Source organism: Amycolatopsis taiwanensis DSM 45107 (genome assembly GCF_000519205.1).
Taxonomy (GTDB): domain Bacteria; phylum Actinomycetota; class Actinomycetes; order Mycobacteriales; family Pseudonocardiaceae; genus Amycolatopsis_E; species Amycolatopsis_E taiwanensis.
The window spans coordinates 1-57,461 of sequence record NZ_JAFB01000028.1 but is presented as its reverse complement, the minus strand read 5'-3'; the positions used below and the strand labels follow the sequence as shown (position 1 = coordinate 57,461).

Sequence of the window (57,461 nt, the reverse complement as noted above, 5' to 3'; positions counted from 1 at the left end):
GCCCGCCATGACGCGTTGATCGAGCAGGGCGAGCCCGAGTTCGCGCGCCGGTTCGGCGGCCAGCGCCGCCGCGGCGCGGGCGGCGTGCGCCGGAGTCCAGTCCGGATCCAGCAGGTCGGGGCCGAGGTGGCCGACGAGCCGGGACTCCTGGCCGGTGGGCAGGATCTTCAACTCGTGCAGACGGAATCCGACCGCCTCGGTGTCCGGGGTGCCCAGGATGACGCGGATCTGGTGCGCCGGGTGCCGCCAGCGCTCGCCGGGCCGGTAGATCTCCCAGGAGCCATCCATCTTGAGGTGGCTGTGCAGGCTCAGCTGCCCGGAGAACCGGGTGAACAGGTGCTTGCCGACCGTGCGCACCGCCATCACCGACCGGCCGGTGAGGTCCACAGTGGCCAGTGCGGGATGGCGGAAGTCGGTGCGCGACAACGTCTTCCCGGCCAGTGCTCGTTCGAGGTTCCGGCCGGTCAGGAAGACCGTGTCACCCTCCGGCATCGGTGTGCGCGATCTTGATCGGCCCGGTCCGCTCGACCTCCGACTCCGGTTCCGCGGCCACGCGGTGACGGCCGGCGCGGTTCGAGCGCAGGATCTTGGCCAGCACCATGTTGAAGGTCAGCGCGATCTCCTGCGCGCCGGGGGAGTGCCACTGGTGGATGGGGCTGCACGCGCCCTGGGCCTGCTGGACCGCCAGCCGGTCGGGGATCGCGGTGGGCATGACCATCGGCCCGAAGGACTCCCGCAGCTCGGCGATGCGGAACTGGTGTTCGTGCGAGCGTGGCCGCAACCGGTTCACCAGCACACCGACCGCGCGGAGGTCCGGGTTGTGCTCGTCGCGGATCCGTTCGACGGCCTCCAGCGCACGCTGGGCACCCGCGACCGCATACATGGTCGGCTCGGTGACCAGGATGGCGCTGTCCGCGGCGACCAGTGCCGACTTGGTCAGCCGGCCCAGCGACGGCGGGCAGTCCAGGATCACCAGCTCATAGGGCTTGTCGCCGGGGGGCGCGTCGTCCAACTCGTCGAGGGCGCGCGAAAGGTTGTTCAGTCGGCGGTCGTCGGCGCTTGGTTCATTGAGCAACTCGAGGTCCTCGGCACCGACGAGCACCTCGACGTCGTCGCTCCACACGCTCGGGGCGATGGCGCGGTGCAGGACCGCCCGGTGCGGGGTTTCCAGCACGTCGGCGAGCGTCGCGTCGGTGTAGGGCGGGTCCAGCGAGGCGGTGGCGTTGCCCTGCGGGTCGAGATCGGCGACCAGCGTCCGGATGCCCCTGCGCAGGGCGGCCGACGCGATCCCCAGGGCGACCGTGGTTTTGCCGACACCACCCTTCAGGCTGAGTACGGCGACCGTGTGCACTCCTGGAGCGTAGCCGGGTGGGCGCCGGGAGCGGCAGCCTCTGTGCCCCGGCATACCTTGCCCTGAGGGGGCTCCGCCCGCATGCCCCGTCTGGGGGCAAGGCCCCAGACGCTCTGCCTTGTGGGGACTCCGCCCCCACACCCCCGTCTGGGGGCAAGCCCCCAGACCCCCTTACGCCATTGGTGATACGGCCCCTTGACTACGCTGTGAACCCATGCGAACGGACACCGGCACGACGCGTGGCTCAGGCGCGGTCTGGCGGGCGTTGCAGGACGAGCTCGCCCGCGTGCAGACCGAGCGGCCGCACGTCGTCGACGTCGGCGGCGGGAGCGGCGGGTGGGCCGTGCCCCTGGCCGCTGAGGGCTGCCGGGTGACCGTCGTCGAGCCGAATCCGAACGCCGTGGCCACGCTGCGCCGGCGCGCCGAGGAAACCGGTGTGTCCAGCTTGATCACGGTGATCGCCGACGACACGGACGCGATCGGCGAGCGGATTCGGCCGGGCTCGGCCGATCTGGTGCTGGCGCACGGCGTCCTGGAGATCGTCGACGACCCGGCCGCGGTGATCGAGGCACTGGCCGTCGCCGTGACGCCGGGCGGAGCGGTGTCGGTGCTGGCCGCCAACCGCTACGCCGCCGTGCTGCACCGGGCGCTGGCCGGCCGGCTGAGCGATGCGCGATGGCTGCTCACCGGCCCCGACGGCGTGCTGACCGACGACAGGGAGAACCTGTTGCGGCGCTTCGACTCCGCGGGCCTGACGCGCATGCTGGCGTCGGTGGGACTGGACGTGGAACTGCTCCAGGGCGACGGGGTGGTCTGCGACTTCGTCGTCGAGGCCGAGCCGGAGCTGTTCACCGGCGAGGAACTCGCCGAGTTCGAGGCGGTCGCCGGGGCCGCGCCCCCGTTGCGCGACATCGCCACCCGCCTGCACGCGCTGGCCCGCCGGCCCCGCTGACCCGGCTCAGCGTCTCGCCGCCCGGGTTTGTCGGTGGGCGGACGTAGGCTTTCCTGGCGATGGGTAAGAAACCGGGGCTGCCGCCCGGCTACGAGAGATTCCGGGTCACCGAGCAGAACACGCCGGACGACACCGGATGTGGCTTGCTGCACGTCGACATGGACGCCTTCTTCGCCGCCGTCGAACTGCGCACCAGGCCCGAGCTGGCGGACCAGCCGGTGATCGTCGCGGGCGCCGGCCCGCGGTCGGTGGTGACGTCGGCGAACTACCCGGCCCGCGAGTTCGGGGTACGCGCCGCCATGCCGGCCGCGGTGGCCCGCCGGCTCTGCCCCAACGCGGTGTTCATCCCGCCGAGCCACGGGCTGTACGGGGAGGTTTCCCGGGGCGTGATGGCGATTTTCCGCGAGCTGACCCCACTGGTCGAACCACTGAGCCTGGACGAGGCGTTCCTGGACGTCAGCGGCGCGCTCCGCCGTCTGGACGCCACCCCGGCCCAGGTCGCGGAACTGATCAGGCAACGGGTCTTCGCCGAGCACGGCATCACCTGCTCGGTCGGGGTGGCCGGGGTCAAGTTCGTCGCCAAGCTCGCCTCCGGCATGGCCAAACCGGACGGGGTGCTCGTCGTGCCGACCGGCCAGCTCCTGGCCTTCCTGCACCCGTTGCCGGTCGCGGCGCTGTGGGGGGTCGGCCAGCGCACCGAGGAGAACCTGCGGCGGCTGGGGTTCACCACCGTCGCCCAGGTGGCCGCCGCGCCGCTCAACCGCCTGCGCCGCGCGGTCGGCACGGCCGCCGCCGAGCACCTGCACGCGCTGGCCAACGGCCGTGACGAGCGCGGGGTCGTGGTGGACGTGCCGGACAAGTCGATCGGCGCGGAGCGCACCTTCGACACCGACCAGCGTGATCCACGCGTGCTGGAGCGGGAGATCCTCCGGCTGTCGGAGCGGGTCGCGGCCACGCTGCGCGCCCGCCACCTGCGCGGCCGGACCGTGTCGATCAAGGTCCGGTTCGCCGACTTCCGGACGATCACGCGCGCCCGCACCCTCGCGGCGGCCACCGATGTCGCGCGAGTCGTCCATACCACCGCGCTGGCCCTGCTCACCGAAGCGGTTTCGGACGCCGAGATCCGGTTACTCGGGGTGCGGGTGGAAGGACTGACCGGAGACGACGAGCCGGAGCAACTGAGCTTCGAGCCCGACGAACCCCGCTGGCGGGACGCGGAGATCGCGGCCGACGTGGCCCGATCCAGGTTCGGGGCGGCCGCGGTTCGCCCGGCGTCGCTGCTTTCGCGGCGGTCTGATAAACCTACGTGAATCGAACGTGGCAAAGCTTCGTGTTGGTATCGGGTAGTCGTGGCGGCGCTCGACTCGTATCCTGGACGGTGGCACCCCACATGGGCGGTGCCGAGTTTGGGTCCAGGACGTTGCGCGGCCCGGCGCCCGTGACGAGCTGTGCCGGAGGAGGAAAGATGCCACTCTCCGAGCATGAGCAGCGGCTGCTCGACCAGATCGAGCGCGAGCTCTATGCCGAGGACCCCAAGTTCGCGTCTACGGTGCGTGGAGCCCGGTTACGCCGGCCCGCGCGCCGCCGCCGAATCCAGGGGATCGCGCTGTTCATCGTCGGGGTCGCGCTGCTCGTGGTGGGCGTGATGGTCAAGGCGTTGTGGGTTGCCGACTTCCCGCTGATGAGCGTGGTCGGGTTCCTCGCGATGTTCTTCGGGGTGGTGGTGGCGATCATGTCCGGCCGTCATCCCGGCGGCGCCGAAGCCACGAAGGGGCCGGCCAAGCCCAAGAGTTCGTTCACCCAGCGGATGGAAGAGCGCTTCCGCCAGCGGTTCGAAGAGTAGGCCGCCCAGGCTGCCCAAGGCTGCCCTCCCTCGCACCACGAGGGCGGGCACTTTTGTGGGCTGGTGACGAACCCGTGCCCCCAGCCCAGCGCAGCCCCTTGCGTCCCCGCCCAGGCGTCCGAGTCCCCAGCCCAGGCGTCCGAGTCCCCAGCCCAGGCGTCCGACTTCCCGGCCCGGGTGTCCGAGTTCCCGGTTCGGGTGTGTGAGTTCCCGGTTCAGGCGTGCGAGTTCCTGGTTCGGGTGTCCGAGTTCCCGGTTCGGGTGTCCGAGTTCGAGGTTCAGGCGCCCGACTTCCCGGTTCGGCGCGGGTAAAGGGGGCCGGGCCCCGTCGCGGACGGCGAGCGTCAGCGGCGGAACACCGAGCGCGGGAACAGGCGGCCACGCCAGGACATCGGTGCGTTCCGGCGCAGGCTCTCGCGCAATCCCTCGAACGCCGGGACGAAGCCGGGATCGTCGACGGTGCCCGTCGGCGCGTACCAGGACCGCTCGATCACCCCGACCACCGTGCGCAGGTTGTCCTTGCCGGCGTCGTCAAGACGATTGTCGTGCGCGACCTGCTGCGCGGCGGTGCGGACCGTGGCGGTCGACGGGATAGGCACGCCGCGGTCGGCACACTCATCCCGCAGTTCCGCCCACGCGGCACTGGCCGCGCCGGGTTCCCGCGCCGCGATGGCGCGCAGACGCCGCTGCCGCTGGATCTCCCGCATGATCGCGGGCACCAGGCCGACACCGGTCAGGACCAGCAGGGCCAGGGCCAATACCCAGTGCACGAGCCACGCCGTGAGCACGACCGCCAACAGCCACGCCGAGGCCGCGGCCAGCGGCAGCCACCGGGCCACCGTCGATCGCCGCCTGGCCGAGCGGGTGGCGAGGAACGCCGTGACGGACAACGCGATCGCGGCCAGCACCACGGCGAGCAAGCCCCAGCTCGTCCAGCCCGGTGCCGAGCCCGCGGGCGCCGCCTGCGTGGGCCCGGCCGGGCCCCCGCCGCTGTTCTGGATGTCTCCCACGCCGCTCGGCGCCACGTGTGTGGTGGACACGCTCGGCACCTCTTGCGTGTCCTGCGCGGACGAATCGCTGGAGGACGAGCCGCTCTGCAGGTACGGCGGCACGTAGCCGCGGCCGTCCGAGCGGGGGGTGGGGTCGAAGCTGACCCAGCCGAGGTCCGGACCGAAGTACACCTCCACCCAGGCGTGCGCGTCCTGGGAGGTGATCAGCCGGGTGTCGCCGTCGGCGAACCCGACGGTGAAACCGACGGCGACGCGGGTCGGGACGTCCAGCGTCCTCAGCATCACCGCCATCGCCGACGCGAACTGCTCGCAGAAGCCGCGCTTGCCGTAGAGCAGGAAGTCCGTCAGCGCATCGGAGTCGGCCACGGGCGCGGTGTGGGTGTCGTAGGTGAACCGGCCCTCGGCCGTGAAGAATCGCCAGATCGCGGTCGCCGCGTCGAACACCGTGCTGGTGTTGGCGGTGATCTCGTGGGTCAGCCCGATGACCCGCGGGTCGATCCCGGGGATCGGGATGTAGTCCCGCGGGTTCCCGAGGGTCTGCGGGAGCTTGACGCGTTCAAGCTGGTCCTTGGTCGGCTCGGCCAGCGACGCGAGTTCGGTGTAGGCGGGTGGCTGCTGCTTGCGTTCGCTGAACACCGCGCCGCTTTGCGGATCGTAGAACCAGCCGTTCGCGATACCCTGCAGGCCCCGTAGCGAGCCGTAGGTCGGCAGCCAGACGTCGTCCCAGTTCAGCGGTTCGATCTGGATCTGACGCGATTCGGCGGAGCCGTCGTCGCCGGGCGCGGCCGGCAGTTGCTGGTTGAGCGCCGGGTAGCCGGCCGGCATCGGGCCGGGCGGCAGGGTCCACCCGACGTTCGGCTGGTAGGTGTTGAGGGTGAACGCGCGCAGCAGTCGCTTGTCGTTGCCCAGACCGCGCACTCGGAACAGGTCCACCGTGTTGCCCTGATCCAGCATGCCGCGCAGCGAGGTGAACGGGTTGATGCCGAGCCCGCCCGTGCCCGAGCCTGCGCCGCGGCCGCTGCCGGGAAGCCGGCCGACCGTGCCGACGAAGGTGATCGTCGTGCCCGCGACCAGGCCGAGCACGAGCGCCAGCACGACCACCGCGGCCGGGGCCGACACCGCGGCGGGCGAGGCGCCGAGGCCGGGCGCGTCCCGGTTGCGCCAGCGCTGGTGCCGGTGGTTGCCATCCACCGCGAGCAGCGCGGCGAACGCGGCCGCACCGAGCACGAAGGTCCACCACGGCAGCATCGAATCCGACAGCGATGCCGGGACCGCGTAGACGCACAGCAGCACCAGTCCGGTGGCCGCGGGTGCCGACGCCGCCACGGTCAGGGTGTCGACGAGCACCGCGACCAGGCCCATCGCGATGGTGATCAGGCACAGGATCGGCGGCGTCGGGTCGACCGGCGGGAAGCCGTTGCGGATCTGGTCGAAGGCGGCCGACAGCACGTCGTTCAGGTCGGAGGCCGCAGCGGGGCCGGGGAAGACCGCCATGATGCCGTGGTTGCTGAACACGCCGGTGACCAGCAACAGCAGAATGGCCAGCTGGGCCAGCCCCACCAGCGGGGTGGGGACGCGGACCGAGCGCAGCACCAGCCCGGTGCAGGCGACCAGGACGACGGCGACCGCGACGTATCCCAGAAAGGACGCGCCCGTCACGACACCGGTCAGCGACGTGGACGCGCACAACGTGGCGAGGCCGGCGGCGACCGGGGCGAGCAGCGTGGCGCGCCAGGCCGGTGGCGGCTTGACCACCCGCTGCGTGGGGGTGTGAAGCTGTGGCCGGCCCGGCAGGATTCTCCCGGCGGACTGCCGTGGTGGCATGACTGCGGTCACGCTGTGTCCTCCGCGAGTTTGCGCGCGACCGCGATCGTGTCGACAGGGCGCTCCTGGCGAGTTCGGGTCACGTTGTCCTCGGTGGCGCCCTGCCGCCCCGATAGCAAGGGGGTCTGGGGGCTTGCCCCCAGTCGGGGGTGTGGGGGCGGAGCCCCCGCAAGGCGCTGGGTCTGGGGGCTTGCCCCCAGNNGGGGGNGNGGGGGCGGNNCCCCCGCAAGGCGCTGGGTCTGGGGGNTTGCCCCCAGCCGGGGTGTGGGGGCCGAGCCCCCACAAGACCCACAAGACAAAGCCTGGCGGCGGCGCGCTCTGTGGTCGCCCTGCCAGCCGCGAATTGGCCCAGCGAGTGTCATCACGAGGGCCCTCCGATCAACATGCCCCGCCCGGCTCCGGTGCGGCACAACTCGGACCAGACCTGGGGCATCGGCGCGCCCTCACCGGCGACGACCACACCCCAGCCCGCCGCGCGCAGGAGCGCGGCCGATTCCTCAGTGGCGGCCGCCCGGTGGTCGGGCGTGGCGACGCCGCCGGTGAAGGCCGGGGTGTCCAGGATGACCGCGAGGCTGCGGGTGCCGCGCGGCCGGTAGCGCGCCAGCCGGCCGACCGCCTCGTTGCTCACCGTGCCCAGGATCGCGATCAGTTCCTGGCCCTCGGCCGGGTCGTGCCCGATCGTGAGGTCGCGCTGGTGCGAGGGCTGCAATGCGGCCAGCGTGTCGAGGATGACGTTGTCGGAGCCGTCCCCGCCGTCACCGGGGGCGTCGGCGAGCACCTTGCCGTGCTCGGTGACCAGGCGGACGCGGTGGCCGGCGCGGCGGACGTGCAGGCAGACGCTGGCGGCGAAGGAGATCGCCCATTCCAGGCTCGCGGTCGGACCGGTGCCGTGGTGCGCGGCGGCGCGCTGGTCGAGCAGCACCGTGGTGCCGCCGCGCCACGGCCTTTCCTCGACCCGGACCATGATCTCGTCGCGCCGCGCGGTCGACCGCCAGTGCACCTTGCGCAGGTCGTCGCCCTGCCGGTAGTGCCGGACGATCACGTCGGTCTCGCCCTGCCCGGCGTGCAGCCGGACGCTGCCGTCGTCGCCCGAGCCGAGCCCCGCCCCGGTCGGCATCCCCCACAGGTTGACCACGCGCGGCACCACCACCAGCCGGGAGTGCCCGATCAGTTCGCGGTCGAACTCGCACAGGCCGAACGGGTCGGTGAGGGTCGCCCGCAGCGGGCCGACCTGCTGGATCCCGCGCAGCATCGGCTGGATCGGGTAGCGCAGTGCGATCGCCCGGCCCTGCGGCAGCCGTTCCACCACGAACCGGGGCCGGGAGCCCAGCGCGTAGGGGACGCCGTCTTCGAGCAGCACCTCACCGGCGGGCAGCTTTCCGTGGCGCCACAACGAAAGTTCGACCTCGCTGGTGGACCCGGCGGAGACCCGGTCCGGCAGCAGGGTGCGGGTGGCGCCGATGCGCACCCGGGACGCCGCGATGAACAGCACCACCAGCAGAGGCAGGCCGATGATGAACACGGCCACGCGCAACAGGTCGCGCTCGTTGAGCACCATTGCGCACACCGCGGCCGCGAACCCGGCGGCGAGCAGGCAGCGGCCTCGCGTGGTCAGTCCGGACAGCGACCGCAACACGGGGCGCTACCAGCGGGCTTTGCCGTTGGACGGGGCGCCGCCGGGCGCACCCTGGGGGACGGCGACCCGGTTGAGCACGGCCCGGACCACGTCCGTGGCCGAACGCCGGGCGGCGTGCGCCTCGGTGGTCAGGACCAGCCGGTGGGCGAGCACCGGGATGGCCACCGCATGCAGGTCGTCCGGGACGACGTAGTCGCGGCCGGACAACGCCGCCTGCGCGCGGGCGGCCCGCACCAGTTGCAGCGTGGCGCGCGGGGAGGCGCCCAGCCTGATCTCCGGCACTTCGCGGGTGGCCGCGGCCAGTTCGACCGCGTAGCGGCGAACCTCAGGGGCGATGTGCACGCCCCGCACCAACCCGATGAGACGGCTGACGGCCGCGGCGTCGGACACCGGCTTGAGGTCGATCAGCGGGTTGTGGCCGGCGTGTTCGTCGACCATGGCCAATTCGGCCTGCTGGTCCGGATAGCCGATGGACACCCGGGCGGTGAACCGGTCGCGCTGGGCCTCCGGCAGGGCGTAGGTGCCCTCCATCTCGATCGGGTTCTGCGTCGCGATCACCATGAACGGGCCGTCCAGCCGGTAGGTCGAGGTATCGACCGTGACCTGCTGTTCCTCCATGCATTCCAGCAACGCGGACTGCGTCTTCGGCGACGCGCGGTTGATCTCGTCGCCGACCACGATGTTGGCGAAGACCGGCCCGGGCCGGAACTCGAAGCCGCTGGTCTGCCGGTTGTAGATGGAGACCCCGGTGACATCGCTGGGCAGCAGGTCCGGGGTGAACTGGATGCGGCTGACCGTGCAGTCGATCGACCGGGCCAGCGCCTTGGCCAGCGAGGTCTTGCCGACGCCGGGCACGTCCTCGACCAGCAGGTGGCCCTCGGCCAGCAGCGTGACCAGCGCGATGCGGATCACTTCCGGCTTGCCGACCAGGACCCGCTCCACGTTGGCGGCGACCCGGCGCATGGTGTCGTGCAGTTCGCCCAGGGAGCGGCCGTTGTACGCGGCGGGTACCTCCCCGGCTGGACCATTGCTGGACCTGTAGAACGGCGATTCCCCGGATGCCTGCTCGGCGGTGTATTCGCCGGGCGTCGCAGGCTGTGTCCTCGACGTCACTCGACCTCCTGGTGCCGAAAGCCCTTTGCTTGTGGCGCGAGTTGCCCCGCGCGAGGCGTATCCCGCCCGATCGCGCGGAAGACTCTCATGGCTTGTGCTGCAGTGCTGGTAGCCCTCCAGTACCGCTGAGCCTGCCATTAAGTGTGTCAAACTCGCGCCAACCTCGGTACGAGAACCCGCTTATATCGTAAGCTGCGGTCTGGATACAGTCGGCTACTCCTAGGTACGGGGGCCAGACGATGAGCCAAGCGCGTGCGGGGCTGAGCGTGGACGCGGGCGCGTTCGCGGTGTCCCCCGAGCTCGCCGCGAACGCGTTCACCGAGCTCAGCCGGTTGCAGGACGTGGTGGGCGAGCTGGTGCGGGAGGCCAGCGTGCTCTCCCGGACGGTGCCGCTCGGCGGCGGGTATGCCGGGGAAATCGGTGCTTTCATGGCGCGGTACGGCCTCGGCGGTCCCGGGTCGGCCGCCGAGTCGCTGAGCGCCTTCGGCCGCCAGTTGCAGGGGATCAAGGACGACATCCAGAAGGCGTTGGACCAATACCGGGCGACCGACGAGTCCGCGGCCGGGGGCATCGACTGCCATGGCGGCTAGGCGGTCTCCGGCGCCGTGTGCCCGGAGAAAGCGCTTCCCTGCCACCCCGGTTGCGGTGGTGGCCATGGGGTTGTTCCTGACCGGATGCACGGTACACACCAGTTCGAATTCGAATGAACCGAATCCGGTCCAGTCCAGTATTGCCGCGCCGGAGCCGGCTCCGGTCCAGTCCACCTCGGCGGCGCCGGACCCGTGCACGCTGCTGTCTACAGTGGACAGGTCAACGGCGGGGCTCACCTCGCCCGGCAAGAGCAAGACGATCGGGGCGGACCGGGCCTGTGACTGGACCGAGCCGGGCATCTTCGGGCTGACCGTCACGCTCGCCGACTCGACCCCCTTGCCGGCCCTGCGGGTTCCGAAGGGCGGGGCACAGCAGTCGACCATGGGCCGGCACCGGGCGGTCAAGGTGTCGGCCAACGCCGGCAGCGGCACCTGTGCGGTGCTGCTCGCGGCGGGAGAGAACGCCAGTGTGCAGGTGGACGTGACCAATTCCGAATTCCGCGACACCACCCTCGCCTGCCGGCGCGCGAGCACGGTCGCGGAGTTGATCGAGCCGAAGTTGCCCTAGCCGCTCCAGGAGGAATTGTGGACGAGGTGCCTGAACCCGCGCAGCGCTACGAGTCCTATACCCACGAGGCCATGGCGGCGGAGGTCGAGGCCGGCAACGACCCGGCCGCGGCGGGCGAGATCGGCGCGCAGTGGGCCGGCCTCGGCGCGCGGCTGCGCGAGTCCATGGTGGCGTTGAACGCGCTTTCCGGGCACAGCCGGGAGATCTGGCAGGGCCCGGCCGCGGAGGCGATGCGGGACACGCTGGCCAGAGCGACGGACTGGTCCGGCCGGGCCACCGAGGTCTCCTACCTGGTTTCCGACGCGGTGACCGCCCAGGCCGGCATCTCGGCGCGGGCGCGTGCGGAGATGCCACCGCCGGTGGACTTCGATCCGGGCCGGATGATCCGCGACGCCGTGGCGTCCGGGAACTTCCTCGAGATCATCGGGCTGTCCGACGCGATCTCGTCCCGGCGTGAGGAGGCCGAGGCGGCACGGGCGAAGGCGATCGACGTGATGACCGCGCGGGATGCGGCGTTGTGCGCCGCGGTGCCGTCGCGCTGGTTCCCCGCACCGCCGGAATCGGGACCGTCTTGATCCGGCTGTCCGCCTCGGCCTTCGACATCGTCTGGACGGATCTCGGCTTCGCCTGCCCGCCCGCGCCGCTGCGGGTGCCCAGTGTCGGCGCCACCGACCGGGAACGGGCGGATATCCGCGGCGACGTCTACCGCAACCTCGGCGCACGCGGGCTGTGCGTGGGCGACCGGCTCGACGAGGTTCTGCTCGCGCGGCTGGAAACCCTTGCCGGCGCGGACGTCTACGTCGAATGCGAGGCGCTGATCGACCTGGACGCCGAAGCTCCGTTGCGTGCGGTCGCGGCGGCCGGCGGGAAACGGGCCGTGCTCGCGACGCAGCCGAGCCGGACGATCGGCCTGTCCGCGATCCGGGACACCGAGATTCCGGCCGCCGTGGTGGATCTGGTGCCCGGACTGGAACCTGGACCGGGTTACGGCGTGAGCCTGCCGGCGTCGGTGCTGGGTGCCCGGATCGACGATCCGGTGTTCGGCGACGGAGGCGGAACCTCGTCCTACCAAACCCAGATCCGGGAGGTGCTGGCGATCCAGGCGCGTCCGGTGCTGGGCGCCGGCCAGTTTTCCGTGCGGGTGCGCCGAGACCGCCGACTGTGCCGAACCGGCGGGGTCAGCTGGTTCCGCACGGACGTGGGCGCGTACTTCGGCACGATCGCCGAGGGCCGCGGCGGTCAGGACTGGGTGACCGTCGCACCGGCCGACCCGCGCCGGCTCGCGGCCCGGCTCGCCGAACTGCTGCCCTGAGCATCTCCACGGTTCCCCACCGCGCCCGGGTCACCGAGGCTGGAATCGGACAATTGCGACGTATTTCGGGGTCGGGTCCGCCGCGTGGTGTCCCGCGCGGGGGATGACGCGCTGGTACGACCCACCTCACCCCACCGCTCCTCACCTGCGAAAACGCTGAAACTTTCGCTCAGAAGTGGACACGTTTGGCGTTGACTGTGGTGAAAAGTGGGGTACGGTGGTGCGCAGTGGGGCGGCAGGGAGCCCCGTGGGAGGTGGCTGCCGGTGTTCCTCGGCACCCACACCCCGAAGCTGGACGACAAGGGGCGGCTCACGCTGCCCGCCAAGTTCCGCGACGCGCTGGCAGGTGGGCTGATGGTGACCAAGGGGCAAGATCATTGTCTCTACGTCTTCCCACGCGCGGAGTTCGAGCAGATGGCGCGCAAAGTGGCCGAGGCACCGTTCACCAACGAAGCCGTTCGTGCCTACCAGCGCTACCTCTTCGCCGGAACGGACGAGCAACGTCCGGACGGGCAGGGGCGCATCGCGATCGCTCCCGAGCTTCGCCGCTACGCCGCGCTCAGCAAGGAGTGCGTGGTGATCGGTGCGATCACCCGGCTGGAGATCTGGGACGCGCGGGCCTGGCAGTCTTATTTGGAGGAACACGAGGACAGCTACGCGAAGGCGCGAGAAGAGGTACTACCGGGCGTTTTCTAGCGTCCGGAGACCGGCACCCGCGTCGTCGGGGGACGAGGGTGCCGGGGCGAGCAGGACTGACGCGGATGCCGTGAGGCCTCTGTCCGCTCAGTGGCCCTGGTGCACCTTCCCCGGCACCAGGTCCGCAGCGGGCGGGCGGGGACCTGACGGCATCCGTGGCAGAGAAAGGGGGTACTAATGGCCGAGCACGTGCCCGTGCTCCTCGACAGGATTCTCGAGTTGTTCGCCCCCGCGCTCGCCGGCCGGCCGGCTGTGCTCGTCGACGCGACCGTTGGACTCGGCGGCCATGCGGACGCCCTCCTCTCGGCGCATCCCCAACTGCGGTTGATCGCGCTCGATCGCGATCCCGAAGCGTTGCGGCGCTCGGCCGAGCGGCTCGCCCGGCACGGCGACCGGGTGCGGTTCGCGCACGCGGTGTACGACCAGTTGCCCGAAGTGCTCGCCGGACTCGACGTGTCCTCAGTGGACGGTGTGCTGTTCGATCTCGGGGTTTCGTCCATGCAACTGGACCTGACCGACCGGGGCTTCTCCTATGCCAGGGACGCGCCGCTCGACATGCGGATGGACCCGACCACCGGGCCGACCGCGGCGGAGGTCCTCAACACCTACCCGGTGGCCGAGCTGATCAGGATTCTGCGTGACTACGGCGAAGAGCGTTTCGCGCCGAGGATCGCGAAGGCGATCGTGGAGGCGCGGCGACGTGAACCCTTCGCGCGCAGCGAGCGTCTGGTGAAGCTGATTTACGACAGCGTTCCGGCGGCCACCCGGCGCACCGGCGGTCATCCGGCCAAACGCACGTTCCAGGCCCTGCGGATCGAGGTCAACGGGGAGCTGGAGGTGCTTCGCCGGGCGATACCGGCCGCCCTCGAGGCGCTCACGCCCGGCGGCCGGATCGTCGTGGAGTCCTACCAGTCGCTGGAGGACCGGATCGTCAAGCAGATCTTCGCCGAGTGGGCCCGATCCCGGACACCACCGGGACTTCCGGTCGAGCTGCCCGGCCACGGGCCCCGGCTGAGGTTGCTGACCCGCGGTGCCGAGCTGGCCGACCAGACGGAGATCGAGCGCAACCCGCGGGCCGCCTCGGTGCGGCTGCGCGCGGCGGAACGAGTCGAGGAGGAGGCCACGTGACCGATGCCGTCGAAGCTGTCGATCATGTGTGCACTCTGACGCGGGTGTCCCGCAGGAATCAGGAGAAACCATGACCGCGCCCACGCGGGCCCGGCGCAAGCCGGCGGACAAGGCCCGAGCGACCACGCCGCCCCGGGAGACTCCGGCCAAGGAAAAGCGCCAGCCCGGGCGCCGCACTACCGCGGCAGAGCGTGCTTACGCCCGCCGGGCCCAGCGCGTCGAGGAGGCGAAGCGCCCGGCGCCCCGGCGTGAGCGCGGCCGCCGGTTGCGCCTGTGGCGGCCGCAGTCGCGGGCTTCCTTCGTAACGTTCGTGATGGTTCTGCTGGCCGCCGGCGTGGCCACCACGCTGTTGCTGTCCACGCAGGCGATCGCGGACTCCTACCGGCTGGAGCAGATCCGTCAGGAGAACTCGAACCTGGCCGAGCGTGCACAGCAGCTGCAACAGGACGTCACCAAGGAAGGGTCGGCGTCGTCGCTGGCGGAGCGGGCCCGTGCCCTGGGCATGCAGCCGGCCGGTGAGCCCGCGCACCTGGTGCAGAACCCGGACGGCTCGGTCACCGTGGTCGGCGATCCACGCAAGGTGACCGCGCCTCCACCTCCACCTCCACCGCCGTCGTCCACGCCGCCTGCCGCGCCGCAGGGGGAGCAGCAGGCGCCGCAGGGAGAGCAGACGCAGGGGGAGCAGCAGCAGGCGCCGTCCGGGGCGGGGCACTGATGCCCGCCGGAGGGCGCCGCGCACCCGGAGGACGGGGCAGGACGAGCACGGGCCGGGGCGGCGAGCAGCACCGGCGGACCTACGCCGCCCGGGTCCGCCGGGTCGCCGGACGGCCGAGCGTGGCGACCGGCAAGGGGCGCTACGTCGCGGTGCGGGTGGTCCTGGTCGGCGTGCTGGTCGTGGCCGGCCTGAAACTGGTCCAGGTCCAGGGTTTCCAGGCCGCCGCGCTGTCGGCGAAGGCGGAGAACCAGCGCACCACCTTGATCAACGTCCCCGCGTTGCGCGGGTCCATCGAGGACCGCAACGGGGTGAAGCTGGCGTTCAGCGTGGAAACCCGCGCGCTGTCGGTGAACCTGCGCGTGATGCGCAAGACCTGGGCCGAGTTCGCCAAGCAGAACCCGGCCAAGGGCCAGAACTTCGAGACGCGTGCGGCGGACGCGTCGGCGTTCATCGCCGCGAAGCTGCCCGGCAAGGTCACCGAGGAGGAAATGCTCGCCGACTTCCACAAGCAGCAGGGCTTCACCTATCTGGTGAAGGACGTGGAGCCCTCGATCGCCGACGAGATCGTCGAGCAGTTCCCGGAGATCGGCAGCGAGATCCAGGCCGCCCGTGAATATCCCGGCGACACGCTCGCCGCCAACGTGCTGGGCCTGGCGAACTGGCGCAGTGACGACCCGGACGTCTCGAAGCACAGCGTGCGCGGCCTGGCCGGCCTGGAGCTGAGCTATGACGCCGACCTCGCCGGTACCCCGGGCCAGAAGATCGCGGACACCGCGCAGGGCAACGACGCGGTCGTCATCCCCGGCACGGAACGGGACGTCCGGCCCGCGACGCCCGGCAACGACCTGGTGCTGACGCTCGATTCGGACGTGCAGTACGTGCTGCAGAACCAGCTCGCCGACTATGTGGCGCAGTCGCACGCAAAGGGCGGCCAAGCGGTGATCATGGACGCCAAGACCGGGGAGATCTACGCGCTCGCCGACGACAAGACGTTCAACCCGAACGACAGCAGCACCTACACCTCCGATCTGATGAACAACAAGGCGGTGACCACGCCGTACGAACCGGGCTCGGTGAACAAGGTGGTCACCGCCACGGCCGCGATCGACGCCGGGATCGCCAAGCCGGACACGGTGCTGCAGGTGCCCGGCTCGATCGAGATCGCCCCGGGACAGAACGTGCACGACGCGTGGCCGCACGGTGTGCAGAACTTCACCACTACCGGCATCTTCGCCAAGTCGTCGAACGTGGGCACGCTGATGCTCGCGAACGAGCTCGGGCCGGACCGGTACATGGCGATGCTGCAGAAGTTCGGTATCGGCCAGCCCACCGGCCTCGGGCTGCCCGGCGAAAGCCGGGGCTACGTCCCGCCGCGCGACACGTGGAGCGCGAGCACCTTCGGCAACCTGCCGATCGGGCAGGGCCTGTCGATGACGGTGGTCCAGATGGCCGCCATGTACCAGGCCATCGCGAACAACGGCCTGCGCGTGGAACCGCGGATCGTCAAGGAGGAGGTCCGGCCGGACGGCACGGTGGTGCCCCAGGCGCCGCCGCAGACCGTTCAGGTGGTCAGCCCGCAGACCGCGCAGACGGTGCGGGACATGCTGCGTGCGGTCGTCCAGCACGGTAAGGGCCAGAACAGCGGCACCGCGCCGCCCGCGGCCTTGACCGGCTACCAGATCTCCGGCAAGACGGGCACGGGCCAGCAGGTGAATCCGGTGACCCGCGCCTACAGCGACACGCTGGAAAACATCACCTTCGCCGGCATCCTGCCCGCCGACAATCCGCGGTTCGTCGTCGGCATCCGGCTCGACGCCCCGGACACCACGCTTCCGGTCGGGAATTCGGCGGGGCCGCTGTTCCACGACATCGCTTCATACCTGGCGCAGCGATACCAGATTCCGCTTTCCAACGGGGAGGCGCCGTTCATGCCGCTGGTCATCCCGTGATCGCCTGCGCGCTGCCTCGTCGGAAATACCGTTGTGGGACAACGGTTTTCGGCGCGCGCCGTCCGCTGTGAACGGTCATCCGGGCGGAACCGGCGCGGGCGCTCCAATATCATGTGCGGGTCGCCGGGTTCGACAGGCCATACCGGATTTCGGGCGTGGTACGCCGCGTGGGTAACCTTCGGCCCGTGTCTGTCAACAAGGACGAGCCCGCCATCTCGGGGAGGCAGGTCCCGGACAGCCCGGTGAAGGCCGCCCCCGCGCCGCCGCGACCGCGGCGGATCGAACCGGTGCCGCTCACCACGCTGGTCGCGCGGGCGGACGCCCGGCTCATCGCCGATGTGCGCGATCCCGAGCCGGCGGTGACCGGCGCGACCCTGCGCGCGCAGCATGTGCTTCCCGGCGACCTCTTCGCGGCGCTGCCGGGCGCACGGGCGCACGGCGCGGACTTCGCCGGCGACGCGATCGCCGCGGGCGCCGCGGCGGTGCTGACCGACGAAGCGGGCGCGCAGCGTCCCGCGCTGCGTGACGGTGGCGTCCCGGTGCTGGTGCATCCGGACCCGCGCGGCGTGCTCGGTTCCGTCGCGGCCTGGATCTACGGTGAGCCCTCGCTGGACCTGGCGGTGCTGGGTGTCACCGGCACCTCCGGCAAGACGACCACCACCTATCTCGTCGAGTCCGGGCTGCGGGCGGCGGGCCACACCACCGGCCTGATCGGCACCGTCGAGACCCGGATCGCCGGCGAGCGGCTGGCCAGCGCGTTCACCACGCCCGAGGCACCGGATCTGCAGGCCCTGCTCGCGGTGATGGTCGAGGGCGGTGTCACGCACGCCGCGATGGAGGTGTCCAGCCACGCGCTCGCCCTCGGCCGGGTGAACGGCACCCGGTTCTCGGTCGGGGCGTTCACCAACCTCTCGCAGGACCACCTCGACTTCCACCGTGACATGGAGGAGTACTTCGCCGCCAAGTCCCTGCTGTTCGACGGCCGGTCCACCACCGAGGTCGTGGTCGTGGACAGCGCCTGGGGGCAGGCCCTGGTGACGCCGCAGACCATCACGGTCTCCGCCGAACCGGGCACCGACGCCAGCTGGACGGCGAGCGAACTGGACGCGACGCCCACCGGCGAGCAGTCCTTCCTGCTGCGCTGCGCCGACGGGCGGAGCGCCCGGGCGACACTGCCGTTGCCCGGTGAGTTCAACGTGGCCAACGCCGTGCTGGCGGCCGCGATCCTGGACGCCACCGGGGTCGGGCTGGACGACATCGTCGCCGGGCTGGCCGCGGTCGAGGTGCCCGGCCGGATGGAGCGCGTCTACCTCGGCCAGGACTTCACCGCGGTGGTGGACTACGCGCACAAGCCCGCCGCCGTGACGCAGGCCCTGGACGCCCTGCGGGCCGGCACCCAGGGTCGCGTGATCACGGTGCTCGGGTGCGGCGGTGACCGCGATACCGGCAAGCGGCCGGTGATGGGCGAGGCCGCGGCCCGGCGCAGCGACGTGCTGATCGTCACCGACGACAACCCGCGTTCGGAGGACCCGGGCCTGATCCGGGCCGCGATGCTGACCGGCGCGCGTTCGGCGGGCACCGCGGGCGGCCAGGTGCTGGAGATCGCCGATCGCCGCGCCGCCATCGGCAAGGCGGTCGAGCTGGCCAAGCCGGGCGACGTGGTGTTGATCGCGGGCAAGGGGCACGAAACCGGGCAGGAGGTGGCCGGCGTGGTCCACCCCTTCTCCGACACCGACGAGCTGGCCGCCGCGATCCGGGAGCGGCTCGAAGGGCGCCTGTGACGGACACGACACGATGCAAAACGTGAGATGGGCACCGGTGATAGACAACGGTGACAGGCAGTCGGCCGTCCAAGTCATGGCCTGGCTACCCGCACAGTTCTGAACAACAAGCAGTGTCCTGTGGGGCTGGTGCCCCGACCCGTTCGCTGAACAGCACTGCGATTCGGGAAGAGATTCGGCGGCCGGAACAACGGGAACGGCCGCCAACGGCACGGGAGTGAACGCTTGATCTCGCTAACCCTGGCGGAGATCGCCGAGATCGTCGGTGGACGGCTGCACCGCACCGACGGCGCACCCACCGTCACCGGCACGGTCGAGTTCGACTCGCGCCGGCTGACGCCGGGCGGCCTGTTCGTCGCGCTGCCCGGAGAGAACGTCGATGGCCATTCGTTCGCGGCCGCCGCCGTGGCCGGCGGGGCGGCCGGCGTGCTGGCCGCCCGCGAGGTCGACGCGCCCGCGGTGATCGCGCCCCCGCTGCCCCCGGGGCAGGCGCACGCGAGGTCGGTCGCGCTGACCGGCGACACCGACGGCTCCGGCGCCGCCGTGCTCGCCGCACTGGGCCGGCTCGCCCGGCACGTGGTGGTCGAGCTGAGCCGCCGCGGGCTGATCGTCGTCGGCGTCACCGGCTCCTCCGGCAAGACGTCCACAAAGGACCTGATCGCGCAGCTGCTCGAGCCGCTCGGGCCGACGGTCGCGCCACCCGGCTCGTTCAACAACGAACTCGGTCACCCGTGGACCGCGCTGCGCGCCGACGAGACCACCCGGCACCTGGTGCTGGAGATGTCCGCGCGGGGTCCGGGCCACATCGCGGAGCTGGCCACGGTCGCGCCGCCCAGGATCGGCGTCGTGCTCAACGTCGGGACCGCGCACATCGGCGAGTTCGGCTCCCGCGAGGGCATCGCGCGAACCAAGGGCGAGCTGGTGGAGGCCCTGCCCGAGGACGGGGTCGCCGTGCTCAACGTCGACGACCCGCTGGTGGCGGAGATGGCCGGGCGCACCCGGGCGCGGGTGGTGGGCGTCGGCGAGCGCCCGGACGCGGAGATCCGGGCCGAGGACATCACGCTCGACGAGCACGCCCGCGCGTCCTTTCAGCTGGTCACGCCGGGCGGCCGGGCCCCGGTGCGCTTGCCGCTGTACGGCGAGCACCACGTGGGCAACGCGCTTGCGGCAGCCGCTGTCGCGCTCGAACTCGGGTCAGGCGTGGACGAGGTCGCGGCCCGGCTGTCCGCGGTGGAGCGCCGGTCGGCGCGCCGGATGGAGGTCATCACCCGTGCCGATGGCGTGACGGTGCTCAACGACTCGTACAACGCCAACCCTGAGTCCGTGCGCGCGGCGCTCAAGACGCTGGCTTCGATGACCCGCGGAGAGAAGGGGGGCCGGTCTTGGGCGGTCCTCGGCGTGATGGGCGAACTCGGTGCCGATAGCGTGTCCGCGCACGACGAGATCGGACGGCTCGCGGTCCGGCTCGACATCGGGCGGCTCGTGGTGGTCGGGGAAGACGCCGCCGCCATGCACCACGGCGCCAGCCACGAGGGCTCCTGGGGGGAGGAGTCGGTGCTGGTGCCGGACACCGAGGCGGCCATCCGGCTGCTCCGGGAGCAGGTGGAACCCGGTGACGTCGTGCTGGTGAAGGCTTCGAAGGTCGCCGCCCTGTGGCGGGTGGCCGAGGCATTGGTGGCGGACCAGGAGGACGACAAGTGAACAGACAAGGCGGTGTTGCGTGATCAGCATTCTGATCGCGGCTTCGTTCGGATTGGGCGTGTCCATCCTGCTCACGCCCTACCTGATCCGTGTGTTCTCCCGGCAGGGCTTCGGCCAGGAGATCCGCGAGGAAGGCCCGCAGGGCCACAAGTCAAAGCGCGGCACGCCCACCATGGGCGGGGTGGCGATCATCTTCGCGATGGTCATCGCCTACCTCGGCGCGCACCTGGTGACCTGGCAGCACCCCACCGCCTCCGGTCTGCTGGTCCTGTTCCTGGCCGTCGGGCTGGGCGTCGTCGGCTTCCTCGACGACTTCATCAAGATCCGCAAGCAGCGCAACCTGGGCCTGAACAAGACCGCGAAACTGGTCGGGCAGCTCGTGGTGGCGGTCGCGTTCGGCATCCTGGTGATGAACTTCCGCAACGTGGAGGGCCTGACCCCGGCTTCGCTCAACCTCTCCTACGTCCGGGACATCACGCTGATCACCTTCCCGGCCGTGGTGTTCGTGGTGTTCTGCTACATCGTGATCTCCGGGTGGTCCAACGCGGTCAACTTCACCGACGGCCTGGACGGGCTCGCCGGCGGTGTCTCGGCCATGGTGCTGGCCACCTACGTGGTGATCGCGTTCTGGCAGGAGCGGTTGTCCTGCACGGTCACGCCCCAGGCGGCGTGCTACGACGTGCGTGACCCGCTCGATCTCGCCGTGCTCGCCGCGGCCGCGGCCGGCGCGTGTATCGGCTTCCTGTGGTGGAACGCCGCCCCGGCGAAGATCTTCATGGGCGACACCGGTTCCCTGGCACTCGGCGGACTGGTCGCCGGGCTGTCCATCACCACCCGCACCGAACTGCTGGCGATCGTGATCGGCGGCCTGTTCATGGTCGAGATGATCTCCGTGGTGCTGCAGATCGCGGTGTTCCGGACAACGCGGCGCCGGCTGTTCCGGATGGCTCCCTTCCACCACCATTTCGAGCTGGCCGGCTGGGCCGAGACCACCGTGATCATCCGGTTCTGGCTGCTGGCGGCGATCTGCTGCATGTTCGGGCTGGGCCTGTTCTACAGCGAGCAGCTGGGCGCGGGAGGCTAGGCATGTTCGCGGGACGCCGGGTGCTCGTCGCCGGCGCCGGGGTCACCGGCGCCTCCGTGGTCCCTGCCCTGGTCGACATGGGGGCCCAGGTCACCGTCACCGACGGCAACGCCGAACGCCTCGCCGAACTCGAGGGTCTCGGTGCCGAGCTGGTGCCGGGCCTGAGTGAGCCGCCCGCCGGAACGGAACTGGTGGTCACCAGTCCGGGCTGGCGGCCGGCCGCACCGCTGCTGGTCGCCGCCGCGACCGCAGGCATCGAGGTGATCGGTGACGTCGAGCTGGCCTGGCGGGTGGGCCGCGAGCGCCGGCACCCGCCGGCGTGGCTCGCGGTCACCGGCACCAACGGCAAGACCACGACCGTCGGCATGCTGGAGTCGATCCTGCGCGCGGACGGGCGCAACGCGGTCGCCTGCGGCAATGTCGGGTTCGCCGTGCTCGAGGCCGTGCTCGGCGGCTACGAGGTGCTGGCCGTCGAGCTGTCGAGCTTCCAGCTGCACTGGTCGAATTCGGTCGCGCCGGACGCCTCGGTCGTGGTGAACGTCGCCGAGGACCACCTCGACTGGCACGGCTCCGTCGAGGCCTATGCCGCGGACAAGGGCAAGATCCACGACCGGTCGGCCACCGTGGTGCACAACGTGAACGACTCCTGGTCGACGCGGCTGGCCGCCGAACACGCGCCCGCCTCGGCGCGCCGGGTCGGGTTCGGCCTGGACACGCCTGGGCCGGGGGAACTCGGGCTGGTTAAGGGGGTCTGGGGGCTTGCCCCCAGCCGGGGTGTGGGGGCTGGGCCTCCACAAGACACAGCCCTGTTGGTGGACCGCGCGTTCGTGGACGACCCGGCGCATCGGGCCGAGGAGTTGTGCGTGGCGAGCGACGTGCGCCCGGCCGGTCCGCACAACCTCGCCAACGCGCTGGCCGCGGCCGCGCTGGCGCGCGCCCACGGGGTCGGCACCGGCGCCGTGGCCAAGGGCCTGCGCGAGTTCCGGCCGGGCGCGCACCGGGCCGTCGAGGTGGGCGAGGTCGGCGGGGTCCGCTACATCAACGACTCCAAGGCCACCAACCCGCACGCGGCGGCCGGCTCGCTGCTGTCCCACCCCAGCGTGGTGTGGATCGCCGGCGGGCTGCTCAAGGGCGCCTCGGTGGACGATCTGGTCCGCACCGTCGCGGACCACCTGCGGGCGGCGGTGCTGCTGGGCGCCGACGCGGGGGTGATCGCCGCGGCTCTCGCGCGACACGCGCCGAATGTCCCCGTCCGGCGGCTGTCGCCGGGCGACCATGAACCCATGACTACGGCGGTCGCGACGGCCAGGGAACTGGCCCGTCCAGGGGATGTGGTGCTGCTGGCTCCGGCCGCGGCGTCGATGGACATGTTCCGGGACTACGCCCAGCGCGGTGACGCGTTCGCCGCCGCGGTGCGCGAGTTATGACCGCGATCGCGCGCGGCCCAGGCCGCGGCTGCCAGGCCGACCACAGAGCTCGCCGCCGTCAGACCCTGCTATCGGGGCGGCAGGGCGCCTGTGCGCATGGCGTGACCCGAGTTCGTTACGAGCGCCCTGTCGACACGATCAAGGGGCTTGCCCCCAGTCGGGGTGTGGGGGCCGAGCCCCCGCAGGACACAGTCGCGCGCAAGCCCGCGGAAGAAACAGCGTGACGGTCGTCGAGAAGCCCGCCCGCCGGCGGGAAGGCGGCGCCCGGAAGAGCCGGAAGAAGGAGAGGCGCGCCGCCGCCGTGTACACGGCGCTGACCGCGTGGCTTTCCCGGCCGCTGGCGGACTTCCACCTGATGCTGGCGCTGACCGGGCTGCTCACCTTGATCGGCGTCGTGATGGTGCTGTCGGCGTCGTCGGTCGCCTCGATCGACCCGGCGACCGGTTCCGGCGTGTACTCGATCTTCACGCGGCACCTGATGTTCGTCGCCAGCGGGGCGTTGCTGTTCTGGATCGGGCTGCGGATGCCGCTGCGCCGCACCCGGCAGCTGTCCGCGACGGCCATGCTGGCCTGCCTCGCCATGCTGCTGCTGGTCCTCACCCCGCTCGGGTCGGCCGGTGGCGGCGCCCAGCGCTGGTTCGCCTTCGGGTCCTTCTCCATCCAGCCGGTCGAGTTCACCAAGGTCGCGCTCGCCCTGTGGGGCGCGCACGTGCTGGTCAGCAAGCAGTCCGTGCTGCACCAGTGGCGGCATCTGCTGGTGCCCGTGGTGCCGGTGGCGCTGATGGCGTTCGCGCTGGTCATGGCCCAGCCGAACCTGTCCGGCACGATCACGCTCGGCGTGGTGCTGATGTCCCTGCTGTGGTTCGCCGGGGCGCCCAAACGACTGTTCGCCGTGCTGCTCGCCGGAGGTGTCGCGGGGGTCACGGTGCTGGCGTTGAGCGCCTCGTACCGCCTGTCGCGGGTCCTGTCGTTCCTTTCTCCCACTTCCGACACCAGCGACTCCGCCTACCAGGCCACCCAGGCCAAGTACGCGCTCGCCGACGGCGGCCTGTTCGGCAAGGGGCTCGGCCAGGGGCCGTCGAAGTGGTCGTACCTGCCCAACGTGCAGAACGACTTCATCTTCGCGGTCATCGGCGAGGAACTCGGTCTCCTCGGCTGTGCCGTGGTGATCGGCCTGTTCGTCGGGCTCGCCGTGGTGGGCCTGCGCATCGCCATGCGTAACCTGGATCCCTGGATCCGGATCACGGCCGGAACGCTGACCGTGTTCACCGTCTCTCAGGCGGGTATCAACATCGGGTACGTGGTCGGGCTGCTGCCGGTCACCGGGGTGACCTTGCCCCTGATCTCGGCGGGCGGCACCTCGATCTGGGTCACCATGTTCCTGATGGGCCTGCTGGCCAACGCGGCCCGCCACGAACCGGAGTCGGTCGCGGCGCTGCGTTCGCAGGGACCGGGTAAATTCGGGCGTCTGCTGCGACTGCCGGCGCCGGAGGTGTACCGGCCGCCGAGGAAGCGGCGGGCTCGCCCGTCCGTGCCGACGCCCAAACGGGACCGGCCCTCGGCACGCGCGACGCGGTCGACGCAGACGGCGGAGCGCAGGCGAACGCGTGACCAGGTAAGACGAACACGGAGAGGGTCTGGTGGATAAGCGAGAGGCGGCCGCTCCAGCGGCCACGGAGCACCCCCTCGCCGGAGCGCCCGAGCAGGTGGCTCCGGCATCGGAGGAGGTGGCCGGGCCGGCGCCGACCGTTGTGGTGGCGGGGGGCGGCACCGCCGGGCACATCGAACCCGCGCTGGCGCTGGCCGACGCGGTGATGCGGCTACGGCCGGACGCGAAGGTGGTCGCGCTCGGCACGCCGAAGGGACTGGAGAACAAGCTGGTCCCGCCGCGCGGCTACCCGCTGGAGCTGATCCCGCCGGTGCCACTGCCGCGCAAGCCGACCACCGAATTGCTGCGGCTGCCCGGGAAGGTGCGCGACTCGGTCCGGTGTGCCCGTGAGGTGCTCGAGAAGGTTGGCGCGGACGTCGTGGTCGGGTTCGGTGGCTACGTCTCGCTCTCGGCCTACCTCGCCGCGCGGGGCCGGGTCCCGATCGTGGTGCACGAGGCCAACCAGTCGCCGGGGCTGGCGAACCGGGTGGGCGCGCGGCTGGCCAAGCGGGTCGCGGTCGCCGTCGCCGGCACGCCGCTGCCCGGCGCCGAGGTGGTGGGCATTCCGCTGCGGCAGGCGATCACGGCGCTGGACCGGTCCGCGCTGCGCGCCGAGGCGCGCCGGCACTTCGGTCTCGACCAGGACGCCCCGACCCTGCTGGTGTTCGGCGGTTCGCAGGGTGCGCAGTCGATCAACGCCGCCGTGTCCGGCGCGGCCAAGGAACTCGCCGACGCCGGGGTCGGCGTGCTGCATGCGCACGGACCGAAGAACACCCTGGCGGTGCAGGAGTTCCCGGGCCGGCCGCCGTACGTGCCGGTGCCGTACCTGGAACGGATGGACCTTGCCTACGCCGCCGCCGACGTGGTGCTGTGCCGCTCCGGCGCGATGACCGTGGCCGAGGTGTCCGCGGTCGGGCTGCCCGCGGTGTTCGTGCCGCTGCCGCACGGCAACGGCGAGCAGGCGACCAACGCGCGCCCGGCGGTCCAGGCCGGTGCGGCGCTGCTGGTGGAGGACGCCGAGCTGACCCCGGCGAAGGTGGTGAAGGAGGTGATTCCGCTGGTCACCGACCACGAGCGGGTGGCGAGAATGAGCGCGGCGGCGGTCGGTCTCGGCCATGGCGCGGCGGACGAGGCGCTGGCGCGGATCGTGCTCCAGGCGGCGGGTGTGAAGCCGGGCGGTGGCCGGTGAGCGCCCCCGCGACCGGCACCGCGGGTGCCGCGCGGATGGGCGTTCCCGACGAGCTGCAGCGGGCGCACCTGATCGGCATCGGGGGCGCGGGGATGAGCGGGATCGCCCGCATCCTGCTCGCGCGCGGTGCCCAGGTGTCCGGCTCCGACGCCAAGGACTCGCGGGCGTTTCTGAGCCTGCGGGCACAGGGCGCCCGGATCGCGATCGGCCAGCGCGCCGAGAACCTCGACGAGCCGTCGTCCGTGGTGGTGTCGACGGCGATCAAGCCGGGCAACCCGGAGCTGGCGGCGGCGCGGGACCGCGGCATCCCGGTGCTGCACCGGGCCCAGGCGCTGGCCGCGCTGATGGCGGGCCACCGGGTGGCCTGCATCGCGGGCACGCACGGCAAGACCTCCACGACGTCGATGCTCACGGTGGCGTTGCAGCACTGCCGGCTCGACCCGTCGTTCGCCATCGGCGGCGATCTCAACGAGTCGGGCGCGAACGCCCACCACGGTGAGGGCGGGATCTTCGTCGCCGAGGCCGACGAGAGCGACGGGTCCTTCCTGAGCTACTCGCCGTCGGTGGCGGTGGTGACCAACGTCGAACCCGATCACCTCGACCACCACGGCACCGTCGATGCCTACGTCGCGGTGTTCGACGAGTTCATCCAGCGGGTGACGCCCGGCGGCCTGCTGATCGTGTGCGGCGACGACGAGCGCGCGGCCGCGCTGGGCGGGCGGGCCGAGGCCGCGGGCATCCGCGTGGTGCGATACGGCCGGTCGGCCGCCGGGGACGGCGACGCGCGCGTACTCGCCCACACCCCGGTCGACGGCGGGGGAGTGGTCCGGATTGCCTTGCGGGGCAAGGAGTTCGACGTGCGGGTGGCGGTGCCGGGCGAGCACATGGCGTTCAACGCGGTCGCCGCGCTGCTGGCCGGCATCGAGCTGGGCGCGCCCGCCGACGGGCTCATCGAGGGGCTGGCCGCATTCGGCGGCGTGCGGCGGCGTTTCGAATTCAAGGGACGCTCCGGTGACGTTCGCGTTTACGACGACTACGCGCACCACCCGACGGAGGTGGCCGCGCAGTTGCGCGCCGTCCGGCACGCGGCCGGGCGGGGCCGGGTGGTCGTGGTCTTCCAGCCGCACCTGTATTCGCGCACGAAGACCTTCGCCACCGAGTTCGCCGAGGCGCTCGGCCTAGCGGACGAGGTCGTCGTGCTGGACGTCTACGGCGCGCGCGAGGAGCCGGAGCCCGGGGTCACCGGGGAACTCATCGCGCAGCGGATCAACGGCGCGGGGGTGCACTACGAGCCCGCGTTCGACCGCGCGGCGACCCTGGCCGCGGACCTGGTCAAGCCGGGGGACCTGCTGATCACCATGGGCGCCGGGGACGTGACCCAGCTGGGCCCGGAGATCATCGCCGAGCTCGACCGGCGCACCGGCCGCGAGTGAGTGCGCGGGCGTGACTCGGCAGGCCAGGCAAGCGCGCAGCAGACCCTCGACGCGGCGGGCCGCGGCGCGCCCGTCGCAGGGGCGGCGTGCTCCGGATCGCCGGCGATTGAAGGCTGCCGCCACGCGGCAACGGGCGCTGCGACGGCGCTGGATTGCACTGCTGTCCGTGGTCACGGTCGTCGCCCTGGGCTATCTGCTGTACTTCACGTCGTTTCTCGGCGTCGCCTCGGTCGAGGTGATCGGCGCTTCGGCCGAGCCGCCCGAGGTGATCCGGGCCGCGGCGGCGGTGCCGGAGCGCCAGCCCATGCTGCGCGTGAACACCGGCGAGATCGCCGCCCGGATCGACAAGCTGCCGGGCGTCGCCTCGGTCGACGTGTCCCGCTCGTGGCCGTCCACGATCAAGATCACCGTGACCGAGCGGACCCCGGTCGCGTTCTTCACCGACCCGGACGGCGCCCACCTGGTGGACGCCACCGGGCTGGCCTACAAGGTCCTGCCGAACACGCCCGAGGGGCTGCCCGAACTCAGCCTCGCGCGAATCGCCCCGGACGATCCGGTGACACGTTCGGCCGTGGCCGTGCTGATGTCACTGCCGGAGGCGCTGAAGCACCAGATCACCACCGTCCGCGCGCAGACGCCGGGCGGCGTGGAGTTCACGCTCAAGAACGGCAAGGTCGTCCGCTGGGGCGACGCCACCGATCCGGACCGCAAGGCGAAGGTCCTCGCCGTCCTGTTGACCCGCAACGGCCACACCTACGACGTAGCCAGCCCAGAACTCCCCACCGTCTCCTGATCGCTGGAAACTGCTTCAGGTTTGGGTGGTGGTGCCGGCTGGCGGCCTCGCGCAACCGGCTCCGCCGTTTGAGTACTACCTCGGCTAGGTCTCGAGAGCACGCAGCAGGATTCGCAGGAGTCCGTCGAGTGTGCCGAGTTGCTCCTCGCTCAGCGCCGACAGCAGCCGGGTGACGTTGGCCGTGTGCGCGGTCATCGCGTCCTCCACGGTGGCGTAGCCCTTGTCGGTGAGCCGGACGCGGAAGCTGCGCCGGTCCGCGGGGTCAAGGGTGCGCTCGACGAGCCCGGCCGCCTCCAGCCGATCCAGCCGGTTGGTCATGCCGGCTCGGGTCAGCATCAGTGTCGCGGAGAGTTGCGATGGCCTGAGCGTGTACGGGTCGCCGGAGCGCCGGAGCGACGCGAGGACGTCGAACTCGCCCTTCTGCAGCCCGAACGCGGTGAAGACCGTCTCCTGCGCAGGGGCCAGCAGGAGCCCTACCCGGCCCAGGCGACCGGCGACGGCGATGGCGTCGAGGTCCAGGTCCGGACGTTCTCGCACCCAGGCCTCGACCACGGCGTCGATGGCGTCGGGGTGCTCTGCCTTCGTCTCACTCACTGCCACAGTCTATTCGATGCCGCGTCTATTCAACGAAGTATAGTTTGACGCCTTACTATCAGCTGTGTAACTATAAGGTCATGAGCACACCACATCTCATGAGTCAGGAGGTTCCGCCGCTGGTGGTGCGGCGGAACGAGGCGGAAGTCTTGGGAACGGGAGCGAACACGATCTCCCTGCTGGCCGACGTGCCGGCGACCGGAGGTTTTCTGAGTGTCACGCGCACGACGTTGGGCAAGGGTCAGGACGGGGCCGCGCCGCACTACCACTGCGCATCGGCGGAGACGTTCTTCGTCCTCGGCGGCGTCCTGCAGGTACTCATCGGCGTGGAGATCGTCACGGCGCGGGAAGGTGACCTGCTGTTCGTGCCGCCGCGCACCGTCCACGCCTTCGGCGCGGCGCCGGGATTCGGAGCGGACCTGCTGATCGCGTTCACCCCCGGTGTGGAGCGGTTCGGGTACTTCCGGCTCCTCGACCGGGTCCGCAATGGCGACGCCGGACCAGGGGAGGTCCTCGATACCCAAGAGCGCTACGACAACCACTTCGTCGACAGCACCGTCTGGCGGGACGCCCGCCGGGCCGGCCTACCGGAGACAACCCATGCGTAAGGTCATCAACTCCACCTACTCCACCCTCGACGGCTTCGTCGACAACCCGCACGAGTGGTCGCTGCAGTACTCCAACGAGGAAACACAGGCGTATGCCTTCGCGATGACCACAGCCGCCGACGCACTGCTGCTCGGCCGCGTCACCTACGAAGGCATGGCGCAGGCGTGGCCGCAGATGGGCGGAAATCCGTACTCGGACCACGTCAACGGCATCACCAAGTACGTCGTCGCGTCGCAGCCGGTCGACACGTCGGCCTGGAACCCCACCGTCGTCATCCCGGGTGATGAGCTTGTCTCCCGGGTCGCGGCGGTCAAGGAGCAGGAGGGTGCCGACATTTTGATCTGGGGCACCGGCCGCCTCACCGATGCGCTCGCGGCAGCCGGGCTTCTCGACGAGTACCGAATCTGGGTGTGTCCGGTCATCAAGGGCAAGGGCGAGCCGCTGTTCCGCGAGGACAGCGCCATGACTCTCGACCTGCTCGACACGACGACGTTCACCAACGGTGCCATCGTCCTCACCTACCGGCCGGTCACGGCCGCGTCCTGAACCGTTTCCGCACCGCACCACGCAGGAGAATGCCGTGAACAACGAGGTCACCAACTACATCGAGAACACGCTCCCCTGGCAGGCGGAGGTCTGCGGCAAGCTGCGGGAGATGGTCCACGCGACCATCACCGACGCCGAGGAACAGTTGCAGTACGGCAAGCCGCATTTCCTGAAGAACGGCAAGCACGCCGCCGTGATCCACGTGGCGCGCAACAAGGTGTCGTTCATGGTTTTCGAGGCCGGTGGTATCGAGCCGGTGAAGGGTGTCCTGAGATCCCTGGGCAACGGCGACCGCAAGGCGGCCGACATCACCGAGGGCCAGGATGTCGACTACGACCTGCTCGCCGGCGTCCTCGCCAAGACCAGCAGCAAGCTCTGACCCTGGCGCTGCAGTGGTCGGTGCTCCCGTCCGTGCAATGAGGGAGGGGAGCACACGCCGCATGCTGCCCAGGTCAGGAAAGGCGCCGCTCACCGCGGGCCCGCACAGTCGAGTCCACCGTTACGCGGCCATCGGCACTTCCGATCTAAGCCAGGGCTGCGTCGAGAGTGATGGTGGTGCCGGCCAGGGCCTTGCTCACCGGGCAGGTTCGCTCGGCCAGCCGGGCCAGCTCCGCGAACCGGTCGGCGGCTACGCCGGGGACCTTGGCCCGCAACGTGATCTCGATTCCGCTGATCTCGAAGCCACCGCCCTGGGCCGGGCCGAGCGTGACGTCCGCGGTCACGTCGATCGAGTCGGCGACCAGTTCTTCCGACGCCAGCACGCCGGAGAGATTCATCGCCAGGCACGACGAGTGTGCGGCCGCAATCAGCTCCTCCGGGCTGGTCTGCCCGTTGGCGTCGCCCGCGCGGGTCGGGAAGGACACGTCGAACTGGCCCGCGTTGGACGAATCCAGGGTGACGTGGCCCTTGCCGCTTTGCAGGTTGCCTTCCCAGTGCGTCGTGGCGTCACGGCTGGGCATCGTTGACTCCTCCCTATTGCTGCGCCGCGGCGGTGATTCGCCGCCTTGTCTGTGTCATTCATAACGCGCGATCGACGAACGCGTCTACGGACCGAGACCTGGCAACGCACATGCGGCCGAGGGGCCGGCGGTCCGCAGCCGCGTTCGCGAGGCCTTCGGCGGCGCGTCTGCCACTCGCCGAAGCACGAACACGGGCTCTTGGATGACCCTCCATCTTGATGAGTTCCCGCCGTTGCCCGGTGTCCAACCCGAGTGCGCAGCCGATTTCCGCGGATATCGCCGCCCGCGCGGGCCGGGAAGGCCGATGGCTTGACCAGGGCGTGGCGCCACGGAAAGGTATTGTGGCGAAACAGTCTTCACGACACGCGGCGTGGCTGCTGGATTCCGGTCCGCATGATCCCTACCGTCCTGCAACAGCATTGGGCAGTTGACATAACTCTAAGCCTTGAGTTTAGGTTGAGGGTTTTTTCGCTGTCGGGCGGTATGTGAAGGCACGATCAGGAAGGCGGACCCGATGACGCCCCCGCACAACTACCTCGCGGTGATCAAGGTCGTCGGCATCGGTGGTGGCGGCGTGAACGCAGTCAACCGCATGATCGAGGTCGGCCTCAAGGGTGTCGAGTTCATCGCGGTGAACACCGACGCGCAGGCGCTGCTGATGTCCGACGCCGATGTCAAGCTGGACATCGGCCGGGAGTTGACCCGCGGCCTCGGCGCCGGCGCCAACCCCGAGGTGGGACACAAGGCGGCCGAGGACCACCGGGAGGAGATCGAGGAGGTGCTCAAGGGCGCCGACATGGTCTTCGTCACGGCCGGTGAGGGCGGTGGCACCGGTACCGGCGGCGCGCCCGTGGTCGCCTCGATCGCCCGCAAGCTCGGCGCGCTGACCATCGGCGTGGTCACCCGGCCGTTCACCTTCGAGGGCAAGCGTCGTAGCAAGCAGGCCGAGGACGGGATCCAGGCCCTGCGGCAGGAATGCGACACGCTGATCGTCATCCCCAACGACCGGCTGCTTCAGCTCGGCGACATCGGGGTCAGCCTGATGGACGCGTTCCGGTCGGCCGACGAGGTGCTGCTCTCCGGTGTCCAGGGCATCACCGACCTGATCACCACGCCCGGCCTGATCAACCTGGACTTCGCCGACGTCAAGAGCGTGATGTCGGGCGCCGGCAGCGCGCTGATGGGAATCGGTTCGGCGCGCGGTGAGGGCCGGGCGGTGCAGGCCGCCGAGAAGGCGATCAACTCGCCGCTGCTGGAAGCCTCGATGGAGGGTGCGCACGGCGCGCTGCTGTCCATCGCGGGCGGTTCCGACCTGGGCCTGTTCGAAATCAACGAGGCCGCGTCGCTGGTGCAGGAGTCCGCGCACCCGGAGGCGAACATCATCTTCGGCACGATCATCGACGACTCGCTCGGCGACGAGGTGCGGGTCACCGTGATCGCGGCCGGTTTCGACGCGGGCGCACCGACGCACAAGAAGCTGGAGACCCCGGCGCTGGGCGGACGCCCGCCGTCCCCCGCCACTGCCGAGACCGGTCCGATCAACACGCCGCCCCCGGCGGCCGGCAGCGGCTTCCCTCCGGTCGCCCAGCCCCGCACCCCGTCGACCTCCGGTTACCCGGCCCCGCAGCCGCCGCTGCCGCAGCCCAGCGGCGGGCGCAGCTACCCGCCGGTGACCCCCCGCCCGAGCCAGGGCGGCATCCCGAGCCGTCCCGTCCCGGTCACCGACGACCCGTCGGACGACGAGGTGGACGTCCCGCCGTTCATGCGCCGGTGAGTGCCGTTCTCAGTGGCATTCATGGGGAGGAGATCCCAAAGCCAGGGACCGCCTGGAGGTTCCGCTACCCGCACCGCCACGCAAACCACTTCGAAACACTGTCTAGGCTCGACGGGTGCGCATTCGGCGGGTGGTCACCACCAGGGAAGGCGGGGCGTCGGCGCCCCCGTACGACTCGTTCAATCTGGCCGACCACGTCGGGGACGACCCGGCGGCGGTGTCGGCCAACCGCGACCGGCTGGCCGGCGAGCTGGGATTGTCCACCGTTGCGTGGATGGAGCAGGTGCACGGCCGGACGGTGACCGTGGTCAACGGTTCCGAGGCACGCCCCGCCGAGGCGACGGATGCACTGGTGACGGCCGAGCCCGGGGTGGCGGTGGCGGTGCTGGTCGCCGACTGTGTCCCGGTCCTGCTCGGCGACGCCGAGGCCGGAGTCGTGGCGGCCGTGCACGCGGGGCGGGTCGGTACGCGTGTCGGCGTGCTTCCGGCCGCCTTGCGGGCGATGACCGAGGCCGGTGCCGAGCCGGCCCGGATCGAGGCCCTGCTCGGCCCGGCGGTGTGCGGCGAGTGCTACGAGGTCCCGGCGGACATGGCGCGCGACGTCGAGGAGCACGTGCCGGGCAGCCTGTCCCGCACCCGTAACGGCACCCCGGGTCTGGACCTGCGCGCGGGGCTGTGGCGGCAACTCGCCGAGGCCGGGGTCGGCCGGATCGGCGTGGACCCGCGCTGCACCGCCGAGGACCGCAGCCTCTTCAGCTATCGGCGGGACGGCCGGTGCGGCCGGATCGCCGCGTTGACCTGGGTTGAGGCGGAATGACGGGCAACGGACCAGCCGAGGGCGTCCGCGACCGGCCCGCCGGTGGTGTGGACCCGGCCGAGCGCAAGGCGGAACTCGCGGCGGCGCTGGCGGACCTTCAGGCCCGGATTTCCCGTGCGTGCACGGCCGCCGGGCGGGCCCGCGAGGAGGTACGGCTGCTGGCCGTCACGAAGACCTTCCCGGCCACCGATGCCGCCCTGCTCGCCGATCTGGGGCTGGGCGACTTCGCCGAGAACCGCGACCAGGAGGCCGCGCCCAAGGCCGCCGAGTTCGCCGGACTCCGCCCGGCCGCGGCGGTCCGCTGGCACATGGTGGGCCGGCTCCAGCGCAACAAGGCCCGGTCGGTGACGCGCTGGGCCGGCGAGGTCCAGTCCGTCGACTCGGCCCGGCTCGCGGACGCCCTGGACCGGGCCGCGCGTGCCGAGGGAGTCGCACCGCTGGACGTGCTGGTCCAGGCCAGCATCGACGGCGACCCGGCGCGCGGCGGATGCCCGCTGCCCGACCTCGAGGCGCTCGCCGACCACATCGCCGGCACGGAAGGCTTGCGGCTGCGCGGGTTGATGGCCGTGGCGCCGCTCGGCGCCGACCCGGACGCCGCGTTCGAACGCCTCGCCCGCGCCGGTGAGGCGTTGCGGCGGCATCATCCCGAAGCGACCGAGTTGTCCGCAGGGATGAGCGGAGATCTCGAACAGGCTATCGTGCACGGTTCGACCTGTGTGCGTGTCGGAACCGCGCTGCTCGGCGGTCGCGGTTTAGCCTCGCCCTAGCGAGATCACCCGGGCTGGCTTCATCATGTCCGGGTAGGGATTACGAGGGGCGGCTAGGGAGAAGCATGAGTGCGCTACAGAAGCTGAAGGCCTACTTCGGCATGATCCCGGCCGACAGCGACGAATACGACGAGTACGACGGTGACCGTGACTACCGGCGAGACTATGCCGATGAAGGTTACGACGGCTACGAAGAGGAGTCGCGCCCACCCCGCCGGCACCGTAGCGACTACAGTGCCGACCCCGTGCCGCGCGCCCGCGGCCGCGAGCCGGCCGTGCACGGTTCCCTGGCCGTGGACCGGCAGCCGGAGCCCGTCGCGCGGCTGCGGACCGTTCCGGAGGAAGCCAGGATGACTGCGCACCGCGACCCCCTCAGCCGTATCACCACGCTGCACCCTACGAGCTACTTCGAGGCGCGCGCGATCGGGGAGGCCTATCGCGACGGCATCCCCGTGATCATCAACCTGACCGAAATGGACAACGCCGACGCCAAGCGGCTGGTCGATTTCGCGGCCGGGCTCGCTTTCGCGCTGCGCGGCTCCATGGACAAGGTCACCACGAAGGTGTTCCTGCTGTCGCCGCCTGATGTCGAGGTGACGGCCGAGGACCGCCGCCGCATCGCCGAGGGTGGTCTGTTCCGCCGCCACTGAGCGCCGGTCGTCGAACCGGGCGAGTGGCGCGGAGAACGTGCGTTCTCAAAGGGCTGGCCGTGTCCGCACGGCCAGCCGACCCCTTTCTGGATCTTGTAAACGGCTTGCTGCAAAGAGTGAAATCTTAACCCATTCGGGTGAAAGCGTTAAGTAAATCACAGTTAGATTACGCAGCCCGAACGACCTGCTGGTCGTGGCCGCGCGGAAGGACTCCCCGATGTGGCACAGTGGTGCTGTGGATGTGCTCTGGCTCGTCGTCTACTACGTGCTCTTCTTCTTTTGGCTGCTGCTCACGGCGCGTGTCGTGGTCGAACTGGTGCGCGCGTTCGCGCGTGAGTGGCGACCCGCCGGTGGGGTTGCGGTAACGCTCGAGACCATCTACACAGTGACCGACCCACCGGTCCGACTGGTTCGGCGGATCATTCCGATGGTGCGGATTGGCGGCGTCGGACTGGACTTATCGATTATGGTGCTGCTGTTGGTTGTGTTCATACTGATGCAACTGGCGTATCCCGGATAGAACGGGGACCGGGAGACCAGCAGTAGGCCATGGAGTGCGTGAGGTGATCTGATGTCGTTGACCCCCGCTGACGTGCATAACGTCGCGTTCAGCAAGCCACCCATCGGCAAGCGGGGCTACAACGAGGACGAGGTGGATGCATTCCTCGACCTGGTGGAGACCGAGCTGGCCCGGCTGATCGAGGACAACACCGAGTTGCGGCAGCAGGTCGAGCAGCTCGACGCGGAACTCGAGTCGGCCCGGAGCGAGCTGGAGAGCGCCCGTGCCGGCGCGGTCCGCGAGGAGCCGTCCCGCCGGCTCGCGCCCGTTCCAACGCCGTCGCCGGCCGAGCAGACCCAGGTCCACCACCCGATGGCCGACGCCGGCGAGCCCAACGTGCAGGCCGCCAAGGTGCTGGGTCTGGCCCAGGAGATGGCCGACCGGCTCACCGCCGAGGCCAAGACCGAGTCCGACGGCATGCTGGCCGAGGCGCGCGCCAAGTCCGAGCAGCTGCTCTCCGACGCCCGTGCGAAGTCGGACTCCATGGTCAACGAGGCGCGCACCCGCGCCGAGACCATGCTGAACGAGGCGCGGACCCGGGCCGAGACCCTGGAACGGCAGGCCCGCGACAAGGCGACCACGCTCGAGCGCGAGGCGCAGCGCAAGTACACCGAGACCATGAACAGCATGAACAGCGAGAAGACCACGCTGGGCAAGAAGATCGAGGAGTTGCGCACCATCGAGCGCGAGTACCGCACAAGGCTCCGCGGCTTCCTCGAGTCGCAGCTACGGGAACTCGACGACCGGGGTTCGGCGGCGCCCGCCTCCGCCGCTCCCAGCTCCGCGGGCTCGTCCGGTGGCCAGGGCTACTCGTTCGGTCCGCGCGCCGAGGCCGGCTGAGGTTCCCGGCGCGAGGAGTAGCTTCCAGGCTCGACGATGAACGGCCGTGTAGCGCCGCGGTGATCCATGTTGTAATGCAGCGTGCTGTTCATCGTCCTCATTCTGGTCCTGGGCGCGTTGGGGTTGCTGGTCACGGCGCTGGTCACCGCCCAGTCGCTGTGGGCCTGGATCTCCATCGGCATCTCTGCGCTGGCCGCGCTGCTGTTGGTGGCGGATGTCGTGCGCCGGCGAGTCCGGCGCACCGCCACGGAGCCGGAGGAGTCCGCCGGGACGCCGGAACGCGCGGAAGTCACGCCGTCCGGACCCGAGTCCGAGGATGATCCCGCGGAGGAAGAGAGCGCTTCCGAAGACCGGGCGCTGGTCGCCGAGTTGACGGACGAGGTGCTCGTCGTCGACGAGCATCCGCGCTACCACCGCACCGGCTGTTCCTGGCTGGCCGGCCGCGAGACCATTCCGATCAGTGCCAAGGAAGCACGCGAACTCGGCTTCACCCCGTGCGGCCGCTGCACCCCGGACACCCACCTCGCAGCCAGCCACCGCACCTAGAGACTGTGTTGAAGTGGCTTGTGCGGCGATGCGGGTAGCGGAACCTGAGGCGGTGCAAAGTGGGCGGCCCACGGCAAGCGGCTCCGCCGCTTTGAAAAGCCAATTCGAGTTGGCGTTTCGAAGGCGCTTTCAGGCGGCCAGGTCGACGCCGAGGTCGTCGTGGAGGGCTTGGACGCCCCGGTCGGTGAGCCGCAGGGCACGCTGGCCGGGCTTGCGGCGTTCGAACCAGCCACGCCGGTGCAGGGCCTCGGCCACCTCCGCGCCGAGCGCCCCGGCAAGGTGGTGGCGTTGTTCGGACCAGTCCAGGCAGAACTTGAGCAGCGGGCGCCTGCGCCGGCCGACCTCGTCGAGGTCGATGCCCAGCCCACCGAAGATCTCCTGCGCGCGTGGCCCCAGCACGTACGGATGGCTGGCCAGCGGTGCGGACAGGCGGTCGTGTTCGCGTCGCTGGGTCGTCGGGATCCCGTCCGTTGCGGCCAGCGCTCCCTGGTCGAGCAGAGCCGCCATGACGGCGACGCCGAGCCGGCCGGCGAGATGGTCGTAGCAGGTACGCGCGAACCGGAGCGCCGCCAAGCGCGTGCCCGCCTTGAGCGAGGTGACCGGCTGCACCGGTGAGAACCGCGCCAGGGTCTCCAGCACCTCGCCGACGTGCGCCCCGGTGAGGCGGTAGAACCGGTGCCGCCCTGAGCGTTCCGCCACGATTAGTCCCGCTTCGCGTAGCTTCGCCAGGTGTGCGCTCGTGCCTTGCGCGGACAGCCCCGCTTCGGACGCGAGTACGGAGGCGGGAAGCGATCGCCCGTCGGCGAGCGCCGCGAGCACCCTGACCCGCGCCGGGTCCGCGAACAGCGCCGCAGTCCGCGCGATATCCACATCTCCACCGCTCATGGCAGATCCTCCGCGAGTTTGCGCGCGACCGCGATCGTGTCGACGGGGCGCCCGATGCGCGATCGAGTCACGTTCTTCGACATAGGCGCCCCGCCGCCCCGATAAGGGGGTCTGGGGGCTTGCCCCCAGTCNGGGGNGTGGGGGCGGAGCCCCCACAAGGCAGAGCGTCTGGGGGCTTGCCCCCAGTCGGGGGTGTGGGGGCGGAGCCCCCCCACAAGACACGCCTTCGGGGCGCGCGCGTGGTGGTCACCATGATCACCGCGGCTTGTCACCGAACTGGGCATGTCTACAGTGTCTCCCCGCAACGCTTCCAGGTGCGTGGAAGTTTCCCGGCGGCATGCTGGCGGCATGGAGGCGACGACCGAGAAGACGGAGACGACGGGGAACACGCGGGCGCGTTCGAGGACAGCCGTGCTGCTCACCATGTGTGCGGGCATGTTCCTGGTGCAACTCGACGTCACCGTGGTGAACATCGCGCTACCCACGATCGGCCGCGACCTGGGCGCGAGCCTGCCGGCCCTGCAATGGATCGTCGACGGGTACACGGTCGTGCTCGCGGCCTTGCTGCTGGCCGGTGGTGCCATCGGCGACGTGCTGGGGCACCGCTCGGTGGTGGCCTGCGGGTTCGCCCTGTTCGGGCTGGCCTCGGCCGGCTGCGCGCTGGCGCCCGCGAGCGCCGCGCTGATCGGGTTCCGGGTGCTGCAGGGGCTTGGGGCCGCGCTGCTGCTGCCCGGCACGCTGGCCGTGATCACCGCGACGTTCCCACAGCGGCGCGAGCAGGCGCGGGCGCTCGGCGTCTGGGCGGGTCTGTCTGCCCTCGCGTTGTCGGCAGGCCCGCTGCTCGGCGGGCTGCTCGTGGCGGTGAACGGGTGGCGGCTGGTGTTCGCGGTCAACGTGCCGCTGGTCGTGGTGGCCATGGTGGTCGCGCTCCGGGTCATCCCGGACTCGGGGCGGGTGCCGGGGCGCCGGGTCGACATCGCCGGGGCCGCGCTGGCGGCGGTGGCGCTGGCCGCGATCGTGTACGGGGTGATCGACGCGAGCGTCATCGCGTTCGTGGTCGCAGTGCCGGCACTCGTCGCCTTCGTGCTGGTGGAGCGGCGTGCCGCCGACCCGATGCTGCCGCTGTCCTTGCTGCGTTCCCGGCAGTTCGTGGGCGCGAACCTGATCGCCGGTGCGATGAACTTCGTCGGCCTGGGCATGATCCTGGTCAACACCCTGTACCTGCAAAGCGTTCTCGGCTACTCGCCGCTGGAGGCGGCGCTGCGGCTGCTGCCCGGTTTCGTGCCCCTCGCCGTGCTGGCCCCGGTCACCGGGCGGCTCGCCGGCCGGTTCGGGCCGCGCCCGGTGATGATCGCCGGACTGGCCGCCGGGGCGCTGGCGATGCTGAACCTGCTCCGCATCGGCCCCACCACCGGTTACCCGACGTTTCTGCCGGGCTGGCTCGGCCTGGGCATCGGCATGGGCCTGCTGACCGCGGCGGTGGTGGCGGCCGCGGTCGGCGGGGTTCCGGCCGGGCGCGGCGGGGTCGCCAGCGGCATCAACAACACCGCGCGGCAGGCCTTCGGCGCGATCGGGATCGCCCTGTTCGGTGCGATCGCGGGGCAACCGGGCGAGGCTGCCGCGTTCGTGTCGAGCCTGCACGTTCTCGGGCTCGCCGGTGCAGGTCTGTGGCTCGCGGCGATCGGGCTGACCGTCTTTTCCGTCCGGCGCACCGGAAAGTGATCGTGAGTCCGGTGATCGTTGCCTAGAGTTGGCAAAATGCCCGAACCTACCTTGGCTCTGCTGGTCGCACAGTCCGCCGCGAAGGCCGTGGGCGGACTCGCCACGCGCGCCGCGGTCCCGGTGGTGCGGTCGACGGCGGAGCGGCTCCGCCCCGCCCCAGCAGCGGTTCGCCGCGACCCGAACTGGCGAGAGGTGAAGCTGGCCCGGTCCCAGCAGGAGGAGCTTTCCCGCTATCTGCGCAGCCGGGTGTGCACCGGACTCCTGCAGATCCTGGCGCACCTCGAACTGTCGGGCCAGACCCCGGAGTCGGAGCGGGACAGGGCAAGAGTCGCCGAGAGTTTCCGCGCGGAACTGGCGGCACGCCTCAAACTCCCGGCCGAGCAGATCGAGCGGATCGCCTCGGTGCTGTGGATCCAGGTCCACGACCGGATCCGCCTGGAAGTCGAGGAACTGCGCTCCTCGGGTGCCTTGGCCGACGAGGATCTCGTTCACCTCGGCTACCTTCAGGCCCGGTCCATCGACGAAAGGCTGGCCATTTCCGGTGAACCGGACCGGGTGGTGAACGCGCATGCCGCGGTGCGGGTGATCGGAAAGGCCATGCATGACCGGTACGCCAAAATGGTCATGCCGCATTCCCGCGAGGACTACCGGGTCCCGATCGAACAGATCTACGTGACGCGCGCGCTGACGCCCCGGGCGGAAGGCCAGCACGGCGATGTCGTGTTGGCGCCCATTCCGGAGCGAGACATCCACGATCGCCGGTTCGTGGTGGTGGGGCATCCTGGCGCCGGCAAGAGCACCTTCATCCGGTACATGTTGTATCTGGTGAGTTCCGCCGAGGACGAGGCCGTGCCGCTGGCTGGAATGGTGGTCGATCTGAAGGACCATCCCTCGCCCCAGGAGTCCTATGTCGGCATCCTGGCCGAGAGCCTGCGGGTGATCACTCAGTCCGAACTGGCCGTCGAGGCCGTGCGCGACGTGCTGTTGCTCGGCCTCGGCGTGGTGGTGTTCGACGGTCTTGACGAGATCAGCGACATCGGCTGGCGGCGCTCGACCGTGGAGGCGATCGAGGCGTTCTCGCGGCGCTACCCACTGGTGACCGTCGTCGTGACCTCGCGGGACGAGGGCTACACCCGGGCCAGGCTCGATCCGGCGTTGTTTCCCGTCTACCACCTCCCGGACTTCACCGACGAGCAGGTGCGGCGCTATGTCGAGCGGTGGTTCAGCCTGGGCGCGGGGCCGCGCGAGTTCCAGGCCGAGGAACGCGTGCGGAACTTCCTGGCCGACAGCCTCCAGATCGCCGATCTGCGCACCAACCCGTTGATGTTGTCGCTGTTGTGCATGATCTACGAATATGAGGGCTACATACCGGAGAACCGTCCTCAGGTTTACGAACAGTGCGCGGAGTTGCTTTTCGAGCGATGGGACCGGGTGCGCCGGGTGCCCATCTCGTTCAAGGCGAACATGCAGACCCGTTATCTCGTGCAGGAACTGGCCTACCACTTCTTCAACCAGGGGATCGCGCACACCGGGGAAACGGAGACCCGGCTCCGGGAGATCGTCAAGGACTACTTCCAGCGCAACATCGTGGGCGAGGTTTCTTCGGCGCTGGGCCATGCCCAGGACTTCATCGACTTCTGCGCGGGAAGGGCCTGGCTGCTCACCCAGACCGGGGTGTCGGAACGCGGTGAGCGACTGTTCGGGTTCACCCACCGGACGTTTCTCGAATACTTCGCCGCCTGTTTCATGGTGCGGCACTGCGACAGCCCCCGGGATCTGGTCAGCCTGATCAGGCCGATGATCCAGTTCGGCGTCAGTGATGTGGTGCCGCAGATCGCCATCCAGCAATTCGACGCCCGCCGGGCAGACGGTATCGACGACTGCCTGGAGCTGCTGCTGGATCGCGCGGATCACTCCGCGAACTCGTACCGGAGCTTCGTCGATTTCGCGCTGCGCTCGCTGCGATTCATGCGGCCGGGCCCCAGAACGCTGCAACGCCTCTATTCCTCCGCCGTGATCCTCTATGGGCAGACGAAGGACCCTGATCTGTTGGTCACGCTGCTTTCGGCGCCTGCCGACACCTTCGAACTCATGCTCAAGAGCTGCGAAACCCTGCGGTCCCGGCAACGATCCTCCGAGGTCGAGTTCGGCGCGATCGTCGTCAGCGCCTTGCTTCGCCGCATCGAGAACGGCGAGGACACGGCCGGCGTCGTGGCACGGCTGGCCGAGCCCGATGGTCACCGGAGCCTGATCGTCGGCTCCCTGCGCGGCATGGGCGGAACGGCTCCTGACCTGGTCGTGGAGTTGAACCGGCAGGGTCTGCTGCCGGCCGCTGAGCTCGTGCGCACGATCGGTGCGCGGATGCTGGTGTCCGCTCCGGCCGAGCATGGTCACCAGGCCGCCCCGGGGCCGCTGGTGATTCGCCTCCGGGAGTTCTTCTCGGCCGGTGAGTTCCATGCCGAACTGCGCGAAATGCTCGCCGAAGTGGCCGCTGACCCCGGTATCGTCCTGCCGCTCGGTGAGGAGGTGCTGCGCGAGCTGGCAGAGATGAGCCGCCCACCGGGCACGGCGATCTCCTCGACCCTCACCGGGAGCGTCAAGCCGTTCGAGCGCGAGGTCGTGCTCCAGAACTTTCCCGTCGGCCCGGAGTCGACCCCGGCGTGGTCGGCCGGGTTCCACCTGCTGTTCGTCTCCGCGCTCGCGGCCTCCTACGAGATGGACGCGCGTTCGACGACGAAGACCGACCTGTGGCGCCGGATCGCCCTGGAACTGCCCGTCCTCCGGGAGCTGGTTCTCGGGCAGCTGACCAAGGTCAACCGGAACACCGCCCTGCACATGTCCCAGCTCGACCTGGGCGCCTGCCTGGTGCGGTTCCTCGTCCGGCTGGATGCGCCGAACACCTGGCGCTCGTGGTTCACCGAATGGCGGGAGGGCAACGTAAAGGCGCTCACGCTCGGGGGAGGCCGCGGCCCCGCGGTGTAATGGGTTGCGTTCCGCGGTTATCCTGAATGCGCAGGGCGTTGATCCGGCCATCACCGGGGAGCCTCCGGAAGAACGGGATCGGTGATCCTCAGTAGAACCGGACGGGTGCGGCCCGTGACAGCCGCCGAACGAAGTGGTCCGCGTGGCGACGCGGACAAGCGGGGTGGTACCGCGGAGCGCGTCCGGTGGCGCGTCTCGTCCCCGTGTGGATCCGATGATCCTTCACGAGAACGAGGAGCGCAGCACCAATGTACCCGAAGGTCGAGCCGCAGCCGTCCTTTCCGCAACTGGAACGGAACGTACTGGCCTACTGGGAGGCCGACCGGACCTTCCAGGCGAGCATCGAGGCCCGTGAGGCCGGCGTCAACGGTGCCAACGAGTACGTCTTCTACGACGGCCCGCCCTTCGCCAACGGCCTGCCGCACTACGGCCACCTGCTGACCGGGTACGTCAAGGACATCGTCCCCCGCTACCAGACCATGCGGGGCCGCCGCGTCGAGCGCCGGTTCGGCTGGGACACCCACGGCCTGCCCGCCGAGTTGGAGGCGGAGCGGCAGCTGGGCATCACCGACAAGTCCCAGATCGACGAGATGGGCATCGCGGAGTTCAACAAGGCCTGCCGCGAATCCGTGTTGCGCTATACGAACGAGTGGCGCGAGTACGTGACCCGGCAGGCCCGCTGGGTGGACTTCGACCACGACTACAAGACGCTCGACCTCTCCTACATGGAGTCGGTGATCTGGGCGTTCAAGCAGCTGTGGGACAAGGGCCTGGTCTACGAGGGCTACCGCGTGCTGCCCTACTGCTGGCGAGACGAGACCCCGCTGTCCAACCACGAGCTGCGGATGGACGACGACGTCTACACCAGCCGCCAGGACCCGGCGGTGACGGTCGGGTTCCGTCTGCGGGACGACGGCGACAACTCCCACGCCGCCGAACTCGCGGGCGCGTACCTGCTCATCTGGACCACCACGCCGTGGACGCTGCCGTCGAACCAGGCGACCGCGGTGCACCCGGACGTCGACTACGTGGTCGTCGAGCCGGAAACCCTGCCCGGCAAGCGGTTCCTGCTCGCCGAAGCGCGGCTTCCCGCCTATGCCCGGGAGCTGGGCGAGGACCCGGCCGTCGTGGCGCGGTACAAGGGGGTCGCGCTGGGCGGCCTGCGTTACGACCCGCCGTTCCCGTATTTCGTCGGGAACCCGAACTCCCACCAGGTGCTGCTCGCCGACTTCGTCACCACCGAGGACGGCACCGGGGTGGTGCACATGTCGCCCGCCTACGGCGAGGACGACAAGGCGGCCGGCGACGCGGCCGGGATCGTGCCGGTCACGCCGGTCGACGCCAAGGGCCGCTTCGACGCCCAGGTGCCCGACTACCAGGGCCAGCAGGTGTTCGAGGCGAACCCCGACATCATCCGTGACCTGAAGAACGGCACCGGTGCGGCGGGGCAGCAGGGCGCCCTGCTGCTGCGGCACGAGACCTACGAGCACTCGTACCCGCACTGCTGGCGCTGCCGCAACCCGCTGATCTACCGCGCGGTGTCGTCCTGGTTCGTCAAGGTGACCCAGTTCCGCGACCGGATGGTCGAGCTGAACCAGCAGATCACCTGGTACCCCGAGCACGTCAAGGACGGTCAGTTCGGGAAGTGGCTGTCGAACGCCATCGACTGGTCGATCTCGCGCAACCGGTACTGGGGCACGCCGATCCCGGTGTGGATGTCCGACGACCCCGCCTACCCGCGGATCGACGTCTACGGCTCGGTGGACGAGCTGGAGCGGGACTTCGGCGTGCGGCCCACGGACCTGCACCGGCCGTTCATCGACCAGCTGACGAGGCCGAACCCGGACGACCCGACCGGGAAGTCCACCATGCGCCGGGTGCCCGAGGTGCTGGACGTGTGGTTCGACTCGGGCTCGATGCCGTATGCGCAGGTGCATTACCCGTTCGAGAACGCGGACTGGTTCGAGCACCACTACCCGGGCGACTTCATCGTCGAGTACATCGGCCAGACCCGCGGCTGGTTCTACACGTTGCACGTGCTGGCCACCGCGCTGTTCGACCGGCCCGCGTTTCGCACCTGCGTGTCGCACGGCATCGTGCTCGGCTCCGACGGTCAGAAGATGTCGAAGTCGCTGCGGAACTACCCGGACGTCAACGAGGTCTTCGAGCGCGACGGCTCGGACGCGATGCGCTGGTACCTGATGTCCAGCCCGATCCTGCGTGGCGGCAACCTGATCGTCACGGACAAGGGCATCCGGGACGCGGTGCGCCAGGCCGTACTGCCGCTGTGGAACTCGTACTACTTCCTTGCGCTCTATGCCAACGCGGAAGGCGTCGAGGGCCACTGGCGCACCGATTCCCGCCACGTCCTGGACCGCTACATCCTGGCCAAGACCAACGAGCTGGTCACCGACGTCGGCTCCGCCTTGGACATCTGTGATGTCGCGGGCGCGTGCCTTACCGTGCGTTCCTTCCTGGAAGTCCTGACGAACTGGTACGTGCGGCGCTCGCGGGACCGGTTCTGGGCGGGCGAGCAGGACGCGATCGACACCCTGCACACGGTGCTGGAGGTGACCTGCCGGACGGTCGCGCCGCTGCTGCCGCTGACCGCCGAAGCGGTCTGGCGCGGGCTCACCGGCGGGCGCTCGGTCCATCTGACCGACTGGCCACTGGTGGACGAGGTGCCCGCCGACGTGTCGCTGGTGCACGCGATGGACCGGGTGCGGCAGGTGTGCTCGTCGGCGCTGTTCCTGCGCAAGGCGAACAAGCTGCGCGTGCGGTTGCCGCTGGCGCGCCTGGTGGTGGCGGCCAAGGACGCTGAGACGCTGGAACCCTTCGTCGACATCATCGCCGACGAGGTCAACGTGAAGGCCGTGGAGCTGACCACCGACGTCGCCGCGCACGGCGGCTTCGAGGTCGTGGTGAACGCGCGTGCCGCCGGTCCCCGGCTGGGCCGTGACGTGCAGAAGGTGATCAAGGCCGTGAAGGCGGGCGACTGGTCGACCTCCCCGGAGGGTGCCGTGACGGCCGCCGGGATCGTGCTGCTCGACAACGAGTACGAGCGACGGCTGGTCGCTCGCGACACCGATGGAACGGCCGCGGCGGCCGAACTGCCCGACAGCTCGGGCCTGGTGCTGCTGGACACCGACGTCACCGACGATCTGGCTGCCGAAGGCGTGGCGCGCGACCTGGTTCGCGCCGTGCAGCAGGCCCGCCGGGAGGCGGGGCTCGATGTGACGGATCGCATCGCGCTGGTGGTGGAGGCTCCGGACGAGGTGATCGCCGCGACCCACGCGCACGAAGCGTTCGTAGCCGGCGAAACGCTTGCGGTATCGGTCGAATTCGGGCGGGTGGACAACGGCTTCCCGAGTACTGTCGGCGATGGTGCCAAGGTCACCGTGGAGGTGACGAAGGCGAGCTGACCTGGGGAGTGGTTCCGTGACGTGGCGAAGATGGGTGCTGTCCGGCGGTGCGGTGGCGATCGTGGCGATCGTGGTGGCCGCGGTTCTCGTGTTACGGGACTCCCCGGCCTCGGACGGAGCGTCCGGGAGCGCCGGCTCGGACAGCGACCTGGATGCGGTCGTGACCCGGTACCTGGCGGCCTGGTCCGCGGGTGACGTGACCACCGCCGGCTCCCTCACCGACGCCCCGCAGGACGCGGTGGAGAAGTTGAAGCAGGTGCGGCACAACCTCACCGTCGACCCGGCTACCACCGTGCGCCAGGTGTCCGGCCAGTCGGCGACCTTCGGGGTGTCGTGGACCGTGCCGGGGGCCGGCGTCTGGAGCTACGACGGCGGCCTGTCGCTGGTGCAGTCGGAAACGCGGTGGCTGGTGCACTGGACGCCCGAGGTGGTGCACCCCCAGCTCACCAACGACAGGGCGCTCGTGCTGCGGAGCACCAAGGGCGGGAACGCCGTGGTCGACCGGGACGGCAAGCCGCTGCTGACCTGGCAGCATGACCAGCCGCAGCCGGTCGACCCCAAGGTCGCGCCGCTCCTGCTGCCCGCGCTGGGCCGGGTGGCCACCGACCATGTGGACAAAGGAAAGTACGTCGTGCTCGTCGACCCCAACGGCACCGAGCAGGTTCTGTTCGGCGACGAGCAGGCCGACAGCGGCCCGCTCACCACGACGCTGAGCAGCCAGACCCAGGCCGCGGCCCAGGCGGCGGTGGACAGCGCCGGCTCCCCGGCGATGCTGGTGGCGATTCAGCCGTCCACCGGCGACGTGCTGGCCGTGGCGCAGAACGCCGCGGCCGGGAGCGCGAACCCGCTGAACGGCCTTTACGCGCCCGGCTCGACGTTCAAGATCGCCACCGCGACCGCGGTGCTCGAGACCGGCACGGCCACCGTCGACACCGTGGAACCCTGCCCCAGCACCGTCCAAATCGGACAGCGGACCATTCCCAACGACGACGGCTTCTCCTTCCCGCCACTGCCTTTGCACTCGGCGTTCGCCCACTCCTGCAACACCACGTTCGCGCAGCTGGCTTCCGGCCTGCCGGCGAGTGCGCTGGCCGACGCCGCCGACCAGCTGGGTGTCAACGCCGACTTCGACATCCCCGGGATCACCACCGAGGCCGGCAAGGTGGTGGCCGCGAAGAGCCCGGCCGAGCAGGTCGAATCGGCCATCGGCCAGGGGACGGTGCAGGTCAGCCCGTTCGGCCTCGCCTTGATGGCGGCGACCGTCGCCGGCGGCCACGCGGTCACGCCCCGGTTGTGGCACGGCCTCGACACCACGGTCAACACCTCCTACCAGGCTCCGCCGAGCGGTGTGATCAACGCGTTGCGCTCGATGATGCGTGAGGTCGTCACCGCCGGCACGGCCACCGGCCTGCGCGGCAGTGGGCAGGTGTACGGCAAGACCGGGACGGCGCAGTTCGGCGACGGCAGCCAGGCCAACGGCTGGTTCATCGGCTATCGCGGTGACGTCGCCTTCGCCGTGCTGCTTCTCGGCTCCAACTCGTCCAAGCCGGCGGTGTCCGTTGCCGCCGCGTTCCTGCGGTGACCGGCAACTGGCCGGGTGGGTCGATCCGGCGTGGTGGGAAACGCCCGGCGACGGCCGGATCTTCGCCGCGCTAGGTTGACCGTATGGAAACCGTCGCGCCGGCCGAGCCTAGTCGCGCCGGGGCGGCCTGATGCGCTTCGCGATCCGGGTCAAGCCCGGGGCGAAGCGCGACGCCGTGGGCGGCGAGTGGAACGGCGCGCTTGTCGTCGCGGTCAAGGCGCCCGCGGTCGAGGGCAAGGCCAACGAGGCGGTACGCAAGGTACTGGCCGGTGCGCTCGGTGTGCGGGCCCGGGATCTCGTTGTCGTGCAAGGCGAACGCGCCCGCGACAAGCTCGTCGAACTCGCCGATCCGCCGCCCGGTGCGGAGGCCCTCCTCGAAGCACTCCGGAGTGCCGGAACCTGATTCCGGCAAACCGGTCACCGTGCGCCGGGTGCCCGTTCCTTATGCTGAAGAGGCAAACCGCGGGGAGGGGAGATTGCGGGTGGCGGAGCTTCCGGTCGAGCTGGGTCTGGGCGCGGCCGTGCTCCTGGTTGCCGTGCTGGCGATCCGCCTGTCCACCCGGCTGGGGCTGCCGTCGCTGCTGCTCTACCTGGCCATCGGTGTCCTGCTCGGCGAACTCGGCTTCGGCATCACGATCACCAGCGCCTCGCTCATCCAGTCGCTCGGCCTGGCCGCGCTGGTCCTCATCCTCACCGAGGGCGGGCTGACCACCCGGTGGTCGGCGGTGAAACCCGCGCTGGGACAGGGAATCGCGTTGTCCACTGTGGCCGTCGCGGTCAGCATCGCGGTCACCGGCGTGGTGCTGCACTGGCTGCTCGGCCAGGACTGGCGCACGGCCCTGCTGTGGGGCGCGGTGCTCGCGCCGACCGACGCGGCGGCGGTGTTCTCCGTGCTGCGGAGCGCCGGGCTGCCCCAGCGGCTGGCCGGCGCGCTGGAGCTGGAGTCCGGGATCAACGACGCCCCGGCCTACATCGCGGTCATCGTGCTGGCCGAGGGCCTGCGGGCGGACTGGACGCTCCCACTGCTGGTGATCTACGAGCTTGTCCTCGGCGGTGTGCTGGGCGTGGCCCTGGGCTGGGCCGGCGCGTGGGCGCTGCGCCGGGCGGCACTCCCGGCCACCGGTCTCTATCCGCTGGCGACGGTCGCGGTCTGCGTGGCCGCGTTCTCCTCGGGTCAGCTGCTGCACGGTTCGGGGCTGCTGGCCACCTACGTCGCCGCGGTGGTGCTCGGCAATTCCCGGCTGCCGCACCGCTCGGACACGCTGTCGTTCGCCGAGGGGCTGGGCTGGCTCGCCCAGATCGGCCTGTTCGTGCTGCTCGGCCTGTTCGCCTCGCCGGAACGGTTGCTGGACGGCGTGGTGCCCGGCCTGATCGCCGCCGGCGTGCTACTGCTGCTCGCGCGGCCGCTGTCGGTGCTGTTGTCGTTGTTGCCGTTCCGGATGCCGTGGCGAGAACAGGCCTTCCTGTCCTGGGCCGGGCTGCGCGGGGCGGTGCCGATCGTGCTGGCGATGATCCCGCTCTCGCAGGGTTTTCCGGCGGCCGACCGGCTGGTCGACGCGATATTCGTGCTGGTCGTCGTGCTCACCCTGGTGCAGGGCTGGACGCTGGTGCCGGTCGCGAGAATGCTCGGGCTGGCCACCGGTGCGGAACCCACCGAGATCGAGGTCGACGCCGCGGTGCTCGACGAGCTGGACGCCGTCCTCCTGCAGGTGCGCATCCAGCGTGGGTCACGGCTGCACGGGGTGTACCTGTCGGAGCTGCGGCTGCCGGCGGGCGCCTCGCTGACTCTCATCGTGCGCGACGAGGAAAGCTTCACTCCCCAGCTGACGACCCGCCTCCAGGAAGGCGACCAGCTTCTCGTCGTGGCCACCGAGAAGTCCCGCGCCGCGGCCGAACGCCGCCTGCGGGCGGTGGACCGCGCCGGCCCGCTCGCCCGCTGGCGCGGCGAATCCGGGCAGTGAGCCGGTGGCGCCTCGCCCGGCATGGGCGTGGACAATGGCCAGGTGAGTACCGAACCCCGATCGGAACCGGACACCGAAAACGCACCCGCGCCACCGCGGCGGCGCGTGGGGGTGCTGGCGGTCGTAGCCGTGCTCGTGTTCGGGCTGGACCTGGTCACCAAGGTCATCATTGCGTCCACTTTGGATGGACGCGAGCCGGTGCGGATCCTCGGTGGGCTGGTCTACCTGCAGCTGATCCGCAACCCCGGCGCCGCCTTCGGCATGGCCAACGGGATGACCTGGCTGCTGGCGCTGGTCGCGATCGGCGTCGTGGTCTCGCTGATCTGGTTCGCGCGACGGCTGCGGTCGGTCGGCTGGGCGATCGGGCTCGGGCTCGTGCTGGCCGGCGCGCTGGGCAACCTCTCCGACCGGATCTTCCGGTCGCCCGGACCGTTTCGGGGGCACGTGGTCGACTTCATCTCGCTGTTCGCGCCGAACGGCAGCACGTGGCCGGCGTTCAACGTCGCCGACTCGGCGATCTGCGTGGGCGGCGCGCTGATCGTGCTGCTGTCCCTCCTCGGCCGCGAATACGACGGATCGGTCCGGAGCGGCCGGAAGTGAGCGTGCGGATGCTGCCCGTTCCGGACGGGCTGGACGGGATGCGGGTGGACGCCGGGCTGGCCAAGCTGCTCGGGCTGTCCCGCACGGTGATCGCCGAACTGGCCGAATCCGGCGACGTGCTGCTGGACGGCAGGCCCGCGGGCAAGTCCGACCGGCTCGCCGCGGGCGGGCTGCTGGAGGTGACCCTGCCCGAGCCGGACAACCAGGTCGAGGTGGTGGCCGAGCCCGTCGAGGGGCTGCGCATCCTGCACGACGACGAGGACATCGTGGTGGTGTCCAAGCCGGTCGGCGTCGCCGTGCACCCGAGTCCGGGCTGGACCGGGCCGACCGTCGTGGGAGGGCTGGCCGCGGCGGGGTTGCGCATCTCCACCTCGGGCGCGGCGGAGCGGCAGGGGGTGGTGCACCGGCTGGACGCGGGCACCACCGGCGTGATGGTGGTGGCCAAGAGCGAACACGCCTACACGGTGCTGAAGCGGGCTTTCAAACAACGCACCGTGGAAAAGGGTTACCACGCCGTCGTCCAGGGCCATCCCGACCCGACGCGGGGCACGATCGACGCGCCGATCGACCGGCATCCCCGCCACGACTACAAGTTCGCCGTGGTGGCCGGCGGGCGGCCGAGCGTCACGCATTATGAGGTGACCGAGGCGTTCCGGGCCGCTTCGCTGGTCGACATCAGGCTGGAAACCGGCCGCACGCACCAGATCCGGGTCCACTTCGCCGCGCTGCGCCACCCGTGTGTCGGGGACCTGACCTACGGGGCGGACCCGGTGCTGGCGCGCAAGCTCGGCCTGACCCGGCAATGGCTGCATGCGCGCAGGCTCGCCTTCGCCCATCCCGCCGATGGCCGCTGGGTTGAGTTCGAAGCGCCGTATCCCGATGATCTGGCGCACGCCCTGGAGATCTTGCGCGCGGACTAGATACTGTTTCGCTTGGTTTGCGTGGCGGTGCGGGTGGCGGAACCTGAGGCGGTCCCTGGCTCCGGGATCGCCTCCTCATGAATGTCCAATTCACCACGTCGGCGCTGTCCTCGCCAGGAACCGCCTCAGAACCCGCGGCGGTGCAAGTGGACGGCCCACCGCAAGCGGCTCCGCCGCTTCGAAATACACCCCAGGACCCGCCTGAGAGTCAGTCTTCGAGGGACCAGGTCAGGGAGCGGTCGTCGGGCTCGGGGCGCGGGCTCCACCGGACGGCGGTGATCCGGGTCGCCTCGGCGACCACGTAAACGGTGTGGCCGCCCGCGGTTTCGCCGGGTTGCACGCCGATCTTGTGCGGCGGCCGGGAAGTCAGCGACACCGGCGCCTTGGCCACCGCCCGGCCGTCGGCGCTGACGAGTTCGAGGTAGTTGTCAGGCAGGGCGAGGAAGGGGATCGCGCCGCGGTTGGAGATCTCGGTGTGCACCACGATCGCGCGTTCGCCCTCCTCCAGCTGGTAACCAGCCGCGGAAAAGAGGAAGTCCGCCGGGTCCTGCACCTCCAGCAACTGCACGCTCAGCTGCTCGCCGTCCAAGCCCTGCGTCGTGAGCACGTCGCCGACCCGGCCGGTGCGCACGGCGGCGGGAGCCGCGGGCGGGAACTGGTCGCCGCGCGCCCAGGACGCCGTTTGCGGCGGACCCCAGACGCTGATCACCGGGTCCAGTGGGGCAGGCACCGCCACCGGGTTGGGCGGCGGCGCCGGAGGTCTGGCCTGCGGCGCCGGATACGGGCTTGCCGCGCCCTGCAGCTGGTAGGCGCCGGCACCGCTCGGCACAGGTTGCACGGGATGGCGGCCCGACGGCGTGCCCTGGACCTGGTACGGCCCGGACGGCACGCCTTGGGCAGGTGGTGGGTACGGTCCGGATGGCACGCCTTGGGCAGGCGGTGGATATGGCCCGGATGGCACGCCCTGGGCAGGTGGTGGATATGGCCCGGATGGCACGCCCTGAACGGGAAATGGTGGCGCGGGCGGTGGATATGGCCCGGACGACGCGCCCGGACGTGCGCCCGGCGTCGGTGGCATGCCGGCCGGGGGGCCCGGTGGCGCCATCCTGGCCCACCCGCCGGTGGCGGCGAGTGCCGCGCGGAGACCGTTCGGGTCGCTCTCCACCCCGACCAGCAGCGGCAGGCCACTGCCGGACAGAGCCACCAACCGGTAAGCGACCTCGCGCGGGTCCATCCGAACCTTCGCGGCCAGTTCGTGCACGGCCACCTTGCCCAGCTCGGCCAGCGCGGCGAGCAGGCGGGCGTCAACTGGATCGGTCACGGCCACGGCTGGCAACGCTACCGCGTCCCGGCCACGTTGTTCCTATACGCCCCATAACGGGGAAGACCGGTTCTTTCCAGCGCGGGGGCAGGAGGGCTTAGGGTGGCGTCTATGACGGAGGTTGCCGCGCTGGCTGACGAGTTCGTGGAAGCGTTGTTCGATGCCGAGCCGATTTTGCCGGCGGTTCTGGGCATACCGTCCAACCGGGAGGGCCTCCGGGACGTCGGTGAGCAGGCCGACGAAGCGCATCGCGCGACGCTTTTGGAGTTCGTCCGGCGAGCCGAGGCACTCACCGCCACCGGTGCGGACCACGTGACCCGCGAGGTGTTGGTCGCCATGGCGCGCGGGCAGCTCGACCAGCTCAGCGCCCGTCTGGTCGAGTTCTCGGTCAGCGACATCTTCTCCTCGCCCGCGGTCGAGCTGCTCACCGTGCTGCCGATGATCGGCATCGCCGACGACGAGCAGGGACGCCTGCATCTGACCCGCCTCGCCGCGATTCCTGGTTACCTCGGCCAGGTCGCCGAGCGCCACCGCGCCGGAATCGCCGCCGGGCGGGTGCCCGTCGAGCGCTCGGTGCGGGCCGCGATCGCGCATCTGGATCGCTATCTCGCCGACCCGTCTTCCGATCCGCTGCTGCGCCAACCCGCGCCGAGCGATGACTTCGCCGCCCGCCGGGCCGAGTTGCTGGAGAAGACGGTGCGCCCGGCGTTCGCCGCGTACCGTGCGGCTTTGACCGACGATGTCGTCGCGCACGGCCGGCCGGAGACCAAGCCCGGGCTGTGCTGGCTGCCCGACGGCGGGGCCACCTACGCCGCGCTCGTGCGCGCCCACACCACGACCGACCGCGATCCCGATGAGTTGCACGAGACCGGCCTGGCAATGATCCGCGACCTGGCCGAGGAGTACGCCGAGATCGGCTCGCGCAAGTTCGGCACGAACGAGCTGTCCGAGATCTTCGCGCGCCTGCGTACCGATCCGGCGCTGCGCTGGAAGGACGCGGATGAGTTGCTGGAAACCGCGCGGGGTGCCATCGCCAGGGCCGAGCAGGCCGCGCCGGAATGGTTCGGCCACATCCCGCCGCAACCGTGGGTAGTCGAACCGGTGCCCGCCGCGGAGGCCCCCGGTGGCCCGCCCGCGTACTACCTCCCGCCGTCGATCGACGGGTCCCGCCCCGGTACCTACTTCGCGAACACCTACGAGGTGACCGAGCGGTTCCGGCAGACCGCCGAGGTGGTCGCGTTCCACGAGGCGATACCCGGGCACCATTTCCAGTTGTCCACCGCGCTCGGCCTGACCGACCTGCCGCTGCTGCGCCGTATCGGCGACTTCAACGCCTACATCGAGGGCTGGGGCCTCTACAGCGAACGCCTAGCTCAGGAAATGGGGTTGTACTCCGATGACGTCGCGCTGCTGGGCATGCTGACCACGGACTCGATGCGCGCCGGCCGGCTGGTGGTGGACACCGGGATGCACGCGAAGGGCTGGAGCAGGCAGCAGGCGGTGGATTACCTGCGCGACAACACGCCCATGTCGCAGGTGGAGATCGAATCGGAGGTCGACCGGTACATCGCATACCCGGGTCAGGCGCTGTCGTACATGGTGGGGCGGCTGGAGATCCAGCGGGTCCGCGCGGAGGCGGAACGGTCGCTGGGCGAGCGGTTCGACATTCGCGGGTTCCACGACGTGGTGCTCGGCGGTGGCGCGCTGCCCATGTCCGTGCTGGATTCGGTGGTCACCGAATGGGTGGGCAGCGTGGCCGGGTGACCGGCCCGGTGTCCGATGTGGACTCTCTGGCGGGCGAACTCGTCGAGTTGGTGTTCACCGCGAATCCCATCGCCCGCACGCTCCTCGGCGTGCCGGGCGCGCACGACCGGCTGCCGGATCTGAGCGCGGAGAACGAGCAGCGGTTGCGGTCGCGCTACCTCGATCTCGCCGCCCGTGCGGAAGGCGCAGACGGGGACGCTGTGACTCGCGCGGTGGTGATCCAGCAGGCCAGGGCGGGGGCCGACCGCATCGACGCCGCCGAGCTGGAATTCCAGGTGAGCAGCACCTTCTCCGCGCCCGCTCTGTCCATACTGGACGCTCTCGGCAAGGTCACGCTGGACGACGAGGAGAAGATCGCCGGGCACCTGGCCAGGCTCGCCGCGATACCCTCCTATCTGGACACCGTGCGGGAACGCCAGCGGTCAGCGATATCGCGTGGGCTGGTTCCCGCGGACTTCCTGGTGGACGTGGGCATCGCCCACATCGAGCGTTACCTGGCGAACCCGGCCACCGACCCGTTGCGGCTCAGGAGTGATGACCGGGAGGAGGCGCTGCTCGTCGAACGGGTCCGCCCGGCCTATCGGCGATACCGGGACTTCCTGGCCGACGAGGTCCGGCCGCATGCCACGGACCGGCCGGGGATGTGCTGGCAGCCCGGTGGTGAGGAGCGCTACGCGCGGCTGGTGCGCGTCCACACGACGACCGAGGCGACCGCGCAAGAACTGCACGAGACCGGGCTGGCGGTCATCTCTTCGCTCGCCGAGGAATACCGAGAGCTCGGCGCCCGGGTTTTCGGGACGACCGAACTCGCGGAGATCTTCCGGCGGCTGCGTACCGATCCCGAACTGCGCTGGACCAGCGGCGAGGAACTGCTGGACGCGGCGCGCTCGGCCGTGGCCAGGGCGGAGGCGGCGGCCCCGGCCTGGTTCCGGCGCCTGCCCGACCATTCCTGTGCGGTCAAAGCGATTCCGGACCTCGAGGCCGAAGGCCAGACGCTGGGCTACTACGTGCGGCCAACCTTTTCCGGGAGCCGGGGCGGCGCCTTCTACGCCAACACCTTCCGCGCCCAGGACCGGTTCCGGCACATGAGCGAGGCGCTGGCCTTCCACGAAGCCGTTCCCGGGCACCATTTCCAGCTCGCCGGCATGATGAAGCTCGATCTGCCGCTGTTGCGCCGGATCTGCCGGGTCACCGCCTGCTCCGAGGGCTGGGCACTGTACGCGGAACGGCTCGCCGACGAGATGGGCCTGTATTCCAGCGATCTCTCGCGGTTCGGCATGCTCACCCAGGACTCGATGCGGGCGGGGCGTCTGGTGGTGGACACCGGCATGCACGCGCTCGGCTGGAGCCGGCAGCAGGCGGTGAACTTCCTGACCGAGCACACGCCGATGGCGCCGCTCGAAATCGAAAGCGAGATCGACCGGTACGCGGGCTGGCCCGCGCAGGCGCTGTCCTACATGGTGGGGCGCCTGGAGATCGAGCGTATCCGCGGGGAAGCGGAACGGGCGCTGGGCGCACGGTTCGACGTCCGGGAATTTCACGACGCCGTGCTGAGGCAGGCGGTGGTGCCCTTGCCGGTGCTGGACTCCGTTGTGCGGGAATGGACGGACGGCCTGCGGTAGGGTTGGCCTGACTAAGCGACTGCTTACCGGAGGTGGCGTGGCAATGCGGATCGGCATGCAGATCAACTATGCCGGTGGCTTCACCGAAAGCGTCGCGGACGTCGTCGAACTGGAGAAGGCTGGGCTGGACATCGTGTTCGTCCCGGAGGCGTACTCGTTCGATGCGGTCAGCCAGCTCGGCTACCTCGCGGCCCGGACCGAGCGGGTCGGGATCGCGTCCGGAATCCTGCAGCTCTACACCCGCACGCCGACCCTTACCGCGATGACCGCGGCCGGGCTCGACTACGTGTCGAACGGTCGGTTCACCCTGGGCATCGGCGCATCCGGGCCGCAGGTGATCGAGGGCTTCCACGGCGTCCGTTACGACGCGCCGCTGGGCCGTACGCGGGAGATCGTGGAGATCTGCCGCCAGGTGTGGCGGCGCGAACGGGTCGTGCACGAGGGCAGGTACTACAAGATTCCGCTGCCCGCCGAGGAGGGCACCGGCCTCGGCAAGCCGTTGAAGCTCATCAACCACCCGGTCCGCGAACGCATTCCGATCATCAATGCCGCGATCGGCCCGAAGAACGTGGCGTTGACCGCGGAGATCGCGGAGGGCTGGCAGCCGATCTTCTTCCACCCCGAGAAGGCGGCCGAGGTCTGGGGCGACGCGCTCGCGGAGGGCAAGGCGAAGCGCGATCCGGCGCTGGGTGCCCTGGACGTCTCGGTGATGGTGCCGGTGGCGATCGGGGAAGACGTGGCCGGGCTCGTCGACTACGTGCGGCCCGTGGTCGCGCTGTACGTCGGCGGGATGGGTGCGCGGGGCAAGAACTTCTACAACGAGCTGGCCTGCCGGTACGGCTACGAGGCCGAGGCGAAGCAGATCCAGGACCTGTACCTGGACGGCAAGAAGGAGGAGGCCGCGGCCGCCGTCCCGGCCGACCTGCTGAACGCGATGTCGCTGGTGGGTCCGCGCGAGCACGTCAAGGAGCGGTTGGCGGCCTTTGCCGAAGCGGGCGTCACGACGCTGCAGATCACGCCGCTCGAACCCGGCCCCCAGCGCCGGGCCGAGCTCGTCCGCGAACTCCGGGACCTCCTCACCTGATCCCCCGCGCACTCAAGCCGGGCACACACCCGCCTGAACCGGGCACACACCAGGGTCCGCCGCGTCCCCGGTTCAGGAAGGCGAATTCCCGGTTCAGGAAGGCGAATTCCCGGTTCAGGAAGGCGAATTCCCGGTTCAGGAAGGCGAGTTCCCGGTTCAGGAAAGCGAATTCCCGGTTCGGGAGGCTGAGTCCCCGGTTCCAGGTGGGTGTGTCCCCGGCTGGGGCACGCGAGTTCTGGCTTCAGGAACCTGAATTACCGGTGACGAGCGAGAGCACGCTGCTGAGGGCGGCGGCACCGTCGAGGAGGGCACGGGAGCGTGCCTCGATGCTGGCGTCTCTGGCGGCCAGCGCGGCGATGACTTCCTCCGCTCGGCGGGTGCGCCGTAGTTCCGGCATGAGCGTGCGGAGGGGTTCGATGCGGTAACCGGCCTTGCGTAGCTGGTGAACGATGCGTGCGTCGCGTACCTGGGCTGGTGTGTACCGCCGCGTTCCTGTGGAGTCGCGGTCGGGGATGGCGAGTCCCTCCGCGTCCCAGTGCCGCAATGTCGAAGGGCGTACGCCGAGCGCGGCGGCGAGTTCGGAGATGCTCATCGAGTCCGCGGGGCGGACGTCTTCGATCGGCTCGTCGGAGATGGCTTCTGCGGCCCGTTTGGCCTGCCGCAGCTCCGTGCGTTCGGTGTCGAGACGGGCGTGTGCCGCATCGAGAAGGGCCAGCATCGCCGGGACGGCGGACTCGTGGGCGGCCCGAATGATCTTCCTGGCCTCGGGCGGACCGGCTCCGGCGGAGAGAGCCTGGTAGGCCAGCGCGGAACGCACATGTATCTCGCCGTAGATCCGGTAGCCGTTGTCGGTGCGCCTCGCCGGCGGCAGCACACCGTCACGCTCGAGATTGCGCACCTGCTGCACGGAACAGCCGGCACGGCGCGCGACATCGACGGTGCGGCAACTGGGCGTGTCATGCCAACCGTGTAAGTCGGAGGTGGCCCATGATCGACTGGCTGGTTAGCTGGCCGGAAGGGACATCAAGTGACCAAGGACACATCGTCGAGCGGGTCGTCGGCTCGCGCGGATGAGGCGGCAGCGCGGCGGTTGGCGGAGGCTTTGTCGCCGGCGACGATCGATTCGTTGATCAAGGACGCGCAGGCGGCCGGGACGCCGTTGGATGGCGCGGACGGCCTGTTGAATCAGATG

50 protein-coding genes and 1 pseudogene (1 of these 51 running past the window's edge) are annotated in these 57,461 nt (G+C 70.5%); 40 read left to right on the top strand and 11 right to left on the bottom strand.

The genetic code is table 11. The features are described from left to right. Together A3CU_RS0122335 and A3CU_RS0122330 are read right to left on the bottom strand one after the other, a co-directional pair. Positions 1 to 492: the 5' portion of a DNA-formamidopyrimidine glycosylase family protein gene (locus A3CU_RS0122335; RefSeq protein WP_027944181.1), read on the bottom strand. The gene continues 333 nt to the left of window position 1, outside the view; 492 of the gene's 825 nt are visible here — the first part of the coding sequence; its start codon is at positions 490 to 492; its stop codon lies beyond the left edge, outside the window. Further along, entirely contained in the window at positions 479 to 1,351 is an 873-nt protein-coding gene (locus tag A3CU_RS0122330; protein WP_027944180.1) for a ParA family protein, read from the bottom strand. Before A3CU_RS0122330 ends, A3CU_RS0122335 begins: the two co-directional genes overlap by 14 nt. A 214-nt stretch (positions 1,352 to 1,565) precedes the next feature. Here A3CU_RS0122330 and A3CU_RS0122325 point away from each other — a divergent pair, with 214 nt between their 5' ends. The 3 genes from A3CU_RS0122325 (at position 1,566) to A3CU_RS0122315 (ending at position 4,146) form a co-directional block, all read left to right on the top strand. Continuing rightward, a complete protein-coding gene (locus tag A3CU_RS0122325; protein WP_027944179.1) occupies positions 1,566 to 2,303 on the top strand; it encodes a methyltransferase domain-containing protein in 738 nt (245 codons plus the stop codon). 59 nt (positions 2,304 to 2,362) lie between these two features. Further along, positions 2,363 to 3,613 (top strand): DNA polymerase IV, encoded by a 1,251-nt coding sequence (gene dinB / locus A3CU_RS0122320; RefSeq protein ID WP_027944178.1) that lies wholly within the window; start codon positions 2,363 to 2,365, stop codon positions 3,611 to 3,613. 155 nt (positions 3,614 to 3,768) lie between these two features. Continuing rightward, positions 3,769 to 4,146, top strand: a complete 378-nt coding sequence (locus A3CU_RS0122315; protein ID WP_027944177.1) for a DUF3040 domain-containing protein — start codon at positions 3,769 to 3,771, stop codon at positions 4,144 to 4,146. A 344-nt stretch (positions 4,147 to 4,490) separates the two neighbouring features. Here the strand turns inward: A3CU_RS0122315 and A3CU_RS0122305 are convergent, their stop codons facing one another. The 3 genes from A3CU_RS0122305 to A3CU_RS0122295 all read right to left on the bottom strand — a co-directional run bounded on the left by A3CU_RS0122305 (position 4,491) and on the right by A3CU_RS0122295 (position 9,729). After that, entirely contained in the window at positions 4,491 to 6,980 is a 2,490-nt protein-coding gene (locus tag A3CU_RS0122305) for a transglutaminase TgpA family protein (protein ID WP_052371987.1), read from the bottom strand. A gap of 361 nt (positions 6,981 to 7,341) precedes the next feature. After that, positions 7,342 to 8,616, bottom strand: a complete 1,275-nt coding sequence (locus A3CU_RS0122300) for a DUF58 domain-containing protein (RefSeq protein WP_027944174.1) — start codon at positions 8,614 to 8,616, stop codon at positions 7,342 to 7,344. A gap of 6 nt (positions 8,617 to 8,622) precedes the next feature. Further along, the gene (locus A3CU_RS0122295) at positions 8,623 to 9,729 is read right to left on the bottom strand and encodes an AAA family ATPase (RefSeq protein ID WP_027944173.1); all 1,107 of its coding nucleotides are present in this window, start codon (positions 9,727 to 9,729) and stop codon (positions 8,623 to 8,625) included. Between the two features lie 239 nt (positions 9,730 to 9,968). Here A3CU_RS0122295 and A3CU_RS0122290 point away from each other — a divergent pair, with 239 nt between their 5' ends. From A3CU_RS0122290 to A3CU_RS0122215, 16 genes are all read left to right on the top strand, one after another. Then, positions 9,969 to 10,319, top strand: coding sequence for a hypothetical protein (locus A3CU_RS0122290; RefSeq protein ID WP_027944172.1), 351 nt, complete (start codon positions 9,969 to 9,971; stop codon positions 10,317 to 10,319). After that, entirely contained in the window at positions 10,309 to 10,887 is a 579-nt protein-coding gene (locus A3CU_RS0122285; RefSeq protein WP_342668921.1) for a DUF3558 family protein, read from the top strand. Before A3CU_RS0122290 ends, A3CU_RS0122285 begins: the two co-directional genes overlap by 11 nt. A 17-nt stretch (positions 10,888 to 10,904) precedes the next feature. Next, complete coding sequence (locus A3CU_RS0122280; RefSeq protein WP_027944170.1) at positions 10,905 to 11,462, top strand: PPE domain-containing protein; 558 nt, start codon at positions 10,905 to 10,907, stop codon at positions 11,460 to 11,462. Then, a complete protein-coding gene (locus A3CU_RS0122275) occupies positions 11,459 to 12,199 on the top strand; it encodes an ESX secretion-associated protein EspG (RefSeq protein WP_027944169.1) in 741 nt (246 codons plus the stop codon). The genes A3CU_RS0122280 and A3CU_RS0122275 overlap by 4 nt, the downstream gene beginning before the upstream one ends. Positions 12,200 to 12,463: 264 nt before the next feature. Beyond that, positions 12,464 to 12,895, top strand: a complete 432-nt coding sequence (gene mraZ / locus A3CU_RS0122270) for a division/cell wall cluster transcriptional repressor MraZ (protein ID WP_027944168.1) — start codon at positions 12,464 to 12,466, stop codon at positions 12,893 to 12,895. A 177-nt stretch (positions 12,896 to 13,072) separates the two neighbouring features. Continuing rightward, positions 13,073 to 14,023: a 16S rRNA (cytosine(1402)-N(4))-methyltransferase RsmH gene (gene rsmH, locus A3CU_RS0122265; RefSeq protein ID WP_027944167.1), complete on the top strand. Its 951-nt coding sequence runs from the start codon at positions 13,073 to 13,075 to the stop codon at positions 14,021 to 14,023. A gap of 70 nt (positions 14,024 to 14,093) precedes the next feature. After that, positions 14,094 to 14,738, top strand: a complete 645-nt coding sequence (gene ftsL / locus A3CU_RS0122260) for a cell division protein FtsL (protein ID WP_027944166.1) — start codon at positions 14,094 to 14,096, stop codon at positions 14,736 to 14,738. Beyond that, positions 14,738 to 16,687 (top strand): peptidoglycan D,D-transpeptidase FtsI family protein, encoded by a 1,950-nt coding sequence (locus A3CU_RS0122255; protein WP_027944165.1) that lies wholly within the window; start codon positions 14,738 to 14,740, stop codon positions 16,685 to 16,687. The genes ftsL and A3CU_RS0122255 overlap by 1 nt, the downstream gene beginning before the upstream one ends. A 242-nt stretch (positions 16,688 to 16,929) precedes the next feature. After that, positions 16,930 to 18,468: a UDP-N-acetylmuramoyl-L-alanyl-D-glutamate--2,6-diaminopimelate ligase gene (locus A3CU_RS0122250; RefSeq protein WP_211246489.1), complete on the top strand. Its 1,539-nt coding sequence runs from the start codon at positions 16,930 to 16,932 to the stop codon at positions 18,466 to 18,468. A 225-nt stretch (positions 18,469 to 18,693) separates the two neighbouring features. Then, a complete protein-coding gene (locus tag A3CU_RS0122245) occupies positions 18,694 to 20,169 on the top strand; it encodes a UDP-N-acetylmuramoyl-tripeptide--D-alanyl-D-alanine ligase (protein ID WP_027944163.1) in 1,476 nt (491 codons plus the stop codon). Between the two features lie 19 nt (positions 20,170 to 20,188). Continuing rightward, positions 20,189 to 21,253: a phospho-N-acetylmuramoyl-pentapeptide-transferase gene (gene mraY, locus A3CU_RS0122240; protein ID WP_027944162.1), complete on the top strand. Its 1,065-nt coding sequence runs from the start codon at positions 20,189 to 20,191 to the stop codon at positions 21,251 to 21,253. Between the two features lie 2 nt (positions 21,254 to 21,255). After that, entirely contained in the window at positions 21,256 to 22,680 is a 1,425-nt protein-coding gene (murD, locus tag A3CU_RS0122235; protein ID WP_027944161.1) for a UDP-N-acetylmuramoyl-L-alanine--D-glutamate ligase, read from the top strand. Positions 22,681 to 22,900: 220 nt separating this feature from the next. Then, positions 22,901 to 24,328 (top strand): putative lipid II flippase FtsW, encoded by a 1,428-nt coding sequence (ftsW, locus tag A3CU_RS0122230; protein WP_027944160.1) that lies wholly within the window; start codon positions 22,901 to 22,903, stop codon positions 24,326 to 24,328. Between the two features lie 58 nt (positions 24,329 to 24,386). Beyond that, positions 24,387 to 25,517 (top strand): undecaprenyldiphospho-muramoylpentapeptide beta-N-acetylglucosaminyltransferase, encoded by a 1,131-nt coding sequence (murG, locus tag A3CU_RS0122225; protein WP_027944159.1) that lies wholly within the window; start codon positions 24,387 to 24,389, stop codon positions 25,515 to 25,517. A gap of 35 nt (positions 25,518 to 25,552) precedes the next feature. Continuing rightward, on the top strand, positions 25,553 to 26,950 hold the full coding sequence (gene murC, locus A3CU_RS0122220) for a UDP-N-acetylmuramate--L-alanine ligase (protein WP_027944158.1): 1,398 nt from the start codon (positions 25,553 to 25,555) through the stop codon (positions 26,948 to 26,950). A 106-nt stretch (positions 26,951 to 27,056) separates the two neighbouring features. Next, positions 27,057 to 27,743, top strand: a complete 687-nt coding sequence (locus tag A3CU_RS0122215; RefSeq protein ID WP_245617261.1) for a cell division protein FtsQ/DivIB — start codon at positions 27,057 to 27,059, stop codon at positions 27,741 to 27,743. An 84-nt stretch (positions 27,744 to 27,827) separates the two neighbouring features. Here the strand turns inward: A3CU_RS0122215 and A3CU_RS0122210 are convergent, their stop codons facing one another. Then, entirely contained in the window at positions 27,828 to 28,337 is a 510-nt protein-coding gene (locus tag A3CU_RS0122210; protein WP_027944156.1) for a MarR family winged helix-turn-helix transcriptional regulator, read from the bottom strand. A gap of 80 nt (positions 28,338 to 28,417) precedes the next feature. Here A3CU_RS0122210 and A3CU_RS0122205 point away from each other — a divergent pair, with 80 nt between their 5' ends. Genes A3CU_RS0122205 through A3CU_RS0122195 form a run of 3 tightly spaced genes read left to right on the top strand, consistent with a single transcriptional unit; the run spans position 28,418 to position 29,871 of the window. Then, entirely contained in the window at positions 28,418 to 28,945 is a 528-nt protein-coding gene (locus A3CU_RS0122205; RefSeq protein ID WP_245617260.1) for a cupin domain-containing protein, read from the top strand. Next, positions 28,938 to 29,492, top strand: coding sequence for a dihydrofolate reductase family protein (locus tag A3CU_RS0122200; RefSeq protein ID WP_027944154.1), 555 nt, complete (start codon positions 28,938 to 28,940; stop codon positions 29,490 to 29,492). Before A3CU_RS0122205 ends, A3CU_RS0122200 begins: the two co-directional genes overlap by 8 nt. A 34-nt stretch (positions 29,493 to 29,526) precedes the next feature. Then, positions 29,527 to 29,871, top strand: coding sequence for a DUF1801 domain-containing protein (locus A3CU_RS0122195; protein ID WP_027944153.1), 345 nt, complete (start codon positions 29,527 to 29,529; stop codon positions 29,869 to 29,871). A gap of 145 nt (positions 29,872 to 30,016) precedes the next feature. Here the strand turns inward: A3CU_RS0122195 and A3CU_RS0122190 are convergent, their stop codons facing one another. Next, positions 30,017 to 30,451 (bottom strand): OsmC family peroxiredoxin, encoded by a 435-nt coding sequence (locus A3CU_RS0122190; RefSeq protein WP_027944152.1) that lies wholly within the window; start codon positions 30,449 to 30,451, stop codon positions 30,017 to 30,019. 514 nt (positions 30,452 to 30,965) lie between these two features. Between A3CU_RS0122190 and ftsZ the strand changes: the two genes are divergently transcribed. From ftsZ to A3CU_RS0122155, 7 genes are all read left to right on the top strand, one after another. After that, positions 30,966 to 32,225, top strand: coding sequence for a cell division protein FtsZ (gene ftsZ, locus A3CU_RS0122185; RefSeq protein ID WP_027944151.1), 1,260 nt, complete (start codon positions 30,966 to 30,968; stop codon positions 32,223 to 32,225). A 115-nt stretch (positions 32,226 to 32,340) separates the two neighbouring features. Then, entirely contained in the window at positions 32,341 to 33,042 is a 702-nt protein-coding gene (gene pgeF, locus A3CU_RS0122180; RefSeq protein ID WP_027944150.1) for a peptidoglycan editing factor PgeF, read from the top strand. Next, complete coding sequence (locus A3CU_RS0122175) at positions 33,039 to 33,809, top strand: YggS family pyridoxal phosphate-dependent enzyme (protein WP_084143584.1); 771 nt, start codon at positions 33,039 to 33,041, stop codon at positions 33,807 to 33,809. Before pgeF ends, A3CU_RS0122175 begins: the two co-directional genes overlap by 4 nt. Before the next feature lie 65 nt (positions 33,810 to 33,874). Beyond that, positions 33,875 to 34,459 carry a cell division protein SepF gene (locus tag A3CU_RS0122170; protein ID WP_027944148.1) on the top strand — a complete coding sequence of 195 codons (585 nt, stop codon included), beginning with the start codon at positions 33,875 to 33,877 and terminating at the stop codon, positions 34,457 to 34,459. Positions 34,460 to 34,694: 235 nt separating this feature from the next. Then, positions 34,695 to 34,979, top strand: a complete 285-nt coding sequence (locus tag A3CU_RS0122165; RefSeq protein ID WP_027944147.1) for a YggT family protein — start codon at positions 34,695 to 34,697, stop codon at positions 34,977 to 34,979. 51 nt (positions 34,980 to 35,030) lie between these two features. Beyond that, positions 35,031 to 35,858: a DivIVA-like cell division protein Wag31 gene (gene wag31, locus A3CU_RS0122160; RefSeq protein ID WP_027944146.1), complete on the top strand. Its 828-nt coding sequence runs from the start codon at positions 35,031 to 35,033 to the stop codon at positions 35,856 to 35,858. A gap of 81 nt (positions 35,859 to 35,939) precedes the next feature. Further along, a complete protein-coding gene (locus tag A3CU_RS0122155) occupies positions 35,940 to 36,404 on the top strand; it encodes a hypothetical protein (protein WP_027944145.1) in 465 nt (154 codons plus the stop codon). A gap of 129 nt (positions 36,405 to 36,533) precedes the next feature. Here the strand turns inward: A3CU_RS0122155 and A3CU_RS0122150 are convergent, their stop codons facing one another. Further along, positions 36,534 to 37,289 carry an ArsR/SmtB family transcription factor gene (locus A3CU_RS0122150; protein WP_027944144.1) on the bottom strand — a complete coding sequence of 252 codons (756 nt, stop codon included), beginning with the start codon at positions 37,287 to 37,289 and terminating at the stop codon, positions 36,534 to 36,536. Between the two features lie 348 nt (positions 37,290 to 37,637). Here A3CU_RS0122150 and A3CU_RS0122145 point away from each other — a divergent pair, with 348 nt between their 5' ends. From A3CU_RS0122145 to A3CU_RS0122110, 8 genes are all read left to right on the top strand, one after another. Further along, positions 37,638 to 39,011, top strand: coding sequence for an MFS transporter (locus A3CU_RS0122145; RefSeq protein ID WP_211246487.1), 1,374 nt, complete (start codon positions 37,638 to 37,640; stop codon positions 39,009 to 39,011). Positions 39,012 to 39,047: 36 nt separating this feature from the next. Continuing rightward, positions 39,048 to 41,993, top strand: a complete 2,946-nt coding sequence (locus tag A3CU_RS46075; protein ID WP_156960491.1) for an NACHT domain-containing protein — start codon at positions 39,048 to 39,050, stop codon at positions 41,991 to 41,993. A 248-nt stretch (positions 41,994 to 42,241) separates the two neighbouring features. Beyond that, positions 42,242 to 45,415: an isoleucine--tRNA ligase gene (ileS, locus tag A3CU_RS0122135; protein WP_027944142.1), complete on the top strand. Its 3,174-nt coding sequence runs from the start codon at positions 42,242 to 42,244 to the stop codon at positions 45,413 to 45,415. 16 nt (positions 45,416 to 45,431) lie between these two features. Then, a complete protein-coding gene (locus tag A3CU_RS0122130; protein WP_245617259.1) occupies positions 45,432 to 46,997 on the top strand; it encodes a penicillin-binding transpeptidase domain-containing protein in 1,566 nt (521 codons plus the stop codon). Between the two features lie 130 nt (positions 46,998 to 47,127). Continuing rightward, positions 47,128 to 47,400 carry a DUF167 domain-containing protein gene (locus tag A3CU_RS0122125; protein ID WP_027944140.1) on the top strand — a complete coding sequence of 91 codons (273 nt, stop codon included), beginning with the start codon at positions 47,128 to 47,130 and terminating at the stop codon, positions 47,398 to 47,400. Between the two features lie 79 nt (positions 47,401 to 47,479). Then, the gene (locus tag A3CU_RS0122120) at positions 47,480 to 48,958 is read left to right on the top strand and encodes a potassium/proton antiporter (RefSeq protein WP_027944139.1); all 1,479 of its coding nucleotides are present in this window, start codon (positions 47,480 to 47,482) and stop codon (positions 48,956 to 48,958) included. A 42-nt stretch (positions 48,959 to 49,000) separates the two neighbouring features. Beyond that, positions 49,001 to 49,558 (top strand): signal peptidase II, encoded by a 558-nt coding sequence (gene lspA / locus A3CU_RS0122115; protein ID WP_027944138.1) that lies wholly within the window; start codon positions 49,001 to 49,003, stop codon positions 49,556 to 49,558. Continuing rightward, positions 49,555 to 50,478 (top strand): RluA family pseudouridine synthase, encoded by a 924-nt coding sequence (locus A3CU_RS0122110; RefSeq protein WP_027944137.1) that lies wholly within the window; start codon positions 49,555 to 49,557, stop codon positions 50,476 to 50,478. The genes lspA and A3CU_RS0122110 overlap by 4 nt, the downstream gene beginning before the upstream one ends. A 208-nt stretch (positions 50,479 to 50,686) precedes the next feature. Here the strand turns inward: A3CU_RS0122110 and A3CU_RS0122105 are convergent, their stop codons facing one another. Continuing rightward, positions 50,687 to 51,805 (bottom strand): hypothetical protein, encoded by a 1,119-nt coding sequence (locus A3CU_RS0122105; RefSeq protein ID WP_027944136.1) that lies wholly within the window; start codon positions 51,803 to 51,805, stop codon positions 50,687 to 50,689. 105 nt (positions 51,806 to 51,910) lie between these two features. Here A3CU_RS0122105 and A3CU_RS0122100 point away from each other — a divergent pair, with 105 nt between their 5' ends. Genes A3CU_RS0122100 through A3CU_RS0122090 form a run of 3 tightly spaced genes read left to right on the top strand, consistent with a single transcriptional unit; the run spans position 51,911 to position 56,269 of the window. Next, a complete protein-coding gene (locus tag A3CU_RS0122100) occupies positions 51,911 to 53,563 on the top strand; it encodes a DUF885 domain-containing protein (RefSeq protein ID WP_027944135.1) in 1,653 nt (550 codons plus the stop codon). After that, positions 53,539 to 55,185: a DUF885 domain-containing protein gene (locus A3CU_RS0122095; protein WP_245617258.1), complete on the top strand. Its 1,647-nt coding sequence runs from the start codon at positions 53,539 to 53,541 to the stop codon at positions 55,183 to 55,185. Before A3CU_RS0122100 ends, A3CU_RS0122095 begins: the two co-directional genes overlap by 25 nt. A gap of 43 nt (positions 55,186 to 55,228) precedes the next feature. Continuing rightward, entirely contained in the window at positions 55,229 to 56,269 is a 1,041-nt protein-coding gene (locus tag A3CU_RS0122090) for an LLM class F420-dependent oxidoreductase (RefSeq protein WP_027944133.1), read from the top strand. A 241-nt stretch (positions 56,270 to 56,510) separates the two neighbouring features. On the opposite strand, the gene A3CU_RS55185 is transcribed toward A3CU_RS0122090, so the two are convergent. Next, entirely contained in the window at positions 56,511 to 57,086 is a 576-nt protein-coding gene (locus A3CU_RS55185; RefSeq protein ID WP_425388273.1) for a MerR family transcriptional regulator, read from the bottom strand. Beyond that, a pseudogene (locus tag A3CU_RS55180) lies at positions 57,066 to 57,197 on the bottom strand (MerR family DNA-binding transcriptional regulator); the annotation flags it as partial. The pseudogene A3CU_RS55180 and the gene A3CU_RS55185, both read right to left, overlap by 21 nt. Positions 57,198 to 57,461: the final 264 nt, after the last annotated feature.

What these genes read in the sequence shown, in the direction of transcription:
- rsmH (WP_027944167.1), top strand. Translation starts at nt 13,073, where the DNA reads ATGGCCGAGCACGTGCCCGTGCTCCTCGACAGGATTCTCGAGTTGTTC.
- A3CU_RS0122125 (WP_027944140.1), top strand. Translation starts at nt 47,128, where the DNA reads ATGCGCTTCGCGATCCGGGTCAAGCCCGGGGCGAAGCGCGACGCCGTG.
- ftsZ (WP_027944151.1), top strand. Translation starts at nt 30,966, where the DNA reads ATGACGCCCCCGCACAACTACCTCGCGGTGATCAAGGTCGTCGGCATC.
- A3CU_RS0122190 (WP_027944152.1), bottom strand. Translation starts at nt 30,451, where the DNA reads ATGCCCAGCCGTGACGCCACGACGCACTGGGAAGGCAACCTGCAAAGC.
- A3CU_RS0122290 (WP_027944172.1), top strand. Translation starts at nt 9,969, where the DNA reads ATGAGCCAAGCGCGTGCGGGGCTGAGCGTGGACGCGGGCGCGTTCGCG.
- A3CU_RS0122205 (WP_245617260.1), top strand. Translation starts at nt 28,418, where the DNA reads ATGAGCACACCACATCTCATGAGTCAGGAGGTTCCGCCGCTGGTGGTG.
- A3CU_RS0122175 (WP_084143584.1), top strand. Translation starts at nt 33,039, where the DNA reads ATGACGGGCAACGGACCAGCCGAGGGCGTCCGCGACCGGCCCGCCGGT.
- A3CU_RS0122145 (WP_211246487.1), top strand. Translation starts at nt 37,638, where the DNA reads ATGGAGGCGACGACCGAGAAGACGGAGACGACGGGGAACACGCGGGCG.
- A3CU_RS0122325 (WP_027944179.1), top strand. Translation starts at nt 1,566, where the DNA reads ATGCGAACGGACACCGGCACGACGCGTGGCTCAGGCGCGGTCTGGCGG.
- A3CU_RS0122315 (WP_027944177.1), top strand. Translation starts at nt 3,769, where the DNA reads ATGCCACTCTCCGAGCATGAGCAGCGGCTGCTCGACCAGATCGAGCGC.
- A3CU_RS0122170 (WP_027944148.1), top strand. Translation starts at nt 33,875, where the DNA reads ATGAGTGCGCTACAGAAGCTGAAGGCCTACTTCGGCATGATCCCGGCC.
- A3CU_RS0122100 (WP_027944135.1), top strand. Translation starts at nt 51,911, where the DNA reads ATGACGGAGGTTGCCGCGCTGGCTGACGAGTTCGTGGAAGCGTTGTTC.
- murC (WP_027944158.1), top strand. Translation starts at nt 25,553, where the DNA reads ATGGGCGTTCCCGACGAGCTGCAGCGGGCGCACCTGATCGGCATCGGG.
- ftsL (WP_027944166.1), top strand. Translation starts at nt 14,094, where the DNA reads ATGACCGCGCCCACGCGGGCCCGGCGCAAGCCGGCGGACAAGGCCCGA.
- A3CU_RS46075 (WP_156960491.1), top strand. Translation starts at nt 39,048, where the DNA reads ATGCCCGAACCTACCTTGGCTCTGCTGGTCGCACAGTCCGCCGCGAAG.
- A3CU_RS0122305 (WP_052371987.1), bottom strand. Translation starts at nt 6,980, where the DNA reads ATGCCACCACGGCAGTCCGCCGGGAGAATCCTGCCGGGCCGGCCACAG.
- A3CU_RS0122090 (WP_027944133.1), top strand. Translation starts at nt 55,229, where the DNA reads ATGCGGATCGGCATGCAGATCAACTATGCCGGTGGCTTCACCGAAAGC.
- wag31 (WP_027944146.1), top strand. Translation starts at nt 35,031, where the DNA reads ATGTCGTTGACCCCCGCTGACGTGCATAACGTCGCGTTCAGCAAGCCA.
- dinB (WP_027944178.1), top strand. Translation starts at nt 2,363, where the DNA reads ATGGGTAAGAAACCGGGGCTGCCGCCCGGCTACGAGAGATTCCGGGTC.
- ileS (WP_027944142.1), top strand. Translation starts at nt 42,242, where the DNA reads ATGTACCCGAAGGTCGAGCCGCAGCCGTCCTTTCCGCAACTGGAACGG.
- A3CU_RS0122095 (WP_245617258.1), top strand. Translation starts at nt 53,539, where the DNA reads ATGGGTGGGCAGCGTGGCCGGGTGACCGGCCCGGTGTCCGATGTGGAC.
- A3CU_RS0122200 (WP_027944154.1), top strand. Translation starts at nt 28,938, where the DNA reads ATGCGTAAGGTCATCAACTCCACCTACTCCACCCTCGACGGCTTCGTC.
- murD (WP_027944161.1), top strand. Translation starts at nt 21,256, where the DNA reads ATGTTCGCGGGACGCCGGGTGCTCGTCGCCGGCGCCGGGGTCACCGGC.
- A3CU_RS0122255 (WP_027944165.1), top strand. Translation starts at nt 14,738, where the DNA reads ATGCCCGCCGGAGGGCGCCGCGCACCCGGAGGACGGGGCAGGACGAGC.
- A3CU_RS0122150 (WP_027944144.1), bottom strand. Translation starts at nt 37,289, where the DNA reads ATGAGCGGTGGAGATGTGGATATCGCGCGGACTGCGGCGCTGTTCGCG.
- A3CU_RS0122285 (WP_342668921.1), top strand. Translation starts at nt 10,309, where the DNA reads ATGGCGGCTAGGCGGTCTCCGGCGCCGTGTGCCCGGAGAAAGCGCTTC.